This window comes from Escherichia sp. E14S1 (genome assembly GCF_004211995.1).
GTDB lineage: Bacteria > Pseudomonadota > Gammaproteobacteria > Enterobacterales > Enterobacteriaceae > Escherichia.
The window spans coordinates 54,529-96,331 of record NZ_RHJQ01000018.1; the positions used below are offsets into that span (position 1 = coordinate 54,529).

At 51.3% G+C, this 41,803-nt stretch carries 39 protein-coding genes, 1 tRNA gene and 2 pseudogenes; 12 read left to right on the forward strand and 30 right to left on the reverse strand.

Features of this window, described 5'->3' with window-relative positions; genetic code table 11:
* The first annotated feature begins 125 nt into the window (after nucleotides 1-125).
* Together yafV and D9734_RS19055 are read left to right on the forward strand one after the other, a co-directional pair.
* On the forward strand, nucleotides 126-896 hold the full coding sequence (yafV, locus tag D9734_RS19050; protein WP_130209701.1) for a 2-oxoglutaramate amidase: 771 nt from the start codon (nucleotides 126-128) through the stop codon (nucleotides 894-896).
* Nucleotides 897-982: 86 nt separating this feature from the next.
* A complete protein-coding gene (locus tag D9734_RS19055) occupies nucleotides 983-1,243 on the forward strand; it encodes a SymE family type I addiction module toxin (RefSeq protein ID WP_276320424.1) in 261 nt (86 codons plus the stop codon).
* A 77-nt stretch (nucleotides 1,244-1,320) separates the two neighbouring features.
* Here the strand turns inward: D9734_RS19055 and D9734_RS19060 are convergent, their stop codons facing one another.
* The 24 genes and pseudogenes from D9734_RS19060 to tssH form a co-directional block, all read right to left on the reverse strand.
* Entirely contained in the window at nucleotides 1,321-1,779 is a 459-nt protein-coding gene (locus D9734_RS19060) for a hypothetical protein (RefSeq protein WP_130209705.1), read from the reverse strand.
* The gene (locus D9734_RS19065) at nucleotides 1,780-5,895 is read right to left on the reverse strand and encodes an RHS repeat-associated core domain-containing protein (RefSeq protein ID WP_240780548.1); all 4,116 of its coding nucleotides are present in this window, start codon (nucleotides 5,893-5,895) and stop codon (nucleotides 1,780-1,782) included.
* Nucleotides 5,896-5,915: 20 nt separating this feature from the next.
* Nucleotides 5,916-6,359: a DcrB-related protein gene (locus tag D9734_RS19070; RefSeq protein ID WP_130209707.1), complete on the reverse strand. Its 444-nt coding sequence runs from the start codon at nucleotides 6,357-6,359 to the stop codon at nucleotides 5,916-5,918.
* 23 nt (nucleotides 6,360-6,382) lie between these two features.
* Entirely contained in the window at nucleotides 6,383-8,596 is a 2,214-nt protein-coding gene (locus D9734_RS19075; RefSeq protein WP_130209709.1) for a type VI secretion system Vgr family protein, read from the reverse strand.
* A 66-nt stretch (nucleotides 8,597-8,662) separates the two neighbouring features.
* Complete coding sequence (locus D9734_RS19080) at nucleotides 8,663-9,199, reverse strand: L,D-transpeptidase family protein (RefSeq protein WP_130209711.1); 537 nt, start codon at nucleotides 9,197-9,199, stop codon at nucleotides 8,663-8,665.
* A gap of 501 nt (nucleotides 9,200-9,700) precedes the next feature.
* The gene (locus tag D9734_RS19085; protein ID WP_130209713.1) at nucleotides 9,701-10,072 is read right to left on the reverse strand and encodes a DUF2195 family protein; all 372 of its coding nucleotides are present in this window, start codon (nucleotides 10,070-10,072) and stop codon (nucleotides 9,701-9,703) included.
* Nucleotides 10,066-10,194: pseudogene (locus tag D9734_RS23610) on the reverse strand (cytoplasmic protein); the annotation flags it as partial. The gene D9734_RS19085 and the pseudogene D9734_RS23610, both read right to left, overlap by 7 nt.
* Nucleotides 10,195-10,212: 18 nt before the next feature.
* On the reverse strand, nucleotides 10,213-10,686 hold the full coding sequence (locus tag D9734_RS19095; RefSeq protein ID WP_130209715.1) for a hypothetical protein: 474 nt from the start codon (nucleotides 10,684-10,686) through the stop codon (nucleotides 10,213-10,215).
* Nucleotides 10,671-11,141 (reverse strand): glucosaminidase domain-containing protein, encoded by a 471-nt coding sequence (locus D9734_RS19100; protein ID WP_130209717.1) that lies wholly within the window; start codon nucleotides 11,139-11,141, stop codon nucleotides 10,671-10,673. Before D9734_RS19100 ends, D9734_RS19095 begins: the two co-directional genes overlap by 16 nt.
* A 27-nt stretch (nucleotides 11,142-11,168) precedes the next feature.
* Nucleotides 11,169-11,939, reverse strand: coding sequence for a TagF domain-containing protein (locus tag D9734_RS19105; RefSeq protein WP_130209719.1), 771 nt, complete (start codon nucleotides 11,937-11,939; stop codon nucleotides 11,169-11,171).
* A pseudogene (gene tssM, locus D9734_RS19110) lies at nucleotides 11,939-15,804 on the reverse strand (type VI secretion system membrane subunit TssM). Before tssM ends, D9734_RS19105 begins: the two are co-directional and overlap by 1 nt.
* A complete protein-coding gene (locus tag D9734_RS19115; RefSeq protein WP_130209721.1) occupies nucleotides 15,804-16,091 on the reverse strand; it encodes a hypothetical protein in 288 nt (95 codons plus the stop codon). Before D9734_RS19115 ends, tssM begins: the two are co-directional and overlap by 1 nt.
* On the reverse strand, nucleotides 16,088-16,774 hold the full coding sequence (locus D9734_RS19120) for a hypothetical protein (protein ID WP_130209723.1): 687 nt from the start codon (nucleotides 16,772-16,774) through the stop codon (nucleotides 16,088-16,090). Before D9734_RS19120 ends, D9734_RS19115 begins: the two co-directional genes overlap by 4 nt.
* A gap of 7 nt (nucleotides 16,775-16,781) precedes the next feature.
* A complete protein-coding gene (gene tssL, locus D9734_RS19125) occupies nucleotides 16,782-18,083 on the reverse strand; it encodes a type VI secretion system protein TssL, long form (RefSeq protein WP_130209725.1) in 1,302 nt (433 codons plus the stop codon).
* Nucleotides 18,080-19,423, reverse strand: a complete 1,344-nt coding sequence (gene tssK, locus D9734_RS19130) for a type VI secretion system baseplate subunit TssK (RefSeq protein WP_130209727.1) — start codon at nucleotides 19,421-19,423, stop codon at nucleotides 18,080-18,082. Before tssK ends, tssL begins: the two co-directional genes overlap by 4 nt.
* 3 nt (nucleotides 19,424-19,426) lie before the next feature.
* Entirely contained in the window at nucleotides 19,427-19,960 is a 534-nt protein-coding gene (gene tssJ / locus D9734_RS19135) for a type VI secretion system lipoprotein TssJ (RefSeq protein ID WP_130209761.1), read from the reverse strand.
* A 67-nt stretch (nucleotides 19,961-20,027) separates the two neighbouring features.
* On the reverse strand, nucleotides 20,028-20,513 hold the full coding sequence (locus D9734_RS19140) for an Hcp family type VI secretion system effector (RefSeq protein WP_000312804.1): 486 nt from the start codon (nucleotides 20,511-20,513) through the stop codon (nucleotides 20,028-20,030).
* A 179-nt stretch (nucleotides 20,514-20,692) separates the two neighbouring features.
* On the reverse strand, nucleotides 20,693-21,145 hold the full coding sequence (locus D9734_RS23805; protein WP_130209729.1) for an STY0301 family protein: 453 nt from the start codon (nucleotides 21,143-21,145) through the stop codon (nucleotides 20,693-20,695).
* A 12-nt stretch (nucleotides 21,146-21,157) separates the two neighbouring features.
* Nucleotides 21,158-21,565 carry a BPSL0067 family protein gene (locus D9734_RS19150; RefSeq protein ID WP_042102253.1) on the reverse strand — a complete coding sequence of 136 codons (408 nt, stop codon included), beginning with the start codon at nucleotides 21,563-21,565 and terminating at the stop codon, nucleotides 21,158-21,160.
* A gap of 50 nt (nucleotides 21,566-21,615) precedes the next feature.
* A complete protein-coding gene (gene tssC / locus D9734_RS19155; RefSeq protein ID WP_130209731.1) occupies nucleotides 21,616-23,130 on the reverse strand; it encodes a type VI secretion system contractile sheath large subunit in 1,515 nt (504 codons plus the stop codon).
* A 24-nt stretch (nucleotides 23,131-23,154) separates the two neighbouring features.
* Complete coding sequence (gene tssB / locus D9734_RS19160; protein WP_130209733.1) at nucleotides 23,155-23,700, reverse strand: type VI secretion system contractile sheath small subunit; 546 nt, start codon at nucleotides 23,698-23,700, stop codon at nucleotides 23,155-23,157.
* Between the two features lie 60 nt (nucleotides 23,701-23,760).
* Nucleotides 23,761-24,051, reverse strand: coding sequence for a hypothetical protein (locus D9734_RS19165; RefSeq protein ID WP_130209735.1), 291 nt, complete (start codon nucleotides 24,049-24,051; stop codon nucleotides 23,761-23,763).
* A gap of 2 nt (nucleotides 24,052-24,053) precedes the next feature.
* Complete coding sequence (locus D9734_RS19170) at nucleotides 24,054-24,257, reverse strand: hypothetical protein (protein WP_240725786.1); 204 nt, start codon at nucleotides 24,255-24,257, stop codon at nucleotides 24,054-24,056.
* Between the two features lie 12 nt (nucleotides 24,258-24,269).
* Nucleotides 24,270-26,903 carry a type VI secretion system ATPase TssH gene (gene tssH / locus D9734_RS19175; RefSeq protein ID WP_130209737.1) on the reverse strand — a complete coding sequence of 878 codons (2,634 nt, stop codon included), beginning with the start codon at nucleotides 26,901-26,903 and terminating at the stop codon, nucleotides 24,270-24,272.
* A 332-nt stretch (nucleotides 26,904-27,235) separates the two neighbouring features.
* Here tssH and tagK point away from each other — a divergent pair, with 332 nt between their 5' ends.
* The 6 genes from tagK to D9734_RS19205 are packed head-to-tail and all read left to right on the forward strand — an operon-like array spanning nucleotide 27,236 to nucleotide 33,409.
* A complete protein-coding gene (tagK, locus tag D9734_RS19180; RefSeq protein WP_130209739.1) occupies nucleotides 27,236-28,150 on the forward strand; it encodes a type VI secretion system-associated protein TagK in 915 nt (304 codons plus the stop codon).
* Nucleotides 28,137-28,967, forward strand: coding sequence for a type VI secretion system accessory protein TagJ (locus D9734_RS19185; RefSeq protein ID WP_130209741.1), 831 nt, complete (start codon nucleotides 28,137-28,139; stop codon nucleotides 28,965-28,967). The genes tagK and D9734_RS19185 overlap by 14 nt, the downstream gene beginning before the upstream one ends.
* Nucleotides 28,964-29,458 carry a type VI secretion system baseplate subunit TssE gene (tssE, locus tag D9734_RS19190; protein WP_130209743.1) on the forward strand — a complete coding sequence of 165 codons (495 nt, stop codon included), beginning with the start codon at nucleotides 28,964-28,966 and terminating at the stop codon, nucleotides 29,456-29,458. The genes D9734_RS19185 and tssE overlap by 4 nt, the downstream gene beginning before the upstream one ends.
* Nucleotides 29,459-29,473: 15 nt before the next feature.
* Nucleotides 29,474-31,357, forward strand: coding sequence for a type VI secretion system baseplate subunit TssF (tssF, locus tag D9734_RS19195; RefSeq protein WP_130209745.1), 1,884 nt, complete (start codon nucleotides 29,474-29,476; stop codon nucleotides 31,355-31,357).
* Nucleotides 31,354-32,349, forward strand: coding sequence for a type VI secretion system baseplate subunit TssG (gene tssG, locus D9734_RS19200; protein WP_130209747.1), 996 nt, complete (start codon nucleotides 31,354-31,356; stop codon nucleotides 32,347-32,349). The genes tssF and tssG overlap by 4 nt, the downstream gene beginning before the upstream one ends.
* A 10-nt stretch (nucleotides 32,350-32,359) precedes the next feature.
* Nucleotides 32,360-33,409, forward strand: coding sequence for a type VI secretion system ImpA family N-terminal domain-containing protein (locus D9734_RS19205; protein ID WP_130209749.1), 1,050 nt, complete (start codon nucleotides 32,360-32,362; stop codon nucleotides 33,407-33,409).
* A gap of 150 nt (nucleotides 33,410-33,559) precedes the next feature.
* Here D9734_RS19205 and D9734_RS19210 read toward each other — a convergent pair.
* Nucleotides 33,560-33,636, reverse strand: a tRNA-Asp gene (locus tag D9734_RS19210).
* Nucleotides 33,637-33,768: 132 nt separating this feature from the next.
* Nucleotides 33,769-34,500 (reverse strand): DNA polymerase III subunit epsilon, encoded by a 732-nt coding sequence (gene dnaQ / locus D9734_RS19215; RefSeq protein WP_001366128.1) that lies wholly within the window; start codon nucleotides 34,498-34,500, stop codon nucleotides 33,769-33,771.
* A gap of 64 nt (nucleotides 34,501-34,564) precedes the next feature.
* On the opposite strand from dnaQ, the gene rnhA reads away from it, so the two are divergent.
* Nucleotides 34,565-35,032: a ribonuclease HI gene (rnhA, locus tag D9734_RS19220; protein WP_000917883.1), complete on the forward strand. Its 468-nt coding sequence runs from the start codon at nucleotides 34,565-34,567 to the stop codon at nucleotides 35,030-35,032.
* Here the strand turns inward: rnhA and D9734_RS19225 are convergent.
* Nucleotides 35,029-35,751: a class I SAM-dependent methyltransferase gene (locus tag D9734_RS19225; RefSeq protein ID WP_130209763.1), complete on the reverse strand. Its 723-nt coding sequence runs from the start codon at nucleotides 35,749-35,751 to the stop codon at nucleotides 35,029-35,031. The genes rnhA and D9734_RS19225 overlap by 4 nt on opposite strands.
* A gap of 33 nt (nucleotides 35,752-35,784) precedes the next feature.
* On the opposite strand from D9734_RS19225, the gene gloB reads away from it, so the two are divergent.
* Nucleotides 35,785-36,540 (forward strand): hydroxyacylglutathione hydrolase, encoded by a 756-nt coding sequence (gloB, locus tag D9734_RS19230; RefSeq protein WP_130209751.1) that lies wholly within the window; start codon nucleotides 35,785-35,787, stop codon nucleotides 36,538-36,540.
* A gap of 71 nt (nucleotides 36,541-36,611) precedes the next feature.
* Nucleotides 36,612-37,970: a murein transglycosylase D gene (gene mltD, locus D9734_RS19235; RefSeq protein ID WP_130209753.1), complete on the forward strand. Its 1,359-nt coding sequence runs from the start codon at nucleotides 36,612-36,614 to the stop codon at nucleotides 37,968-37,970.
* A gap of 47 nt (nucleotides 37,971-38,017) precedes the next feature.
* Here mltD and D9734_RS19240 read toward each other — a convergent pair whose 3' ends face one another.
* Both D9734_RS19240 and D9734_RS19245 read right to left on the reverse strand, forming a co-directional pair.
* A complete protein-coding gene (locus D9734_RS19240) occupies nucleotides 38,018-38,788 on the reverse strand; it encodes a class I SAM-dependent methyltransferase (protein WP_130209755.1) in 771 nt (256 codons plus the stop codon).
* Between the two features lie 77 nt (nucleotides 38,789-38,865).
* Nucleotides 38,866-39,666: an endonuclease/exonuclease/phosphatase family protein gene (locus tag D9734_RS19245; protein WP_089628352.1), complete on the reverse strand. Its 801-nt coding sequence runs from the start codon at nucleotides 39,664-39,666 to the stop codon at nucleotides 38,866-38,868.
* Between the two features lie 240 nt (nucleotides 39,667-39,906).
* On the opposite strand from D9734_RS19245, the gene yafC reads away from it, so the two are divergent.
* Complete coding sequence (yafC, locus tag D9734_RS19250; protein WP_130209757.1) at nucleotides 39,907-40,821, forward strand: DNA-binding transcriptional regulator YafC; 915 nt, start codon at nucleotides 39,907-39,909, stop codon at nucleotides 40,819-40,821.
* On the opposite strand, the gene dkgB is transcribed toward yafC, so the two are convergent.
* Nucleotides 40,818-41,621 carry a 2,5-didehydrogluconate reductase DkgB gene (gene dkgB, locus D9734_RS19255; RefSeq protein ID WP_130209759.1) on the reverse strand — a complete coding sequence of 268 codons (804 nt, stop codon included), beginning with the start codon at nucleotides 41,619-41,621 and terminating at the stop codon, nucleotides 40,818-40,820. The two genes, yafC and dkgB, sit on opposite strands and share 4 nt — an antisense overlap.
* Nucleotides 41,622-41,803: the final 182 nt, after the last annotated feature.

Sequence of the window (41,803 nt, forward strand, 5' to 3'; positions counted from 1 at the left end):
ACACGATAATTTGCAAATCAGATATTTCCAATATCAGCATTTGTTATCAATTTATTCCGCAGTAAGGTAATAGCCTGATAAGGTGTTAAAGTTATAAAACCCTTCGCATAAAGGAGTTGTACACCGTGCCTGGTTTGAAGATTACGCTTTTGCAGCAACCGTTGGTGTGGATGGATGGTCCTGCCAACCTGCGCCACTTTGATCGTCAACTGGAAGGTATTACCGGGCGCGATGTGATCGTTCTACCGGAGATGTTTACCAGCGGCTTTGCCATGGAAGCGGCAGCTTCGTCGCTAGCACAAGATGACGTAGTGAACTGGATGACAGCCAAAGCGCAGCAGTGCAATGCGCTGATTGCAGGCAGTGTTGCATTACAAACGGAGTCTGGTTCGGTTAATCGATTTTTGCTGGTTGAGCCTGACGGCAAGGTGCATTTTTATGACAAGCGTCATCTGTTCCGAATGGCAGATGAGCATCTGCATTATAAAGCGGGCAATGCGCGAGTGATTGTGGAATGGCGCGGCTGGCGTATTTTGCCGCTGGTGTGCTACGACTTACGTTTTCCGGTGTGGTCGCGCAATCTCAACGATTACGACCTCGCCCTGTACGTCGCCAACTGGCCTGCTCCGCGCTCTCTGCACTGGCAGGCATTACTGACGGCTCGCGCGATTGAGAATCAGGCGTATGTGGCGGGATGCAATCGCGTCGGCAGCGATGGCAACGGCTGCCATTATCGCGGTGACAGCCGGGTGATTAATCCACAGGGCGAGATTATCGCTACTGCCGACGCGCATCAGGCAACGCGCATTGATGCGGAGCTCTCGATGGTGGCATTACGGGAATATAGAGAAAAGTTTCCGGCATGGCGGGATGCGGATGAGTTTAGGTTGCTGTGAGTGGGCGTTGTGTTTAAGGCCGGGGAGGGTCGGGGTAAGACTACGAAAGCCCCTAACTTAAACACGATATTACGCCAGAAGTCACCATTTCCAAAACACAACGCCGTTGTACCGTGGGATATCTGCCCAACAGCAGCGACACGCCGGTGATCAAAATCAGCGCCAAATGGCTGAGAGAAGCGGGATTTGAGATCGGCACGGGCGTTACCGTGAAGATCCCGGAAGGTTGCCTGATCCTGCTTGCGGATAACAACGAAGTACTGGAACTGCGCCAGGAACTTTATCAGGTTAAACAGGCGGTTAAGGGGATGCGTGACGGGATGTTTAGTGTGCTGAACGAACGTTAAATAATAAAAAAGCCGGGAAGATTTAATCTACCTTTCCCGGCGATTAAGAAAGAGAAATATACTCCTCACTTTATTAATTATCTTACACAGAAACTATATAAAAAATCAGGATGTTCCATGCCGTAAAATATTTCGTGATCTATAAAATAAAAACCGAAGCTACACATTTCTACATTAAAACATTCAGGATAAATCTTCAAATGCTCTTTTATTAAGAAATCTAATAGCTGAGATGATTCCAGTATAACACCATAATTCCCTTTCTTTGTTCTATCAAACGGGTAAAAAAACAACAATTCGCCTGATGGAATACCATCTTTAAATAATTCATGGTATAACGTTTCCAACGCTTCAGTTAAAGAAGAAAACCCCTCCCAGTCAACGTTGCAACGGATATAGTTAACATCAATACCACTTTTATAAGCTTCTGCATGAATACAAACAGCTTCGCTTATAGGATTAATATGTAAGAATGGTAAAGCATTGTTAATAATCCCGGAGAATTCTGAATTATTTAACTCTCTAATATTTTTCATTTATTTGCCCGTAATTCTATATATATCATCTTCCAAAAAATATTTGGCGTTATGTATCACCTTGTTATCAGCGTCTTTTATTTGAATTTTAATATGTGGAGGCTCAAAACCACCGCTTGAAGATTTATGTCCTGTATTCGCCACCTCAATAACGACTTTATTTCCTTTTGCATCTACACCATCGAAATAATGGCTAATATTACCAAAACCATCCGGATTATTTTTTCTCAATGTAGCTTTATATCTTGAGATGTTATATCTGGCAACATAATCAAAGTCACGTTTATTCTTTAATAACCGAGAAAACATTCCCGGAGAACGCTCAAAATTACGATATTCAACGTTACCAACCTTTCCACAAGATAGCCCAAGAGGATCAATGTGGTTTACTGGATTCGGTGCATAAGCATAGAGGTTTATCCCCCCCGCCAGCCCTATCGGATCCTGGCTGATAAACCGCCCGCACTCCGGCGCATAATATCTGAACAGATTGTAATGCAGTCCTGTTTCTTCGTCAAAGTACTGCCCCGGCAGTCGCAGCGGCTGTTCAAAGTACGCCCCGCTGTTGCTGATGTCGCCCCGGTTTTCGCCAAATCCCGCCTGATAGCCCGCCCACACCAGCGTCCCGTCCGACGCGGTCACCTCCTGTACCGTGCCCGTCAGGTCCGTGTGGTAATACCAGATTTTCCGGCTTTCTCCGCGCCCCGTGATAGCCGCCACTGGCGTGTATGGCTGTTCCGCGTCGTACAGATACGTCCGCTTTCCCTGCCACGTTGTCTCCTGCAACAGCCGGAATCCTTCCCACACAAACGTTGTCCGCCGCTGTTCCCTCTGCTCTGTGTGGCGGCCATATGTCGCCTTGCCAATACGCCTGCCCAGCGCATCATACTGATACCGCGTCTCGCTGTTGCTGCTGATGACCCGCGTTAACTGGCCCTGCGCGTTCCACTCCAGCTGCTGGTCCCTACGCTCTGTCAGTTCGCCCCATTCGTTATAGCGGTAACGGTCACGCCCGTAGCCCGGCAGGCGGTTATCCTGCACCGCTCCCTGATACTCGTCCGTCAGCAGGTTGCCCGCTTTGTCGTAATAATAATGGTCATGGTCGTACATCTGTCCCGTGCGGCTGGTCAGCCAGCCGCTGCGGTCATAGCTGAACACCAGGCAACCGCGCAGTTTGTCATTGATGCCGCCAACTTCACCGTCCGCATTCCAGATATAGTCCCGCGCCGTCACGCTGTCGTTCTGCGCCGGGGGGTTACCGGTCTGCTGCGGATTCTGGCTGCCGCCTGGCAGGCTGCGCTGCCAGCTTAACCGGTTGTCGGCGTTGTAGCCGCTGAACGTCGCCAGTTTCCCCTGCGTGCGCATCACCTGACGGTGCAGGCTGTCACGCTCATATTCACTGACCGTGATACCGTCCAGTGCCGTCTGGAGCAGATGCCCGCTGCCGTAGTAAAGATGGCTGAGATGCTGCCCGTCCGGCAGGGTAATGTCGGTGGGATTGCCCAGCGCGTCACGCCGGTACTTTATGCTGCCGTGCACGCTGTGCTCTGCCGTCAGCCACCCGCTGCGGTCATAATCAAAGCGCACCCTGTCCGCCTGCATGTGGTGCAGCCGTTCCCCTTCTTCCGTGGGGGTGAGCGTCACTTCCGTTATCTGGTCAAGACGGTTGTAGCTGAAGATCCGTGTACTGTGCTGCGTGTCACTGCGCAACAGGCGGCCCAGCGCGTCACGCTCCTGCCGCTCATTACGCATCCCGCCTTCTGTGCCCTGCGTCTGGATGATGACCGGAAATCCGCCCGCATTCAGCGCAAACATCCGTATCAGGCCGTCCGGGCGCTGTTCTCCCGTCAGCCGTCCGTCGCCGTCGTAGCTGAACCGGTAAAGCGCCCCGTTGCCGTTGCTCAGGCTGGCAATCCATCCCTCCGCGGTATAATGCCAGCGCGTCTCCCGTTTCTCTTCATCCGTATGGAGCGCCAGCAGCCCGCGCGGCGTATACTGCCAGGACTGTACGCTGCCCGTGATGCGACGGTGGCTGCTCAGTAACCCCAGCGCGTTCCAGGTGTAACGGTCCTGCTGTTTACCGGGGTGGCTGACCGTCTCCGGCAGCCCCAGACGGTTATAGCTGATGCGTACCGTTTTCCCTTCCGCGTCCGTCACCGCCGTCAGATTGCCGTCTTCATCGTATTCATAACCCGTGGCGCGCCCCGAACAGTCGGTGTAACGCGTCAGTTGACCGCGCGCATCGCGCGCCAGCGCAACCTCGCCGCCCCGCGCATCCGTGCGGCTGACCGCCAGCCCCTGTTCATCATACCCGTAGCGCGTGACGCGTCCTTCCGGGTCTGTCTCCCGTATCACCTGACCGTGTTCGTTGTAATCCGCCTTCCATACGTGGTCGTCATCCAGTGCCCGGCGCGTGATTTCAGCAAAACTGCCGTTCCACTGCGTCTGTGTCACCCGCCCTGCCGCGTCCGTCTCTTTCACCACCCGGCTCAGGGTATCGTATTCCAGCGTTACCCTGCGTTCGCCGGGGAGTTCCACCGCTACCGGAAAATGGTTTTCGTTGTACCTGAAGCGGTACATTCCGCCGCCCGGCGTCCGGTGAGCAGTCACATACGTATCTTCATCAAACCACCACTGCCACTTCTGCTCCGGCCTGCCAGTTACCACCGTCTGCCCACCAGCAAAATCATAGTGGAACCGGTAATCCTCACCGTCGCTGGTTGAGTGCTCCACCACCCTGGGAACCCCCTCAATCTCTTCCCAGCGGTAGGTACAGGTAAAGCCCGTCGCGTTGCGGTGCTCTGTCATCAGGCCATTTTCATAGGCAAACTGGCGCACCGTCACACCAGCCCCGTTCACCACGCCAGTCAGTTGCCCGTTATCGTCGTAGCGATATTCCACCAGGCTACCGGGACGCCCGCCTTTCACCAGTTCAATATGCGAAAGTCTTTCCCCCGCCGGTGTCATTTTACGGTGCAGTAACAGATGGTGCCCGCTGCTGGAAGCCACCCGCACCAGCCTGCCGTTCTCACGCCCGAAAGCAATTCGCTGCCGGTATGGTGTTTCCATAAAAAGTAACGGCGCGACGCCGTGGTCATCAAACTCATCAAACACGTAGTAGCTGCGATCGGTGTAATGCAGCACATAGCGTCCGTCATGCAGGCGGCTAAGGTAAAACTGCTCTTCGGGGTCAAATATCTGGTGACCCGGTGTCAGCATCGCTTTCGGATAACTTAACTCCCGACCTTGTCCGCCAATCAGAGTAATATGTTTCTCATCAGCTCGCAGGGTTATTTCCCAGTTCAGCCGCCATCCTCTGCCCAGCAATCCTTCAGTTTCCAGGTGGCTGGCATAAAAGCGCGAACAGGTAACAGGCAGACGACCCGGCAGGGTGAAATCCGTTTCCGGCAGCAGAATTTTTTGCCCTGTAGTGACATCCACCGGGTTACTGAACAACCCCATAGCGACCTCGGAAACGGCCATCCCGGTAATTTCGCCGCCAATAAATTTGGCCGCGCATTTTGTGCCAAATTTCGACCCCATCTTTGCCGCCTGGCGTGCGGCTCCGGCAAGTCCGCCAAGCATTCCGGCGACCACATACAGCACATCCACCACCTGACGCAGCCAGTCAGGGATTTCCGGGCTGATTTCCAGTACCGTTTGTGTACCACCGCCGAGAAAGACATTGGGGGAGCCGTCCTCAATCACTGCATCACACTCAGTGTGGTCATCCTTGCGGGCAGCTGGCTGGCTGTTGATGTAGATGTTGCCGGAACCCTGGGCAATGCGGATTTCCGGGGAATGGTCTTCGCATATCACCGTACTCAGTACGGCGCGGGCGGCCGGGCGACTGTTGGTGCTGACATTATCAGAACCGGTCAGAATTTTTCCCACTGTGGAATGTATCGAGCGCCCGATGGCTTCTCCCAGTTGCAGGACTCCGGAAGCTATCTGATCAGCCAGAAAACTCAAAATCAGCCCAGCCAAAAAGCCGCAGGTAACAAAAGCAAAGCTGGCGACGGCAATAATGGCGATACCTATGATGGCCCCTATCAAAAACCCGGCAAGGGCGCTGGTGTGGTAGATGGGATCATCCCCCCGTGCGGCTTCATACATGACAAAACCTCCCTGTTTTTTTAGCTTTTAGCAGGCTGAAAACTGGTCAACCATGCAGTCCATAGCTGGTCGGTGTGCTCATCAAAAGGACGCTGACTGGTCAGCGTCAACACCAGTACCTTTGCTGGCCCGGTGATAAACCCGGCCTGACGCTGGTACACTTCTGTTTTTCCAGAACGATGAGTTGCGAGAATCTGTTCACCTGTCATGGCAGCTTCGCCAGTTCCCGCCAGTGCCGTTCCCCGCGAAAGTACCCGGTGCTGGCCCAGGTTTTTTTTCATCAAGGCTATCTGGCGGTCAATATAGGTGGTCAGGTTTTCATCGGACCTGAGCGTATCGCGGGAAATATTCAGACTGGGAGTTGCCCTCTCATTGCCCGACGGGACGAAGATATTGACGGTGCGATCAAGAAAAGTTTCAGGCAGGGCAAAGCTGCCCTCCTGAATACGGTAAAGGCTGGTCATAGATAAAATCCTTTTATTATTTTTTATTCAGAAGCATCCGGAGTGGATAACGGGGCAATATCATCCGCAGTAATGGCTTTTCCGCCATCCGGGTTCATATCAATGCCACTGCCAATGAGTTGCATAACATCGCTGGTGTGCAGTAAAAGTTGTTTTCCGCAAAACTCAATCGAGCCATCCTTGTGTAATACAAGCGCTGCATTGCCGCAACGAAGGGTAAATTGATCGCCAACATCCAGACGATATGTCGTTCCGACATTGATGGTTTGAGCCAGTTTGACGGAAAGACCATCATTTTTTGTGATGGTGGCATTACGGTCTTCTCCCACGCTGATGGTTTCATTTTTGACAATGGTTTTTGTGCGGTCGACCATGATCGTGTGGGTTTCATTGTTTTTTACCGTAGTATTCAGGTCTTTTTCCGCGTGGAACTTCACTTCTTCCGCACCCGTTTTATCATCGAAGCGCAGCATATTTCCGTTAGTCGGCCCTCCCTGCAATGAGTGGCTGAATATCCCACTCTGCGACGCCATGCCCGGCAGCCCCCACGGCGGCATGGTGTCCTGGTTATAGGTGCGCCCCACGATGATGGGCAAATCTGGATCGCCGTTTTTGAAATCCACCAGTACCTCCTGGCCAATACGCGGGATCTGGATCATGCCAAATCCTTTCCCTGCCCACGGATAGCTGACACGGACCCAGCAGGAGCTGTTTTCGTCATTGTTACCGTAACGATCCCAGCCAAACTGCACCTTCACCCGGCCATATTTATCCGTCCAGATTTCCTGCCCCGCCGGGCCGGTGACGATGGCGCTCTGCGGGCCTTTGGTGTGGGGTTTGCTCAGGGTTCGTTGTGGGCGGTAAACTTCGCTGGTGGGGTGTAACTCAAAGCTGGTTGAGTAAGTAAAATGCTGATCCTGGCCACTGTGCTGCGCGTTGTCCTGCACAAACAGCGTGGTCTGTACCAGCAGGTACTCCTGATTCACTTCTGCGGTCGGGTAGTTCTCCAGTGTGAAGGTATAGCCCGTCATCAGTGTGCGGATGTTGCCACCGCCATGCACCCGGCTCCCGGGGCTGCGCTGTTCTTCCATGCGGATGCGCGTCAGCATCTCGCCTTCATCCTTAGTGAAGTAGTCTCCCGGCCATTCGTAATGTTCGAAGTCTGCATGACCGGTTTCACGCGGATTTGCCACCGTGTTCACCAGTAATGAGCGGGGCTTCATAAAATCAAAATCGTCCAGTACCCACTGCCCGGTACGCAAACTTTCATTGGCCGTGATGGTATGGATAAACTCCTTATCCAGCTTCAGTCCTTCCTGGTGCCACTCCACCAGCGGTGAGTCCGGACATGCTTTATGGCCATTGATGGCATCCGCCAGTACCAGCGTGTGGCTGTTCTCGCTGTGCTCAAACCACCAGTAGATGCCCCATTCCTGCATCAGGCGCTGGATGAAATCAAAATCAGTTTCACCGTACTGCACCTGCCAGGTGCGCGTCGGGTAATTTTCCACCAGCCGCTTTTCTACCGGAAAGGAATATTCATCCAGTACTTCATCGAGAATATCCACCACGGTTTTGTTCTGGAACGCTTTGTAGTCACTGGTATGGGTGAGCAGTTTTACCCACGGTTCGATACGCAGTTCGTACACCACCGATCGCCCCTGATGACCTGCAACTCGCGCCGCTGTTACCAGCCCGCTGATATATCGTTTGCCACCACCGTCCAGTTCGATATTGACGCACAGATCTTTGCCCACCATGGGTTTAAGCGGGAGGTTAGCTGCGGAGGAAACATAGCCCAGATTCAGGGTATCCGGGGTTTTAAGCTGCACCACGTAGCTGAACAGTTCACCCAGCGTTTCTTCGCCATCCAGACTGGCAAACAGCAACATTTGTGGCGGTACGGCGCTGCCGCTTACTGTCACGTTATGCCCCCCCGGCCCCCCCACAGCACCGGAGACAAAAGAGGATATAACATCCTGCGCCACATCCATCGCGACTGTCGCTCCGGTAGCCGCTGCTGCGGCCTGAGCTGCGGCTACCGCCGCTTTCACCAACCCAGACGGTTCTGGCAATGCACCAAATAGATCCATTACTGCCTGTTCTGCCATCTGTTCTGCCGCAACTGCGGCGGCTGAATCTGTGCTAATACCACCTCTTTCACCCGTTACAGGCGGCGTGGTAATCGCAGGCCCTCCACTCCCAACAAATTTATTGCCTGTGGTTACAAAACCCATCGTTTTTACTCCTTATTCTTTAGTACAATATTTCCCCGGACAGATATAATTCTGAATTTAATTCACTTATTGTTTCGTTCCACCATTAGTGACACGGTCGGGAACATAATGGACGCTGATAATAAAATGTTTTTCACCACCCTTAATTGCGGCTTTTAGTACTCTGAAAAATTTCGGTTCAACTTCAATGCAACCATGGCTATAACCCTTGGTAGAATCATGAATATAAAAACCACCTCTTGAACCATCACAGGCTTTTTTGGTTTGATCATCAGCTGGCTCCAGTCTGGCCCGGTTATGCCCCCATTCTGACCACAGGCATCCCCCAGGTTTTTCCTCCGGGATAGTCGTCCATCCCCATGAAGGTTTAAGTTCACAATTCTGTTTTATGTTTGCTTCCCCCTGAAACAGTACATATATTTTGTAATTACCTTCAGGTATAGATCCATTTTCAATACATTGTTTATCTGGTTTCTGATATTCAACTGTTACAGAAAAATGTTCATCCCCATAAACCTCATCTTTATATCCAGTTGTCGCCTTAAAGGTTTTACCATCAGGCCACTTCAGCATCTGTCCGTCATAAGTCAGTGTCACACTCATCGTTTTCTCCTTTTATTTTTCCTCTCCCCTGCGACAAAGAAGATACAAAGCCAGTTTTTCCCTCGAACAAGCCCCAAATCAGATGACAGAATCAAATCCATTACTTTATTTCTGTCCATAGAGAAATATCCTTGTTGTAAAAACTATTCGAATTAAGCAATTATGCAATAATTATTTTTTTCAGGAAGAAGCCCTGAATAATATATGAAATAATAAAATCATCTGCATTTCACAGTATTTCCCTTAATGTGAATGCTATTTTAATTATAAGGAGATCACCTTGTTCATAACGATCCACTGGACAGGCTAGTATGCATTTTGCAAGCCTGTTATATTCAATAATATAAATTTTATTTACAACATAAGCAGGGGAAATACAAATCATAAACATCCATACGACAAGTAAAATATCTAACCATAAAAAAATCACAATCTATTATTTTATTAACCAATAATATTTATCCACCCGGCCAGTCACAGCCTATAAAAACAGCCAGCCTGTTATTTTTTATCTTGGATGATTCTGAGGATATAACCAAATCCTGCGTTCGATTTTTTTTCAAGGGGAAATTTCCCTTCCTGAAGATGATTCTTCGGGTTAGTCAATGCCTCTCCTGGTCCCTGAGTTAATAATACGCTAATGTAATGTGCGAAAGTATAAAAGCAACCGCATTGCTGTATATTCTTTTTTACTGTAAATTCAGCATTCAGAATAAGCAGATTATTTACATGACGAAGTTTTAGCGGTTTGATATTTACACATTCTCTCAGAGAACTATAAATAGGAATATCGGATATATTCCTTGTAGGTGCTGACTGAAGCTCCATACTTAACAATCCAACAACTAGTGCCAATACTATTCTCATTAACATAATTTATACCCCTTCAGCCACAGTGCATCCACATACCGCCCCTCGCTGTTCTGCTGCCAGAACCATCCATACCCTTGTTGTGCCAGCGTTAACATTTTTGCTGGCCAGCACGGTCACGGCAGGCAATTCCACAACTGGACCTACTCATCCGTACAACCCAGCCCCCGGCGCTGAACCACTTCACTGGCAAACGTTGCTCCGGTTTTTTTCATTATTCCTTTTTGTATTTTTTGCAGCGCGGGAAATGAGATTCTCCTGCATGAATACTCTTCCCATATATCACCAGTTACAGGGCTAACTGAAAATAGTCCCCACACATCTGTCGCACCGGCGGAAGGAGAATCATAACCTACCCCAAAACTAAAATACCCAGGATGAAACAGGTTACCTTTTTTATCTTTCAGAGAACTGTCAAGAAAAACCCCAGACAATTCCACATTATATTTTTCATTTTTTAGTGAAAAAACCAATAATGCCTGCGCCTGTGTTTCAGTAAGACCTGACTGGTTAACATTCGTTAGATCAAACCGCGGCACATTCCTGATAAGAATTTCAGCACAACAATTCACGGACACGACCATGAAAAGCAATACTGATATTAATTTACAGGACATGTTATTCTCCGCTTAACCATATTAATCACCCCCACTAACTCACTAGCATAACCGGTATGGCCGCCATTACTGTTTTTACCTGAATTAAAACCAGAATCAATCAATGCCTGCGCAAATTGCTCTGGGGATTTTTTATTTCTGACCGCATTACCAAATCTGATTGCAAAGGACTTTCCGCTAGTTGAAAAAGAGGTATAAGTGGTAACCCAAACCTTATTACTCCCCAGCGGGTGAACCTGCCCTGACTGTAAAGGTGCCGGACCATGCATGGAAAAATAGTTATTGTATTCTGTCGCGATTCGACCCTGCCCGTAAAAGGACTCCTTTGCGGCAAGCCCCAGGATATTTTCCACAGGCACATCAAGTTGCTTAGCGATTAATTCACATTCTTTCAGATATTGCTGTACAAACCTGACTGCACCAGTGTTATTACAGGCTTTATCATAAGACCCCATGATTCACTACTCCTTGTCTGATTATTTTTAATGCGGCCGGATATCCAGCCGAAGCGCATCCACATACCGCCCTTCACTGTTCTGCTGCCAGAACCAGCCTTGCCCTTGTTGTGCCTGCGTTAGTATTTTCTCTGGCCATCTCGGCCACGGCAGGTGGCGCACACCGGGCAGTTCCACTACTGGTGCGTCCGGCAAGCCGGTGAGTTCCCGGCTACGCTGCGGAACACGTCGTAAGCCGCGTAGCCACTGCGCCCAGCGCGGCCCCGGTCGCCATAGCGCCCACAACTGGTCGGTCTGCTCCACCAGTCGTCCGCAGCGTTCTGTCTGTGGTGAGACATGAGCTGCCGTCAACTGCGCCAGCCAGTACAGCCAGCCCTGTGTGTCATCCAGGCTCTCTTCCAGCCATTCCCGCCCGGCACGCTGGTAAATCACCAGCGGCCACGGTCTGCCCGTGCTGTCTCGCGATGCGGTCAATACTCCGGTCAGCCACTCATCACGCCCGCCAATGGATAAAAATTCCGGCGACAGAACAAAACTCCACGGCAATGGGTGGTGTTCCGGCAGCGCCGTTTTCTCACGCGGTGACAGGTGCATCCAACCGTCATTTATTCCGGCCTTCGCAGCATCCGTTCCTTCCGGCAGAACAATATGCCGCCCCTGCCCCAGCCACGTCTGCTGGTTCAGCCACGCCTGCCACACCTGCCCTTCGTTCGCACTCACCCGCCAGCGTACATAGTCCCGCTGATCCGGTAGTCTGCCAAACATCGCCGGAGCCGATACTGCCGTAGCACGGCGCATCAGAGAATCCTCATAGGGCAACTGAAGTTTTGCAGCAGCTCGCGATCCACCGGGTCAAAATCCCGTCCGGCGGTGATTTCCAGCACCACCCGCCGCCCGTCGAAGTTATACTCCACCTGCTGTGTTCCCCGTACCGCCGTCTCCTGCGACTTACCCGCATCCAGCAGGTGAAACAGCGCCCACGGTCCATTAGTCAGTAGCGTTGAGGTGTCCTGGCGAATGCACGGGCTGGCGGTGATTTCTGCCATTGAGCCGTTGCGCGGCCCCGGCCAGTTCACTTTTAGCGGCCTGACCGGGCCATGAGCGTAACGCAGCACCTGGCCGTCGATATCAATCACCAGTTCAGTGATTGCAGGGTCCATATCCACGACGCGGACCTGCATCGCCCAAGAAAACTTTTTCCCTCCTTCCCCATTAAAAAAAACGCTGCGGATCTGTTTCGCCTCCTGAAATGGCATCAGGTCCGGTCCCTGTAAGGTCATGTTGCCTTCGGTCGGTTTGTAGCGCCACGGGTTGCTGGCGGTATCCGCCAGCGGGGCCAGTTGCTTCGTCCAGAAGGCATCCAGCACACCGCCGCTAGCAAAGATACGGTTAAAATCGTCCGCGCTGACTTCCTGCGGGCTGTCGGTGAAGGGGTAGCGCCCGTCAATGGCATCACGGCACTCATCGCCGATCACCGCTTCCATCTGCGCGTTCAGCACTTCACCGGTGCCGGCGTTGATCTTTCGCGTTCCCTGCTGCGTGAGCTCCAGCAGAATATTTTTCAGCGGTGCGGGCAGTTTTGCCGCTTCCAGTTGTAGTTTCTCCGCCGCCGAAATGCGGCCCGGTAATGTGCTCGCGGCCAATGCACTGTCGGCGATAGTGAGCTGGGTGTAATACTCATTGAGCATCGTCAGCAGCGAATTTAACTGCGGCGCCCCGCCCCCCTGTCCACTGTCCGTCCGCCCGGAAACCACTTCTCGCAGAGCGGCGAAACGGTCATCCACCAGCGATTTTTCCAGCCGCTCTTCCGGGTGGATATCCTGCAACAGCTTTGCCGTCTGCACTGCTTTTCCCGCATTACCGGAGAGCCGGTCCTGCGCGCGCTGGGCCATCTGTTTTTGTCTGGCCTGCGCATCCAGCGGCGGTACCAGCGTGGTCTGCTCCACCACCGCTTTACTCAGGCGCATCAGAGGTGAGTCAGGCGAGGCCAGTGTGCGAAGCACCTGAAGGTCATACGCCAGTCCGGGACTACTGTCTTCGCCGGCACTGTTGATGCTGTGAATACTAGCCAGAAAATCCTGCCAGTGGCGGGCATATTCAGCCAGGTACAGGCGGCGTACCTCACGGGTAACAGGGAGTTCCTGCCCCGGCAACTGGCTCATCACAATATCAGTCGTTTTTTTTGCGCGTTTTCCCGGCCCATTACCCAAGCGTCGTCCGCTGATGCGGAGGCGACAAACTCCGACAGCCGTTTGTCGAACAGTTCCCGGTAGCCTTCGCGAGTAAAGATGCCGGGCACGCCCCTATCCAGCGGCGCGCCATCCGTGCGGACAAAAACCGTCCCCGCATCCGCGCCCACCGCGCGAACCAGCGAAAACTCCTGCGGTGCTTCGCTCTCCATGGAAGCCAGGGCTCGAGTATAGATACGCTCGGTGCTGGTATGACCGTCAAGGAAAGCCCGCGCCATGCGGATCAGTCCCTCATCTTTGTCATAAGGCGAATGCACCACGCGGCTGCCGTCAAACAGGGCGTCGATATGTTCCAGCACCGCTGCACGGCCGCCGAACTCCGCCACGCTATCGCGGTTTTCCAGATCGTTCAGTACCCAGGTGTGGATCTCCGCTGCGTTGTATTTGTCCTCGTGGTCTTTATCAAGATTCAGCAGCAGATAAACATGCAGAACGTCATACGCGGCTTTGCTGTCCTGACGAGCAATGGCATCTGAAAGCACATATTCCATGCGCTTCACCAGTGGCGGCAACAGGAGTTGGTCCAGCAGGCGGTCATACAAGGATGCCACGCTCTCCATCACTGGCGGAACGCTGTAAAGACCATAACGCCAGTCCAACGGCGGTGAGTCCGGGTCCAGCCCCGGCCAGGCAGAGAGCGCCCGTGCCTGGTTCAACAGGACTGGGACAGGCTGCATAGCAGGTTTTCCGGTATAGGCTTTGACGTCACCATCCAGTTGGACCGTCCTGCTGGCGATTTCATTCAGATAGCCGCTGTTACCCTGCTGGCTGCCCTGCATTCCCTGCCACAACCAGAAAGCCAACGCTAGTACCAGCAGATGCCCGCCAGTACGCAGCAGGCGATAACGCCAGGCCCATTGAAGATTCGGCTCCACCAGGTGTGCTTCACGGAAGATAAACTGGGTCAGTAGATCATGCAGAAAATAGCTGCGGTTGCCGTCCAGTAAGGTATGAGAAGGTGACTCCACTTTCCCTTTGATCGCCCGGACAAAGCGCTGCCAGATGCCCGTCTGATCGGCCACCGCGTCTGCCTGCGCCTGTGCGGCGCTGGTAAAAAATACGCCGCGTAGGGTGTTGTTAAGCTGGGTGGCGTCAAATTTTGAATCGAGGAAAATCTGTTCAATGGCTTCCAGCAGCGGCGCGCCCAGCGCGGAAAATTCGCGCGGAAAGCGGTAGAGCCGTTGACGGCTTTTAAGGTCGTACTCTTCCTGCAACCGGGTATCCAGCCCCTGCTCCAGCCGCAGCGTCAGATTTGCCAGTTCCTGGCCACAGAGCGCATGCAACGACTGCGGATCGCTGGCGTGACGCCTGCGGCTGTATGGCAGGGTGAAGCCCCAGACCTGGGCACGCAGGTGACTGGTCAGCCCACGGAAATACTCCGTAAAGCCCGGCAGCAGATCCATCTTAGTGACAACCAGATAAACCGGGAAACGAATACCCAGCGTCTCACGCAGTTCAGCCAGCCGCGCACGCAGAGCCGCACAGGCAGCCAGTCGTTCCGCCGGGGACTGCGCGGTCAGATCCGCCACGTTTAGCGTCAGGATAACGCCGTTCAGCGGCGCGCCAGGACGGTGTTTGCGCAGCAGCCCCAGAAAGCCCTGCCATTCCCCTGCGTTGCGCTGGGTTGCACTGATTTCACCGCCATCATCGTGGCGGGCATAGCGCCCGGCGGTGTCGATAAGCACCGCCTCGTTGGTAAACCACCAGTCGCAGTGCAGCGTGCCGCCGCCCGGCACGGTGAGGATATGCGCGGTCTGCTCCATCTGCTCCGCCAGCGGAAACTGTAGCCCGGTGTTAAGCAGCGCGGTGGTTTTACCATCGCCGGGGCTGCCGATAACCATAAACCACGGCAGCTCGTACAGAAAACGCTTTCCTTCCAGGACTTTACGCCAGCCGGGCAGGTCTACGCGCAGTTGTTTCAGTTGCCGGATGGCGCGAGTGACAATATGGCTGACGGTACGCAGGTCGGCTTTAATTTCCCCTGCCACAGGTACGTCTTCCCCACGCGGATGCAGGAAACGGCGTAGCAGTTGTTCATCCAGACGCAGCGCTCGCCACAGCCGGTACAGGCCATACAGCGCATAAGACAGCAGGATCAGGCCGATAAGCGACAGACGCAGCCACAGCGGCGCAAATGGATGAACATTACCGAAGGCCAGCAGGGGTGAAACAAAACCGATGACAAGGCACAGAACCGTCACGCCAATGATGCTCATCGACCAGTTAACCAGCCACAGTGCGAGGAACATCAGTAACAGAACGATGGTGACTACCCGACTTCCCACGGACGCGAGCGGATGCAGGGTGTCAAACGCCACCAGCGGCCCAATAAACCAGATCAGCAACGCCAGCATCACCACGCCAACAATGGCCAGCGCGCGGCGGGAAAACAGCAGACTGAGAAATTTTTGCATTATTGTTCAGAACTCCATGCGATAATCAGTAATAGCAAAATGCCCAGGGCTGAAACCCCCTTTCCTGTACGCGATACTGAAAGAAAATAAAGAACAATCTGAATAGCCACTGAAATAGAATAAATTAATTTTCTGATTACATCTCTATTTCCATTTCCCTGAGGTAATGCTGTTATTGAAGGGTCCATATCCTGCATCCACTGGTACTCACTCCCGGAAAAAAGCATGATAGTGACCAATCCCATAATAAATAATAACCACCCTGATATCTGAATTATTTTTCTCATGAAGACTTCCAGGTAGTTATTAATAAACTAGAGAAATGTAACCAGTTATTTATAATAAAATCGCCATAGCTGGTATCTTCCTTTATTTTTTCCAGACTAAGGGAAACACCTCGATTATAACGAGCTCCAATAATTCTTATTTGTTCTTTTGTCAGGTGAGGTAAGGATACCTGAAAACCATCTTTTTCAGCCAATTGATAAAGATGTCTTGCAGCTAATTGTATATTAAACACATCATGCTGGAGACAATTTGCCAGCTCACGCAACTGAGAGTTGTCCATTTTAGTCTCATCAAGCCCGAGTGTTCTGGCTGCAGTTCGCAATTGCATACTCACCGCACCAAAAGAAGTTTTTTCTGGTTTCGAAGCGATTGTGATATGTTCATCAACCCATTCAGGCCCACTCCAACTCATAGCACGAAATTCAAATGCCAGCGTGTCTATAATCTGAGGATCTCCCCCTACTTCAATCCAACAAACTCCAGCAAGTAAGGGGGTAGGTAAATGCCAGGCATTTGCAGCTGCATTGATCAAAAGACAGTTATGCTTCACCCAACCATCTTTAAAATAACGCCCAAATGCTACGCCTCCCCCCCATTTTTTAGGCGCCAGTTTCCAGAATATAAATTCTGTTACTCCCCACACTGGCGAATGGTTAGACGCATTACACTCTAGCTTTTCCATTATTAATTCACTCCACCACCAGAATTTCCACCCGGCGATTCTGCGCTCGTCCAGTTTTAGTACTATTATCAGCCACCGGCATAGTATCCCCTTTACCGACACCCCGAATTCGGCTAGCCGGAACGCCACCAGATGTCAGCAGCGAAGCTACTTCTGCCGCACGTTTTTCCGACAACACCTGGTTGGACGGGAACTCAGCGGAGTGGATCGGTTGGCTGTCGGTATGGCCGGTCACCGTCACGGCACCGCCCACTCGCGCAATCTCCCGCGCGGCCTTATCAATCACCGGGCGCAACGTGTCATTCACGGTTTTCTGCCCCGGTACAAACATGGTGTCGCCACGGAATACAACCCGACTGTGGTGCTCATCTTCCTCAACCGTTAGCAGGCCACGCGCGATTTCGTTCGCCAGCAGGATTTTCAGCCGCAGTTTGTGCACCGGAACGGGCGGTGGCGGCAGGTGTTTACCGATGGCGTCGATACGTTGCTGTACGGTTTCTGTGGCGAGATCCATCCGGTGGCTATAAAGGCCAAATACCGTCAGCATCACCAACAGAGCTATTCCTGCACTCAGCCAGACCGGCATCCGGCGCATCCGCCGCATCCGTCCGCTGACGGCACCGGTAAACCCCGGTGAGAGCGTCGGCGTTATCGGATCGCGGCGCTGGACCAATTGGGTCAACAATTGCTGACGGATATCGTCCAGTTGCTTACGCCCGTCGGGCCGAACGCTGTAGCGGCCTTCAAAACCCAGCCCCAGAATGTGGTATATGATTTCCAGCACATCGCTGTGCTCCTGGAAACTTGCGGCCAGACGCCCAATTATCTGAAATAGCTTGATGCCGCCTTCACTTTCGCCATGAAAAGTAACCAGCAGGCTTTTTCCAGCCCAAACACCACGACGCCCCCAGGTGGTGTTGTTGGCAGCTTCGTCAAGCGACGTACACAGGCAATAGCGCACCGCCAGCACATGTTCGCGCCGCAGGTTTGCCTGATCACACAGCGTCTGGTATCTACGAACTTCACGCTCCAGTAGGACACGGTAATGTTCGACAAAACCAGGGGAAAGTTCGCGGGGCATTTGCGCCAGTGCGCATAGCAACGGGCTGGCCGCTGCCAGTAGAGGATTCACGGCAGCAGTAATTTCGGCCAGACGAAGCTTCATATCCGGGCCATCTTCAACCACCACCTTTATATCTTCCCCACGAAGGCTGTCCTGGATGTCATTATCAGGCGACTTTGTGCCACCCACTGATGGCTGGAATGACAGGGTATTCACCGCAGGTGGCGTCAGAATCTCGTCGGTCATTTATCGCGAACTCCCCACAACTCCAACTCCAGCCCCGGAAATTCTCCGGCGGTGTGCATCGCCATACCGCCATAGCGGGCGATATGTTCCCACAGCACACCGTCGCGGCGGATGTCGTAATAGATGTAGCCAGCCTGGAACGGGATCTGACGCGGCGGCACCGGCAATACCTGTAAAGCAAGACCCGGCAGGTGCGAGCGAATCAATTCCGGCAGGCGTTCGGACGGCCCTATTTTGGTCTGGGCCGAAAAATGTTGCAGTAAGGTGTCTGCGGACATATGCGCCTTCACCGCCAACACTAATGAGCTGAAATCTGACAGTTCGGAAGGCTCAACCACCGCATTGAGAATACCGTAAGTTCCCTCCTCCAGAGTGATTCGCTGCGCTCCGCGGATCAGCACAGCATTCAGCAGGTACTGCACCTCATCCACTACCGATTTCAGCCCGGCATAGGGCGTCAGGTGCTTATATTCTTTATATTCTTCCGGACGGCGCGTCTGTGGCCGTACGTAGGTAGAGAGTTCCCCAGCCAGTTCACACAGGTTCCGATAGAGCACTTCCGGCGACAGCGGCGTTTTCGCCATATGAATCAGTAAGGGGCCGAAACGATTGAGAATTTGCAGAAGCAGGTAATCCGATACCTCTGCCGCCTCATGGCCGTGTTTATCGCTGCCCGTCAACCGTTGCGCCAGTGAATCTGCGCGCATTTTTATCAAATCGTTGATCCACGATAGCCACGTACATATCAGTGCGCTTGCCTGGTAATTTGCCACCGGCGGGATCAGATCGTTGTCAAGCTCGATGCGTCCATCAGGATGTATCGTCGTAATGCGCGTCAGGGGCAAACCGATCCACGCATCTGTCACCGCTTTTTCCGGCAACAGTCGCAGGCGCAGGTGGCTAAGTTGCAACAGTTGTGCGCCGCGCCCCAGAGAGTTGGCATCGCGGATTTCATTTTCATGCACCGAAAAGCGTGCCAGTGATTCCGGGTTATTGCCGAAGCTGGTTTCTTCACTGTTCGGCGTACGTATTGGCACTGCCAGATAAATCAACTGGTTAAGGTGCTCTGGTAGGATGGTCAGAGGCGGCGGTAGTGGTGTGTGACCCGGCGCATTAAACGGCGTACCGTCGGCAAACACTCCGGAAGCCTTCGTGAGTACCAGTTTTCCGATGTTCAGCGCCTCACTATCAATGCCGTATTCACTGAAGCCCCAGAAAAAAGGCGAAAGCGGCAAACTGCGGTAATGAATGATATGTTCCAGATAGCGTTCCTGCTGCTGAAACATCTGTGGCAGCAAAAATTGTCCTTCACTCCAGACCACACGGTTATTCCAACTCATAATTTACTCATCCCGTTCTTTAATCACTATAGCGCTTTGCTCTATACCGGCATCCAGTTCGACTTTTTTCTTCGGCATAAAGCGGCTGTACCAGCTTTTTTCCGGGGGATCAGGAATTTTATACGTGGCCCGCCAGACTGATTTTCCCAGATTGCGATAGCCGGCGAGGATCCCCAGTGCCATGGTTTCTTTATTGAGAGCACGACGCAGCTTTTTCTCCTCGCCCGGGCGCAAGATAAAGCTGTCGCGGTGGAGTAAATCATCGGCAAGAACAGCTTTGTCATTGTCCTGAAGGGACCACCAGTCCGCCGCTATGAAAGCTGCATCATTTTTCAGTTCATAAACGCGTATCTCTATGGGCGCGGCTTTTTTCTGATTGTCAGGATTCACCTTATCGGAAGCCTTAACCACCAGATCGAGTCTTTGTGACATCAGCTCCGGCACATCGTCGCTGTCAATGCTGCACCCGGAAAGCAGGCAGACAAAAGACAAAGCTACCGCACATAACCACCCACCGGGGTTACGCCATTTATTCACTGTAATTTCCTTTAAAATCAAATAATAAAAACCGGCCAGGCTATATACCTGGCCGGGAAAATATTGCTTAAATTTCTTTGTTAGCTTTGAAATCGTAACCTGCCGTGATAGTGCCGCCACTGCCACCCTGCTGGTTCTGCACCACGTATTCCTGCTTCACGGTGCTGAAAGAGAGTTCGACTCTCTCGCGGGAGGCGATCTCACCCTCCTTACTACCACTGGGGGAAACAACAGCCACAATCAGGTCAGTGAAGGTATATTTGAGGTATTCCAGCGGATTGCCGCCTGCTTTGCGCATGACAAGGATGGACTTCGGAATATGCTTACCAGAGGCGCAGTATTTGAACAGGTTCGGGCTAGCGCGATCGATGTAATGTTCAAACTCCAGGTTAGTCACGGAGACTTTGCCGGATCCCAGACCGCTACCTGCGTGCATGGTGGACTCCTGGTGGATATTCCAGCGCCAGCTCAGCACCTCAATTTCATTTTTATGTTTGTCATCCATTGACTCGCCGTCAATGCCGTCAATTTTCAGAAAAATATCATAAGCCATTTTCATTTCCTTATTAAGAATTACTTAAAATAATCCCTGGTTTATCTTCGCATATGAATTCAGGTAAACCATGGCCGTACAGAACCCCCTCTCCTTAATTTCAGAAGAATAGAAGGCTATATAATTTCCGGTAATGAGATACCGGCACGTCATTAATTCACAAAATGAATGTATTACTTCTATTTACATGTCACAGATATCGATGACTCTCCTGGTACCCGCTGCCCCGGCAAAGAAGATGCCTGGCACTGTGTCGCCAATGCAGGGACCGGTTGTGATAACCAAACCTGTCCATGGTTATAAATACAGGAAACCCAGTAACGTTCACTATTCTGATTACTGGCCATTGTGGTATCCCATATTTGCCTGGTTTCACCCTTTATTGTCTCTGTCTCTGGTTTTAGATCCACCCGATTTTCAGGTTTTCCCTGCGACATCCCTACCCCGTCCAACCACAGACGGGGTTCATAGCGGGAAGATCTCTGCCACGATGCAGATATATCTGGCTCCAGTACTGTTGTTGAGGATTTTATATTGATAAACACGGGGCAACTGACTTCCCACGCAGTAACAAATTGTGAATAAAACAACATAAAACCCAACAACAGAGAAAAAATAAAACGTGTCCCCATTGAATCTATCCTCTACTCAATAATATAAAAAGCTTCCGCATTATTACTGGCATCAGGATATGTTCCATCGCTGCGCATTCCACCTTTTCGGGAAATAGGGCGTGCAGAGACTTTCGTGGTTTTACCTGTCCACTGGTCCATAACATAAATATACTGACTATCCTGTTCCAGATAGAAAGCGGCATGCTTATGCTCATTCTGCCTCGAGGGATACTTTCCGTTAACAAAAGTGGCAATTGCTGTTCCTCTGGGGATCGATTTATCCCCAAAAACCTTTCGCCCCTGCTTCCAGGCTCCAGTATTCCCCACATGTGCATATACCTGAACTAAGAACACACATTCCTTTCTGTCTCCTGCCCCCGCCATTCCCACCATGTCAGTGCCCTGCAATGAATCTACCAGTCCATAAACATATGCCATATATCCCCCAGAGTATTACCCGGCATCATTCATTAAAATATTCATAAAAATCAGGCATTACCCTGTTTTACTGACGGCAGTTTTGTCACCAGACGCAGTGATCCTGTTAACCCTTCAAGCTGAAAATGCGGGCGCAGGAAGAATTTGGCGTCGTAATAGCCCGGATTCCCCTCCACCTCTTCCACCACCACTTCGGCAGCTGCCAGCGGGCGGCGAGCTTTGGTTTCCTGCGAGGAGTTCACCGGATCGGCGTCAACGTAGTTCATGATCCATTCATTGAGCCAGCGCTGCATATCTTCACGCTCTTTGAACGAGCCGATCTTGTCGCGCACGATACATTTAAGGAAGTGCGCAAACCGTGAACAGGCGAACAGATATGGCAAACGAGCTGAGAGATTGGCGTTGGCCGTAGCGTCCGGATCGTAATACTCTTGCGGTTTTTGCAGAGACTGCGCGCCAATAAAGGCGGCGTAATCAGAGTTTTTACGGTGGATAAGTGGGATAAAACCATTTTTCGCCAGTTCAGCTTCACGACGGTCAGAGATTGCAATTTCTGTCGGGCATTTCATATCCACGCCGCCGTCATCGGTCGGGAAGGTATGACAGGGCAGATTTTCCACCGCTCCACCAGATTCCACACCACGGATCAACGTACACCAACCGTAATGTTTGAAAGAACGGTTGATATTTACACCCATTGCATAGGCGGCATTACTCCAGACATATTTGCTGTGGTCTGCGCCATCTGCATCTTCTTCAAAATCAAACTCATCGACAGGGTTTGTTTTCGCACCATAAGGCAAACGGGAGAGAAAACGTGGCATCGTCAGGCCAATGTAGCGAGAATCCTCACTTTTTCGCAGCGAGTTCCACGGTGCGTATTCGAGGTTTTGGGTCACAATTTTGGTCAGGTCACGCGGGTTAGCCAGTTCCTGCCAGGAGTCCATCTGTAACACTGACGGAGAGGCCCCGGCAATAAACGGCGCATGGGCTGAGGCTGCCACTTTGGCAATGGAGCCGAGCAGATCCACATCCGGTGGTGTGTGATCAAAATAATAATCCGCAATAATACAACCATAAGGTTCTCCGCCTAACTGCCCATATTCGGCCTCATACAACTTTTTGAACATGGGGCTTTGATCCCACGCGATCCCTTTGTAACGCTTCATATTTTTCCGCAATTCATCCTTCGAAAGGTTCATAAAGCGGATTTTTAATTTTTCATCGGTTTCGGTGTTGTAAACCAAATGTTCCATCCCACGCCAGGAGGACTCCAGTTTCTGAAATTCCGGATGACTCAGGATTAGTTTGATCTGCTCAGTTAATTTGAAATCGATCTGCTCAATAATTGCTGCAATACTTTTATAAGCATCATCACTAACAGTGACCGTATTTGTCAGAGCCTGTTGGGCCAGCGTCTGAACTGCCGCCTCAACTGCCTTTGCAGCCTGAGGAGTCTTGGGACGGAAGGCTTTATCCAGCAGCGAATCAATTTCCGTTTCCTGATAGGCAGTGGTTTGCGCAGCAGAGAGGTCGCCAGTCGCCAGAAGAGTATCGTTTACCATGAAAGTTCCTTAATAAAATCGCAATTAGTCTGCTGTTCCCGTTTCACCTGATAAGACACTTTCCTGTTGAACGACAGGTTTTGGCGCGCTGGCCAGAGCTTTCAGTAACGTCGGGTCTTGTAATAGTTTGTTGATCAGATTTTCTGCTCCCGCTTTACCATCCATGTAGGTTTGCAGGTTGGCAAGCTGAGTACGTGCTTCCAGCAGCTGGTTCAGGGCATCCACCTTACGGGCAATCTGCGCAGGCGAGAAATCGTCCATATTCTCCAGCGTGATATCGACCATTAACTGCCCTTCGCCCGTCAACGTATTGGGGACAGCAAACGCCACGCGCGGCGCGATGGCTTTCATACGTTCATTAAAGTTATCGATATCAATATCAAGGAATTTACGGTCGGTGACCGATGGCAGCTCTTCACGTGGTTTACCGGCCAGATCGGCCAGCACTGCCATGACAAACGGCAGCTCGATTTTTTTCTCGGAGCCGTAAATCTCAACGTCATACTCAATCTGCACTCGGGGCGCTCGGTTGCGGGCAATAAACTTCTGCGCGCTATTGTTGATAGCCATAATCCTTCATTTCCTTATCAGTCAGCCGACGACACCAGGGGAGTGGTCCGACGGTACAGTTTAAAAATCATACGCAGAGAGTATTTTTATAATCTCTTTGTTTTCTTTGTACTTTTCCCGCAGCACAGGGAGTGATTTCTTCGCCGGAGGACACCAGGTATCAACCCCCTTTTCGATGTCTCTTTTATCCTTCTCTGGTAAAGAACTGTCCCATTCACCAGCAAGATGCTGGCACATTTCCGCATCACTCAGAAAATGCTGCACATCCTGTGGTAAAGGCGGTTCCCCCTGAACACAGAAAGCGAACATCATTAACAGAAATGTCCACAACGCCGAATAACGAAAAGTCATATTTAATGTCCATCAATTGACCCGTGCATGAGATATGCTCTCGCGGGAGGACGATATGTTGCAGAAATACGGCCCCTTGAATGCGCATTACCAGACGCGCGCAAGAAATTATCAACCGATGCACGAAAAGCTCCCTGCAAATCATTGGTGGAAGAACTTCCAGTAAAGCGACTGACCCACAGTGCACCACTTAATTCTTTTGCCATAAGGATGCTCCATTAATCCGTTTCAAAAATAACCTGTTCATCGTCATCAACACGAATGCGGATTTGCGTGATGGCCGTTTTCTCTGTCATCGCCTGCAACCAGTAACGGGACAGTTGTGGGAGGATATGTTGTTCGATATAGCCGATGAGCAAACGAGCGCCGGTTTCGTGCATCGGGCAGCGCGACACAATATGCGTAATCAGTTCATCGCCATACACCAGTGAAACACCATGCTGCTCCACCATTCGATCTTTCAGCCTATCGAGATGCAGACGGGCAATAACGCCACGCGCCGTCTCATCCAGCGGTAAATAAGGAATAACCGTCACACGCCCCAAGAAAGCCGCCGGGAAGTGTTTGCGTAGCTCTGGCATTAACGCCTCTTTTAACCCTGCCGAATCGGGCATCAGCGCCGGATCCTCACAGAGTTGGCTGATAAGTTCTGCCCCAGCATTAGTAGTCAACAATAACGTGGTATTTTTGAAATCGATGTGAACACCTTCGCCGTCCTCCATCGCTCCTTTATCGAATACCTGGTAGAACAACTCGTGTACGTCGTGATGGGCTTTTTCAATTTCATCCAGCAGCACCACACTCCAGGGGTGACGGCGTACGGCTTCCGTCAGCACGCCACCTTCGCCATAGCCCACGTAGCCGGGCGGAGCCCCCTTCAGCGTGGAGACGGTGTGCGACTCCTGAAACTCGCTCATATTGATGGTGATCAGGTTCTGCTCACCACCATAGATAGATTCCGCCAACGCCAGCGCGGTTTCGGTCTTACCGACACCAGACGGCCCGGCAAGTAAAAATACCCCTACTGGTTTACGCGGATCAGCTAAACCAGCCCGCGCGGTCTGGATTCGCTCGCCAATCTGTGCCAGCGCGTCCATCTGTCCGGTAACACGCTGCGCCAGACGTGCGGGTAGTTCCAGAATCTGGCTGGCCTCATCTTTCACCATGCGGCCAGCGGGAATACCGGTCCAGTCGGAGACAATGGCGGCGACTACTGCCGCATTGACTTCCGGGAAAACGACGGGGTTTTCGCCCTGCCAACCTCTTAATGCCACTTCCGACTGTTGCAACGCGGTTTCGTCATGCTCGTCAGGTTCTGCTGAACGTTGTTTTTGTAAGGTATGAACCAACTCCAGTTCCTGCTGCCAGCGCTCTTCGGTGTCAGAAAGGTCTGTATTCAATGATGCGATCCGTGTCGCCAGTGTGTCGCCCCGCTCTGCGCGGATACCCATTTTTTGCTGCTTTAATAACAACTCCCGCTCCAGTTCGGCAGCGTTGAGCTGCTGACGCAAATACTGGACTTTCGCAGGCGGGGTATGGAGCGACAACGCCACACGGGCCGCCGCCGTATCCAGCAGACTAATGGCCTTATCCGGTAGCTGCCGGGCCGGAATGTAACGGTGAGAAAGCTGTACAGCGGCGCGCACGGCCTCATCAAGGATCAGGACGTCATGGTGTTTTTCCAGCGTGTTGACTAACCCGCGGACCATCTCAACAGCAGCAACCTCTTCCGGCTCTGCGACCTGTAACACCTGAAAACGCCGGGTCAATGCTGGATCTTTCTCAATATGCCGTTTGTACTCACTCCAGGTGGTTGCGCCGATGGTGCGCAGGCTGCCGCGCGCCAGCGCCGGTTTCAGCAGGTTGGCGGCGTCACCTGTACCGGATGAACCACCAGCGCCCACCAGGGTGTGAACTTCATCGACAAACAAAATCACTGGCTGCGGTGAGCGCGCAGCTTCTGCCAGCAGCGCCTTCAGACGGGATTCAAATTCGCCCTTCATGGACGCCCCGGCTAGCAACGCCCCGACATCCAGCGACAGCAGCCGTACATTACGCAATGAAGGCGGCACTTCACTCTTAACAATCGCCAGCGCGAATCCCTCCACCACTGCCGTTTTCCCAACGCCGGCCTCACCGGTTAGCAGGGGATTATTCTGGCGACGACGCAGTAGAATATCCGTCATGGTACGGATCTCGTGCCCGCGACCGGTGACCGGATCGATACCACCTTCACGCGCCAGTGCTGTCATGTCCTGGCAGTATTTCGCCAATGCGGATTTGCTCCCGGCTGATTCGCTCGGAAATACCTGACTTGCTTCCCCCGGAACAGCAGAATTCAAATCCGAACCGTCATATGGCATTTCTGTTATTTCAGGAGATGATGTGATTAAAGATGGAAGAGTATCTAACAATTCATCTACCGGCAGCGCAGCTAGTGGCGCACAGATCTTTTTTAACACTCGATATAATTCTGGTGTGGTTAACCAGGCAAGTAGTAACCAACCACTACGAATTTTTTGATCACCAAAGCGGATACTTGCCAACATCCAGGCTTTCTCAACAGAAAGATCGATGTGGTGGGAAAAATCGCTAATTACACTCGCGCCGGAAGGTAATATATTCAATTGCTGAATTAACGCCGTCTCAACATCAGAAGATGTTATTTGGTAATGTCGAAGTACATTGTGAATATCATTCTCTGGTTGTTGTATTAGCTGATGCAACCAATGTATCAGTTCGACATAAGGGTTAGCGCGCAATTTACAGAACGTTGTCGCAGATTCTAAAGACCGAAATAAAGGTCTTGTTAGCTTTCCATATAGCGCACTGCGTGAAACAGGAGTGTCCATCTGTTACACCTAATGATGTAAAAACATATAAATGATACATAAATATAAATGTACCGATTAAGATTTCTAATTAATAGAATTATCAAAATCTCAGATTGAAACAATGATGCATATCACAGAATGCAATGTAATATAACGGTTAGTATCTTTTTCATGATGATTTTCAATACAAAAAGTTAATTGAATTCATATCATGAATATATATCAGCAATAATCACCATTATATATTTACGAGAAAATTAATATTGATAAAGCAAATTAATCAGCGTTACTTATCTAAAAAATATAAATAATTACTCTATTAAAAAAAACACTCTATACAGTGATACGTAATGAAACAAAATATTACCTGGGGACTGCAAAAAATACAGGGGCACGGCGTTACCGATGGCACCATTTACGCCACTGCAGGAACACAGATTATCTTCACAGTCAAAGCGCCATGGAGCCCTGTTTTTGATGTGGAGGAGGATACAAAGATTGCTCTCAGCCTGACTCGCCACGAAGAGGCATGGTGGATAATCAATCTGTCCGATGAATATTGTTGCACGGTAAATGACCTGATTGTGGAGCCACATCACCGTATGCGCCTGAATGAAGGGGACCTGATTGAATGGGGGTTATCTTCTTGGTGTCTTGTCCGGGACAATCCGATGTCTCCTGAGCTATGCGAGAAAAAAACGGCACTGCAGCCTGTCATTTCGCCTGAAACAACAACCGAATATCTCGATCTCGACTGGTTTCGACAACAACAACAGCAGCAGCAAAATCCGTTCGATATTATTCCGGTTCATGGCGCAGTCGCTACTGAAGGCACCCCAGATTCAGATACCCCACTAACCTTGCTTTATCAGGAATACCGCCAGGCGTTGTTGTCTCCTGAACAAGATATTCATCGTCATGCCGATCCTTTCCCCCTTAATGGAGAGGGTGGCACGCAGGAGTTGTCTTCATTGCGTGATCTGGTCACTGAAGCCGATACATTACAGGATATGGTCACTGGCGGGTTAAGTATTGACGCTATTCTCGATGTACTGGATGCCACCGGTGAAGGAGAATCTACCTGGCCTACCAAAAAGACTCCTCCTGATATCCTGCATCTGCTTTCTCCTGAATACAAACCGGAGGCAGTGCATAACGCCATTCTGCCCGATCTGACGCAGCGAGAGCACCATGTCATCGGCATTGACAGCCATTACCGGATAAACCCGGCACAACACGGAGATATCACTCATGACAAACAATAACGTGCTACCGGCTACCTTGTCGGCGCTGCTGCGAGACTATTCCGTGGCAGAGGGCATTCAACTGGCGGAACACCAGGTAAAGATGCACCCGGCACAGGCTTCACGTCGGCACAGCCTGTTTCAGTTATTGTGCGCAATCGGTGACTGGTCGCGGGCGCTGCAACAAATTCAGCTGTGCGCCCGAGTGGACGCCAATTATGCTCGCGAGGCTCAGGTATTTGGCGAGCTGATCCGCTGCGAAATATACCGTCACTCCTGCTTTCAGGGCGAACAGCGTCCCGGTTTTATTCTCCCACCACTCGCCTGGATGGAGGATTTACTGGCTGCTCTCGCCTGTAACGCCCGCGGCGAAGTGCAGGAAGCCGATGCCAACCGCAGCCACGCGCTTGAAGCTATAACAGACACCACCGGGCAGTGGAATGGCGGCGTATTCGACTGGATAAGCGACAGTGACTCGCGTACCGGCCCGGTGCTGGAACTGGTCGCTGGTGGCGTGTATATCTGGCTGCCATTTTCGCAAATTCGTTCACTGAAATCCCCCCTGCCGGCTAATCTGACAGATCTAATCTGGAAACCCGTCAATATCACACTTCACAACGGCGACACACACAGCGCCTGGCTGTTTTCTCGCTACAGTGGTTCTGAAAGCGCTGCTGATACCTTGCGTCTGTGCCGGGAAACCACCTGGCAGGATGGGCCAGGAGAAACTCTGGTTACGGCGTTAGGACAAAAAATGTGGCTCACCAGCCACGGCGATATCAGCCTGCTGGATATGACCTCTTGTACCTTTAATACACCCGAAAGCAGTGACGCATGAGCGCCTCTCGTTTGCGCCAAAGCAACCACCTGATGCCTACATTGTTTGATCGACTGTGTGACGATGCCCCGCAGCAGAAGCGCGATCACGATATCAGCGTCAGTTCAGTCCAGTTCAAGGAGATCATCCGCCGGGATTTGTCATTTTTACTCAACACCGTCAGTCATGAAGATGATATTGATGCCACTCGTTACCCAGAGGCGGCAGCTTCTGTTCTGAACTACGGCCTGCCTCCACTGGCAGGCAGCTTTCTGTATGAACACAAGTGGGACGATATCCGCAGGGCTATTTTACGCACGATTACTCGATTTGAACCCCGGCTGAAAGCATCCACCCTGCAAATAATTCCACTACAGGATGAACAACGCCAGAGTGGCCATAACACATTACAGTTTGAAATTCGTGGCGAAATCCTTACGCAGCCGTATCCGACGGCATTCCGGGTACGCAGCGCGTTGGATATGGAACAGAGCCGCATTACGTTTTTTTAATATAGAGGGTGACCGATGGATCCACGGCTACTGGAATACTATAACCGCGAATTGAGCTACCTGCGTGAAACGGGAGCCGAATTTGCCGAACGTCATCCCAAAGTCGCCGCCCGGCTGGGAATGCAGGGAACGGATATTGCCGATCCGTATGTGGAGCGGATGGTTGAGGCCTTCAGCTTCCTGACTGCCCGTACGCAGCTTAAAATTGACGCTGAATTTCCGCGTTTCACCCAGCGCCTGCTGGAGGTCGTCAGCCCCAATTATGTTACTCCCACGCCCTCAATGAGCGTGGCACAGTTGCATCCCGATCCGGAAGAAGGCGATTTGGCGAAGGGATTCACCGTCCCACGCGACACCGCTTTTTTTTCCGCCATTCCGGAAGGCGAAAGTACCGCCTGCCAGTTTCGCAGCAGCCAGGATGTGACGCTGTGGCCGCTCACCATCGAAGAGGTGCGCCTGACTGCAGCTCCACCGGATATGCCTGCTCTGCATCGCTACCTACCTACCAACATTCATGTCGCCGGTGCGCTGCGTATTACCCTGCGCACCTTCGGTGAACTAACGTTTAGCCAACTTGCCGGGCTGGACAGGCTACCGCTATATCTCTGCGGCGAGGAACGCACAGCCTCTCACCTGTTCGAACTTCTGCATACCAGTTCCATTGCCACACTGGCAGGCGTTCCGGGTCATTTTGACGGCGTACTGGATGTAAATCTGAAACAGCCAGTTACCTACGAGGGGCTGGAGCCAGGTCAGGGACTGCTGCCACTGGCCTGGAACGTATTTCACGGTCATAACCTGCTGCATGAATATTTTGCCTGTCCGGAACGCTTTTATTTTTTCACGCCGGCAGGTCTGTCTGCCGGGTTACAGAAAATTAACGGCGGCGTAGCGGAGATTGTGATCTTACTAAATCACCTGCCGCCGGACTGGCTGATCCACCAGACAAATGCGTCACAGTTCAGCCTGTTCTGTACCCCGGTTGTTAACCTTTTTCCCCGCGTCACCGCCCGAATCGACGTCACCCACAGCTCGACAGAGCAGCACCTTGTGGTGGACAGGACCCATCCACTGGATTATGAGGTGTTCTCGGTCCAGGAAGTGGAAGGGCTGGAAACCGACACTACACGGAAAATGACCTTTCGCCCGCTCTACCACACCCGCAATAACGATGAAGGCAACCACGGGCGCTATTTTTCCCTGCGCCGGGAGCCGCGTCGGTTGTCGGAAAACGCCCGCCGCTACGGCACCCGCACCCCCTATACGGGATCGGAAGTGTTCCTGTCACTGGTTGACCAATATGAAGCGCCATACCCGGAAAATCTGCGCCATATCACCATCACGGCCATGGTCACCAACCGCGATCTCCCCTGCCTTATTGCACGCAATGGCTGGGACGATCTGACCGTGGATGCGGCCATCCCGGTGGCGGGCGTGGGACTTATTCGCCCGCCTCGTCCGCCGCAGCATCCACTGGCGGAACGTGAAATGGCCTGGCGGTTGATCCGCCAGTTATCCTTTAATTATCTGCCGTTGGCCGATCTGGATCACCGTACCGGCGGTCAAGCGCTACGCGATCTGCTTAACCTGTTTATTCCGGCGCATGACAGTCCGCAATCACGACAGGTACGCAGCCTGATTGGCTGCAAAACAACGCCGGTCACCCGCCGTCTGCCGGGTTCCGGGCTGCTGGTCTATGGTCGCGGCGTCTGTTGTGAGCTGACGGTGGATGAAGAAGGTTTTTCTGGCATCAGTCCGTATCTGTTCGGCCTGGTGCTGGAACACTATATCGCCCGTCATGTTTCCATTAATACCTTCTCGCAGATGACGCTGCACAGTATGCAGCGCGGCAAAATTATAACCTGGCCGGTCAGGGCCGGACAGCGGGGAAGTGTATGAACGGCGATTTCACTCAGGCGCAGGGAATGCCCTGGCGTTACGGTTTTCTGAACCTGATGCGCCGCGTGAATGTACAGTTGTGTACCGTCCCTGCAGGTAGTGCCTGGCAGCCACGAATGGAAAAATTCCGCCTCGGGCAAACACCTGCGCTGACTTTTGCACCACGGGAAATCGCCAGTGTAAGCTGGCAGGAAGGGCGCCTGCACGTCAGTCTGTACAGCCTCGGGCTGTGGGGGCCGAATGGCCCGCTGCCGCTGCACTACACCGAACTGGCGCGTAACCGGACCGAAAGCTACCGCGATCCGACGCTAACCTGTTTTACTGACCTTTTTCATCACCGCTGGCTGACCCAGTTTTATCAGGCCTGGCGCAGCGCCCAGTCAGCTGGAGGTGGTCTGGATAAACCGAAATATGACCGATTTGCCTTTTATATCGCCAGCCTCAGCGGGCAAGATTTGCGAGAAAGTGTAGACAGCCCGCTACCAGATCACGTTCGCCTGGCGGCATCGGCTCATCTGGCGCGCGAATCACGCAATCCAGACGGGCTGGCTGCCACGCTGGCGCACTATTTCGGCGTGCCTTTCCGGATACAGGAATATGTCCTGCACTGGATACCCGTGGCAGATGATGAAATTACCCGGCTGGGGACACCAGCCCTTTCTTCCGTCATTGGCAACGGCGCACTCATCGGTCAGGCCGTGCCGGACATGCAGTATAAGTTCAGACTGGTGATTGGCCCACTGACGCTGGCCGATTATCAACGCTTCCTGCCTGGCGGCAACAACCTGCCCGTATTGACGGAATTGGTTCGCGCCTTTACCGGGTTTGAATACTGCTGGGAAATTGAGCTACAGCTAAAACCACACGCCGCTCCTCCTGCCGTTACCGGCGGCCCATATCAGTTAGGCTGGACCGCCTGGGCTGGAAAAGCCATGCACGACGATCCGGTGACAGGCATGATTTTCGAACCTGAGCACTATCTGGCGCACTAAGGATAATTTAATGGATACATCTCTGTCAGACCCTATTTCGGCCGAACGCCCCTGTGGCCCGGATCTGGAATATGATCCGGAATACCTGCTGCTGTTCACCCGCGCTGCACCGCGTGAAGAAGCGCAATATGGCGATTTTGTCAGTACGCCGGAAACCATTAACTGGGCAGAACTCGAGCGAGACGCTCGCCGCCTACTGACACGAAGCAAAGATATCCGAATCCTGGTGATTCTACTGCGCTGCCGTATCCAGCAGGCCGGAGCCAGAGGACTGGCAGAGGTACTCACGCAACTCGAAACGCTGTGCAGCTTGTACCCGGATACCATCCATCCACAACTGCTTGCAACTGAAGATATCACCGCCGAAGATGCGGCAGTGGCGCGCAGCAACGCACTATCGGCGTTGCTGGACCACGAAGGCGTAATAGCGGATATCCGAGGCATTACGCTGTCAAATAATGCCGCTTTGCGCCTCCAGGTACGAGATGTGGAACGCTCGTTGTCTGCATCACGCCCGGCGGATGCCCTGGCGCCGGAATCGGTACGTCAGCAATTGGCCGATCTGGAAGCTCGCGGTGTACTGCCGCTAGACGCTTTTCGCCAGGCCGCTGAAAACACTGAGCGACTGCAACGCCATGCGCGTAAAATGCTGAATGACCATGCTCCGGACTTTTCGCGGCTTACGCAACTGCTGACTCTGTTACCGGGAGCGGTGCAATCAACCACGCCAGAGATCCCATCACAGGAAACATTGGCTGTTCTTCCTGAGCATGTCTCCATCAATAATACTGAAACGGCACAGGCAGAGTATGTTGCACCACTCGAAGATATACCTGCTGAAAAGACCGGAAAGGTCTGCGCAGAACAAAGGCAAATTAGCGACCGGAACGATGCGCTGGAACGTTTGAGAGTTATACGTCGCTGGTTTGAGTATAGCGAGCCGAGCAGTCCGACTATTCCCTTGTTGCGTCAGGCAGAGCGCCTGGTCGGAAAACGCTTCTCGGAAGTAATAAATGAAATTCCAGCAGAATTACTGGAGAAATGGGATGCGTTGGAATAACAGAAATGGCCAGAATTTATAATAGCTGGTCATTATATATGATGTGACAGTTTTTTAGATTATATCTATTTGCCTTCAGGGGCAACAAACTCTCCTGAAGGCTAAAACGACGAAAGCCTGAATCATTACTGACTCAGGCTTTCTGAATATTGGCGGAACGGACGGGACTCGAACCCGCGACCCCCTGCGTGACAGGCAGGTATTCTAACCGACTGAACTACCGCTCCGTGTTGTGTTCCTTTGGGAACGAGGCGAATATTACGGATTGCCTCGGCCTTCGTCAACGATTTTTCTCATCTTTTGAATCGTTTGCTGCAAAAATCGCCCAACTCGCTATTTTTAGCGCCTTTCACAGGTATTTATGCCCGCCAGAGGCAGCTTCCGCCCTTCTTCTGCACCAGATCGAGACGAGCTTCATGTGCTGCAAGCTCTTCATCTGTCGCAAAAACAACGCGTAACTTACTTGCCTGACGTACAATGCGCTGAATTGTTGCTTCACCTTGCTGCTGTTGTGTCTCTCCTTCCATCGCAAAAGCCATCGACGTTTGACCACCGGTCATCGCCAGATAAACTTCCGCAAGGATCTGGGCATCGAGTAATGCCCCGTGCAGCGTTCGTTTACTGTTATCTATTTCGTAGCGAGCACATAATGCATCGAGGCTGTTGCGCTTACCGGGAAACATTTTCCTCGCCACCGCAAGGCTATCGGTGACCTTACAGAAGGTATTCGTCTTCGGAATATCGCGCTTAAGCAACGAAAACTCGTAGTCCATAAAGCCGATATCAAACGCTGCGTTATGGATAACCAGCTCCGCGCCGCGAATATAGTCCATGAACTCATCGGCTACTTCGGCAAACGTGGGCTTATCGAGCAAAAACTCATCGGCAATACCGTGTACGCCAAAGGCTTCCGGATCCACCAGCCGATCGGGTTTAAGATAAACATGGAAGTTATTGCCCGTCAGTCGACGGTTCACCACTTCAACGGCACCAATCTCAATGATCTTGTGGCCTTCATAGTGCGCGCCAATCTGGTTCATACCGGTGGTTTCGGTATCGAGAACGATCTGGCGTGTAATTGCAGTGCTCATAGCGGTCATTTATGTCAGACTTGTCGTTTTACAGTTCGATTCAATTACAGGAAGTCTACCAGAGATGCTTAAACAGGTAGAAATTTTCACCGATGGTTCGTGTCTGGGTAATCCAGGACCTGGGGGTTACGGTGCTATATTACGCTATCGTGGACGCGAAAAAACCTTTAGCGCTGGCTACACCCGCACCACCAACAACCGTATGGAGTTGATGGCCGCTATTGTCGCGCTGGAAGCGTTAAAAGAACACTGTGAAGTCATTCTGAGTACCGACAGCCAGTATGTCCGCCAGGGGATCACCCAGTGGATCCATAACTGGAAAAAACGTGGCTGGAAAACAGCAGACAAAAAACCAGTAAAAAATGTTGATCTCTGGCAACGTCTTGATGCCGCGTTGGGGCAGCATCAAATCAAATGGGAATGGGTAAAAGGCCATGCCGGTCATCCAGAAAACGAACGTTGCGATGAACTGGCTCGTGCCGCGGCAATGAATCCCACACTGGAAGATACGGGCTACCAAGTCGAAGTTTAAGCCTGTGGTTTACGAAATTGCCGGGTGGCGCCGACCGCCTGGCGAATTCGTGGCTTGTTTTTACTCTGTTTCATCGGATTTAGCGTTAAAGGAATAGTCCGTTTCCGGGCAACAATAAGTTGTAAGCAACCAAGCGCAGGAATATGCGCATTCAATAGTTTTCCTCCGTGCTTGTTCCACGGGAGAACGTGGAAACGGCTGGCGTGTAGCACTTCAAAATTCAACAAAGAGAGCCAGTCCAGTTGTCGCATCAGGGTAAACATCCGGCTGTTATAAGGCGATGTTTTTCGCAAGACTGGCACAAGTTTACGTAATCCCATTAAACTGATGGGATTGAAGCCACTAATGACTAGCCAGCCATCATCAATCAATACCCGATCGGCCTCACGCAACAAACGATGCGGATCGGTGCACCATGGCAACGTATGCGCCAATAGACAAACATCGACGGATTTATCGGCAAAAGGAAGATGAAGCGGGTCCGCCTGCACTTGTACGGGCTTTCCTTGCGCAGAAACATTCACTTGATGAGAAACCGCGCACGCTTCGCAATTGATTTCTGCGCTTAAATTGCCAATCTTAAGCAGATGAAAACCATACATTTTCGTGAACCATGGGTTGAGCTGGCGCTCCAGCGCCTTGCGATAAAGCTCTCCCCAGGGCAAATCGCCCCAGCAATCAGGAGCCACGACTGTTTGAGGGTTCCTTGCCGGTTTCATCACAACCTTCCGTTTCACACTGAGAGGTAATATATGAATCTTAACAGTATTCCTGCCTTTGATGACAATTACATCTGGGTTTTGAATGATGAAGCAGGCCGTTGCCTGATTGTCGATCCTGGAGAAGCGGAGCCGGTAGTAAAGGCCATTGCCGCCAATAACTGGCAACCGGAGGCCATATTTCTCACCCACCATCACCACGATCATGTTGGCGGCGTAAAAGAACTGGTGGAAAAGTTTCCGCAAATTGTGGTCTACGGTCCACAAGAGACACAAGATAAGGGAACAACGCAGGTAGTCAAAGATGGTGATACTGCCTTCGTTTTGGGGCATGAATTTAGTGTAATTGCTACACCAGGTCACACTTTAGGACACATCTGTTACTTCAGCAATCCTTATCTATTTTGCGGTGATACTCTTTTCTCTGGTGGCTGCGGGCGATTATTTGAAGGTACAGCTTCTCAAATGTATCAATCACTTAAAAAATTAAGTGCTCTACCTGACGATACACTGGTATGTTGTGCTCATGAATATACTTTATCAAATATGAAGTTTGCCTTGAGTATTCTTCCGCACGATTTGTCCATAAATGATTATTATCGTAAAGTTATTGAGTTACGGGCAAAAAATCAAATTACACTCCCCGTAATTCTGAAAAATGAGCGGAAAATTAATGTTTTTTTAAGAACAGAAGATATTGATTTAATTAATGTAATTAATAAAGAAACATTATTGCAACAACCTGAGGAGCGTTTTGCCTGGTTAAGGTCAAAGAAAGATAGATTCTGATAAAACTTTCTTGTCATCGGCTTCGTTCGCCGTTATGATCGGTCGTCTTTTAAGCAACTATTGACACACACATGAAGGCAAAAGCGATATTACTCGCCTCTGTCCTGCTCGTGGGTTGCCAGAGTACCGGTAACGTCCAACAGCACGCACAGAGCCTTTCTGCAGCTGGTCAAGGGGAAGCAGCAAAGTTTACAAGTCAGGCACGATGGATGGACGATGGGACGTCTATCGCGCCAGATGGTGACTTGTGGGCTTTCATTGGCGACGAGCTAAAGATGGGAATTCCGGAAAATGACCGGATTCGCGAACAGAAACAGAAATATTTACGCAATAAGAGCTATCTCCACGATGTAACTTTACGGGCAGAGCCGTATATGTACTGGATAGCCGGGCAAGTTAAAAAACGTAACATGCCTATGGAACTGGTACTACTACCCATAGTGGAGAGCGCTTTTGATCCTCACGCGACGTCTGGCGCCAATGCCGCAGGCATCTGGCAGATCATTCCGAGCACGGGGCGCAATTATGGTTTGAAACAGACCCGCAATTATGACGCGCGTCGCGATGTTGTTGCTTCAACGACAGCCGCGCTGAACATGATGCAACGTCTGAACAAGATGTTTGACGGCGACTGGCTTTTGACCGTAGCGGCTTATAATAGCGGCGAAGGTCGGGTCATGAAGGCAATTAAAACGAACAAAGCACGTGGGAAATCCACGGACTTTTGGTCGTTACCGTTGCCGCAGGAAACGAAGCAGTACGTGCCTAAAATGCTGGCATTGAGCGATATTCTCAAAAACAGCAAACGTTATGGTGTACGTCTGCCGACGACCGATGAAAGTCGTGCTCTGGCGCGTGTACACCTGAGTAGCCCGGTTGATATGGCGAAGGTTGCAGATATGGCGGGAATTTCCGTCAGCAAGCTGAAGACATTCAACGCTGGTGTAAAAGGCTCCACGCTGGGCGCAAGTGGCCCGCAGTACGTGATGGTGCCAAAGAAGCATGCAGATCAACTGCGTGAATCTCTGGCTTCCGGCGAAATTGCTGCTGTACAGTCGACGCTGGTCGCCGACAATACGCCGCTTAACAGTCGTGTTTACACCGTTCGTTCTGGCGACACGCTTTCAAGTATCGCTTCACGTCTCGGCGTAAGCACCAAAGATTTGCAGCAGTGGAATAAACTGCGCGGAGCTAAGCTGAAACCAGGCCAAAGTTTGACGATTGGCGCAGGTAGTAGCGCACAGCGGCTGGCAAACAACAGCGATAGCATTACGTATCGTGTGCGCAAAGGCGATTCGCTTTCAAGCATTGCTAAACGCCACGGCGTGAACATCAAAGATGTGATGCGCTGGAACAGCGACACTGCGAATCTGCAACCAGGCGATAAGCTGACGTTGTTTGTGAAAAACAGCAACATGCCAGATTCCTGATAAACCAGATAATAAAAAGGCACCGATTCCCCCGGTGCCTTTTTTATTTATGCCGCTTTATGTGCTTCTACCATGATGATATCACTGGTGAAAGAGCCATCATTCTGCAAGGCAAAATACGTTTTCACCTCTGTCGATGCGCTCTGTTGGTAAATGCGAATAGCGTCTACTAATGCTTCTGGCGTACGCATTCTGGCGCCCCATGAAGAAAATTCCAGCGGTAACTTATCTGTAATTAAATTATCAACTATCAGTTTGGCTTCATTGATTAACGTCAACCACTCACCGCTGGCGTAGTTTCGTGCGTGAGAGGTATCGCGTAATGCTTCTACCGTCTGTAACCAGATGTCGCGCACTGGGTGACCCGGAGACATTACGTCCATCACAATCAGCCTACCGCTGGGTTTCAATATCCGATTCACTTCACGCAGTGCTGCACCAACATCATGCCAGTGATGGGCAGAATAACGGCTGATAACAATATCAAATGCGTTATCGGCAAATGGCAGACTTTCGGCATATCCCTGGCGGGTGGCGATATTTTTCAGGTGCCGAGCTTCGGCAGCTTGTGCCACGACATCCAGCATTTGGGCAGATAAGTCATACGCCACCACCGCGCTCACGTTTTGCGCAGCGACAAAGCTGGCATGCCCTGCTCCGCAGCCCATATCAAGTACATTTGCATCAGGATAATCAGCCAGACGCACCGCCAGGCGCTGTAAATCTCGCCCGGATGCATGTACGGTACTGGTTAAATACTCACTGGCCTGCGAGCTAAACTGCTTTTCTACGTGGTCATGGTGGGATTGTATTGTCATTGCGCTGTCCTTTTGTTGTTTGAGTATAAAAGGGCAGCGCCAAACGTTGGTCTGCCCTGTGGCAGACCTGACATACCTTATTTATCAGGCTTGCCGGGACTGAATTCAACGAGTAGCGGATTGTGATCGGAAGCGCGCGTAACCAGTACAGAAGCTTCGCTGACGTTAAGACCACGGTAGAAAACAAAATCGAGCGGGCGACCAAACGCCCGACGGCGCTGATCATCGGTAAAACGCACCTGGCGCAGCGACATTTCCCGCGCAAAGCGATATAACGCGTTCATCCTTCTACGGCTCCAGGCATTGAAATCTCCCGCCATAATGACCGGGCCGCTGTGATGGGCAATCTGATCGCCAATAGGAAGTAACTGCTTACTGTAAACATCTACGCCAAGACTGAAGTTGACGGCGTGAATATTGACGACCATCAACAGGCGGGTATCAGGTAATGGGTAGACCGTCACCAGCGCTGATTTCGCCAGACGTAAAATAGGTTCACGTTCGCGTAACGGGCAGCAATAAATGGGATGTGCCGCCGAAAGGGTCATTACACCGGAAGGATGCTGCGGCAGCACGAAAGCGGGTACCTGATCAGCAGCAAGATAGTTAGCAGTCGCAAACTGTACTAACTCTGGCGTTGTTTGCGCTTCCTGTAATAAAACCAGATGTGCATCTTTGCCGTAGTTCTTTAATACCGACAACCATTCAGCGCGTTGCTGTTTGTATATGTTCCACACCAGGATCCGAATACGCTCTTCGGTACTTAACGGTTCTCCGGGTGGTAATGCCTGGCCGATGCTCGCAAAAGACCCCGGCGGTAAGATCCTTTCCGCAGGTTGTCCGGCAACATAGCGCATGGCATAGGTGTTTTTTCGCACTTTTGACTTTGAAACCTCTATTACGTCACCCCTTCCTCACTCGGGAGGGTTCTACTGTTATAGGGATTTTAGCTCACTCTTTCAACGAGCAATTGTATATTGTTATGTAAGCGAGTGCTTACACCGGTCAGAATTTTGCTCATTATTGAGAACATTAAATCGGATGACATATCACATATCCTGATGGTTTAATGACAAATTAATTCAAAATATCTCTTCTATTTTGCAACAGGAGCAAAAATGAAAGCCACGTCGGAAGAACTCGCCATTTTTGTTTCGGTCGTCGAAAGCGGCAGTTTTAGCCGGGCAGCGGAACAATTAGGGCAAGCAAACTCAGCGGTAAGCCGGGCGGTGAAAAAGCTGGAGATGAAACTCGGCGTTAGCCTGCTTAATCGGACCACGCGACAACTTAGCCTGACGGAAGAAGGCGAGCGTTATTTTCGTCGCGTGCAGTTGATTTTGCAGGAGATGGCTGCGGCAGAATCAGAAATTATGGAGACGCGTAATACACCGCGTGGACTGTTACGGATCGATGCCGCGACGCCAGTGGTGCTGCACTTTCTGATGCCGTTGATTAAGCCTTTCCGTGAACGCTATCCGGAAGTCACTTTATCGCTAGTCTCCTCCGAAACGATTATTAATTTGATCGAAAGAAAAGTGGATGTCGCGATACGCGCCGGTACGTTAACGGATTCCAGCTTACGTGCCAGGCCGTTATTTAACAGTTATCGAAAAATTATCGCCTCCCCCGAGTATATTTCCCGCTACGGGAAGCCAGAAACGATCGACGATTTAAAGCAACATGTTTGTCTTGGATTCACTGAACCCGCTTCCCTCAATACCTGGCCGATAGCCTGTAGTGATGGACAATTACATGAGGTGAAGTACGGTTTGTCATCCAATAGTGGGGAAACACTGAAACAGCTTTGCCTGAGTGGCAACGGGATTGCGTGTTTGTCCGACTACATGATCGACAGAGAAATCGCTCGCGGAGAATTGGTGGAGTTAATGGCAGATAAAGTGTTGCCAGTTGAAATGCCATTCAGTGCAGTCTATTACAGCGACCGTGCGGTAAGTACGCGCATCCGGGCTTTTATCGATTTCCTTAGCGAGCATGTAAAAACAGCTCCCGGAGGAGCTGTCAGAGAGGCTTAATCCCATTCAGGAGCCAGACCTTCCGGGCTAACCAGGCGGTCGTTGCAATCCAGTGCGGCGATCGCTTTTTTATCTTCGGCATCAAGCTGTAAATTTTGTGCCTTAAGATTACTCTCCAGGTTTTCACGTTTAGTAGAAGAAGGAATTACGGAGTAACCTTCCCCCATCGCCCACGTCAGAATCACTTGTGCCGGGGTCGCATTGTGTTTAGCTGCAATACGAGCAATAACCTCATCTTTCAGTGCCTTACCATAAGCCAACGTCATATAGGAAGTGATATGAATGCCGTGCTGTTTGGCCCAATCAACCACTTTACGGTTTTGCAGATAAGGAGAGAGTTCAATCTGGTTGGTAGCGATGTTCTTAGCGCCAACAGCAGCAATCGCTTTTTCCATCAGCGGGATCGTGAAGTTGGAAATACCGATCTCACGCGTCAGCCCTTGTTTTTTGGCTTCCAGCAGCGCCTGCATAAACTCTTCAACAGAGACTTCATCGTTTGGTGACGGCCAGTGGATTAGCGTCAGATCAACATAATCGGTACGCAATTTTTGCAGGCTCTCTTTCAGACTCGGGATCAATTTATCTTTGCTGAGATTTTCAATCCAGATTTTAGTGGTGATGTAGAGTTCATGACGTGGCACGCCACTTTCTGCAATCGCCTGACCTACTGCAGCTTCGTTATCATAGATTTGTGCGGTATCAATTGCGCGATAGCCAAGTTCTAGCGCCGTTTTCACAGATGAAATAACAACGTCGTCTTTGAGACGGAAAGTACCTAAACCAAATGCAGGGATAGCCATAATATGCCTCTTTTAATGCTATTTTCGTTAACTAAGGTGATTATGGGCTTTAGACTGTTGCGGAAAAAGGGCGGAAAACGCAGAGGATTTTTGCGATTTTAGCAAAAATAGAAATACAAACGAAAAAAAACCTCGAGCGTTAACTCGAGGCTTCTTAATAAGTGGCGGAACGGACGGGACTC

Coding starts and splice junctions, on each gene's coding strand:
- tssL (WP_130209725.1), bottom strand. CDS start 18,083: ATGACCGACGAGATTCTGACGCCACCTGCGGTGAATACCCTGTCATTC.
- dkgB (WP_130209759.1), bottom strand. CDS start 41,621: ATGGCTATCCCTGCATTTGGTTTAGGTACTTTCCGTCTCAAAGACGAC.
- rnhA (WP_000917883.1), top strand. CDS start 34,565: ATGCTTAAACAGGTAGAAATTTTCACCGATGGTTCGTGTCTGGGTAAT.
- D9734_RS19225 (WP_130209763.1), bottom strand. CDS start 35,751: ATGAAACCGGCAAGGAACCCTCAAACAGTCGTGGCTCCTGATTGCTGG.
- D9734_RS19240 (WP_130209755.1), bottom strand. CDS start 38,788: ATGACAATACAATCCCACCATGACCACGTAGAAAAGCAGTTTAGCTCG.
- D9734_RS19170 (WP_240725786.1), bottom strand. CDS start 24,257: ATGGCAAAAGAATTAAGTGGTGCACTGTGGGTCAGTCGCTTTACTGGA.
- D9734_RS19105 (WP_130209719.1), bottom strand. CDS start 11,939: ATGCGCCGTGCTACGGCAGTATCGGCTCCGGCGATGTTTGGCAGACTA.
- D9734_RS19065 (WP_240780548.1), bottom strand. CDS start 5,895: ATGTATGAAGCCGCACGGGGGGATGATCCCATCTACCACACCAGCGCC.
- D9734_RS19060 (WP_130209705.1), bottom strand. CDS start 1,779: ATGAAAAATATTAGAGAGTTAAATAATTCAGAATTCTCCGGGATTATT.
- D9734_RS19140 (WP_000312804.1), bottom strand. CDS start 20,513: ATGGCTTATGATATTTTTCTGAAAATTGACGGCATTGACGGCGAGTCA.
- D9734_RS19150 (WP_042102253.1), bottom strand. CDS start 21,565: ATGGCATATGTTTATGGACTGGTAGATTCATTGCAGGGCACTGACATG.
- D9734_RS19120 (WP_130209723.1), bottom strand. CDS start 16,774: ATGGAAAAGCTAGAGTGTAATGCGTCTAACCATTCGCCAGTGTGGGGA.
- D9734_RS19115 (WP_130209721.1), bottom strand. CDS start 16,091: ATGAGAAAAATAATTCAGATATCAGGGTGGTTATTATTTATTATGGGA.
- D9734_RS19095 (WP_130209715.1), bottom strand. CDS start 10,686: ATGTCCTGTAAATTAATATCAGTATTGCTTTTCATGGTCGTGTCCGTG.
- D9734_RS23805 (WP_130209729.1), bottom strand. CDS start 21,145: ATGGGGACACGTTTTATTTTTTCTCTGTTGTTGGGTTTTATGTTGTTT.
- tssC (WP_130209731.1), bottom strand. CDS start 23,130: ATGGTAAACGATACTCTTCTGGCGACTGGCGACCTCTCTGCTGCGCAA.
- dnaQ (WP_001366128.1), bottom strand. CDS start 34,500: ATGAGCACTGCAATTACACGCCAGATCGTTCTCGATACCGAAACCACC.
- D9734_RS19205 (WP_130209749.1), top strand. CDS start 32,360: ATGGATACATCTCTGTCAGACCCTATTTCGGCCGAACGCCCCTGTGGC.
- D9734_RS19185 (WP_130209741.1), top strand. CDS start 28,137: ATGACAAACAATAACGTGCTACCGGCTACCTTGTCGGCGCTGCTGCGA.
- tagK (WP_130209739.1), top strand. CDS start 27,236: ATGAAACAAAATATTACCTGGGGACTGCAAAAAATACAGGGGCACGGC.
- gloB (WP_130209751.1), top strand. CDS start 35,785: ATGAATCTTAACAGTATTCCTGCCTTTGATGACAATTACATCTGGGTT.
- tssE (WP_130209743.1), top strand. CDS start 28,964: ATGAGCGCCTCTCGTTTGCGCCAAAGCAACCACCTGATGCCTACATTG.
- D9734_RS19080 (WP_130209711.1), bottom strand. CDS start 9,199: ATGAGTGTGACACTGACTTATGACGGACAGATGCTGAAGTGGCCTGAT.
- D9734_RS19100 (WP_130209717.1), bottom strand. CDS start 11,141: ATGGGGTCTTATGATAAAGCCTGTAATAACACTGGTGCAGTCAGGTTT.
- D9734_RS19085 (WP_130209713.1), bottom strand. CDS start 10,072: ATGTTAATGAGAATAGTATTGGCACTAGTTGTTGGATTGTTAAGTATG.
- D9734_RS19070 (WP_130209707.1), bottom strand. CDS start 6,359: ATGACCAGCCTTTACCGTATTCAGGAGGGCAGCTTTGCCCTGCCTGAA.
- tssB (WP_130209733.1), bottom strand. CDS start 23,700: ATGGCTATCAACAATAGCGCGCAGAAGTTTATTGCCCGCAACCGAGCG.
- D9734_RS19165 (WP_130209735.1), bottom strand. CDS start 24,051: ATGACTTTTCGTTATTCGGCGTTGTGGACATTTCTGTTAATGATGTTC.
- tssH (WP_130209737.1), bottom strand. CDS start 26,903: ATGGACACTCCTGTTTCACGCAGTGCGCTATATGGAAAGCTAACAAGA.
- tssF (WP_130209745.1), top strand. CDS start 29,474: ATGGATCCACGGCTACTGGAATACTATAACCGCGAATTGAGCTACCTG.
- mltD (WP_130209753.1), top strand. CDS start 36,612: ATGAAGGCAAAAGCGATATTACTCGCCTCTGTCCTGCTCGTGGGTTGC.
- tssK (WP_130209727.1), bottom strand. CDS start 19,423: ATGAGTTGGAATAACCGTGTGGTCTGGAGTGAAGGACAATTTTTGCTG.
- tssG (WP_130209747.1), top strand. CDS start 31,354: ATGAACGGCGATTTCACTCAGGCGCAGGGAATGCCCTGGCGTTACGGT.
- D9734_RS19075 (WP_130209709.1), bottom strand. CDS start 8,596: ATGGGTTTTGTAACCACAGGCAATAAATTTGTTGGGAGTGGAGGGCCT.
- yafC (WP_130209757.1), top strand. CDS start 39,907: ATGAAAGCCACGTCGGAAGAACTCGCCATTTTTGTTTCGGTCGTCGAA.